The sequence below is a fragment of the Bradyrhizobium sp. SZCCHNR1015 genome, assembly GCF_032489875.1.
GTDB lineage: Bacteria > Pseudomonadota > Alphaproteobacteria > Rhizobiales > Xanthobacteraceae > Bradyrhizobium.
On sequence record NZ_JAUEYW010000002.1, the window covers coordinates 513,241 to 570,911 of the forward strand.

General features: G+C 67.0%; 45 protein-coding genes and 1 other RNA gene (2 of these 46 only partly in view). 36 read left to right on the forward strand and 10 right to left on the reverse strand.

Annotated features, from left to right (window positions below; genetic code table 11):
- The 6 genes in view from cyoB to QX128_RS06090 are tightly spaced (at most 54 nt apart) and all read left to right on the forward strand, a layout consistent with a single transcriptional unit that may run on beyond the window.
- A protein-coding gene (gene cyoB, locus QX128_RS06065; RefSeq protein WP_315802087.1) for a cytochrome o ubiquinol oxidase subunit I crosses the window boundary here: on the forward strand, window positions 1-331 show its final stretch. The gene continues 1,679 nt to the left of window position 1, outside the view; the window shows 331 of its 2,010 coding nt (coding positions 1,680-2,010); its start codon lies beyond the left edge, outside the window; its stop codon occupies window positions 329-331.
- On the forward strand, window positions 328-957 hold the full coding sequence (gene cyoC, locus QX128_RS06070) for a cytochrome o ubiquinol oxidase subunit III (RefSeq protein ID WP_316236930.1): 630 nt from the start codon (window positions 328-330) through the stop codon (window positions 955-957). Before cyoB ends, cyoC begins: the two co-directional genes overlap by 4 nt.
- Window positions 954-1,313, forward strand: coding sequence for a cytochrome o ubiquinol oxidase subunit IV (gene cyoD, locus QX128_RS06075; protein WP_315752397.1), 360 nt, complete (start codon window positions 954-956; stop codon window positions 1,311-1,313). Before cyoC ends, cyoD begins: the two co-directional genes overlap by 4 nt.
- On the forward strand, window positions 1,313-2,137 hold the full coding sequence (locus QX128_RS06080) for an SURF1 family protein (protein WP_316217747.1): 825 nt from the start codon (window positions 1,313-1,315) through the stop codon (window positions 2,135-2,137). The genes cyoD and QX128_RS06080 overlap by 1 nt, the downstream gene beginning before the upstream one ends.
- Before the next feature lie 54 nt (window positions 2,138-2,191).
- Window positions 2,192-3,544, forward strand: coding sequence for an ATP-binding protein (locus QX128_RS06085; RefSeq protein WP_316236931.1), 1,353 nt, complete (start codon window positions 2,192-2,194; stop codon window positions 3,542-3,544).
- A complete protein-coding gene (locus tag QX128_RS06090) occupies window positions 3,534-4,067 on the forward strand; it encodes a response regulator transcription factor (protein ID WP_315802091.1) in 534 nt (177 codons plus the stop codon). Before QX128_RS06085 ends, QX128_RS06090 begins: the two co-directional genes overlap by 11 nt.
- A 146-nt stretch (window positions 4,068-4,213) precedes the next feature.
- Here QX128_RS06090 and QX128_RS06095 read toward each other — a convergent pair whose 3' ends face one another.
- Genes QX128_RS06095 through QX128_RS06105 form a run of 3 tightly spaced genes read right to left on the reverse strand, consistent with a single transcriptional unit; the run spans window position 4,214 to window position 8,968 of the window.
- Entirely contained in the window at window positions 4,214-6,175 is a 1,962-nt protein-coding gene (locus QX128_RS06095) for a MacB family efflux pump subunit (protein ID WP_316236932.1), read from the reverse strand.
- Entirely contained in the window at window positions 6,175-7,464 is a 1,290-nt protein-coding gene (locus tag QX128_RS06100) for an efflux RND transporter periplasmic adaptor subunit (RefSeq protein WP_316236933.1), read from the reverse strand. Before QX128_RS06100 ends, QX128_RS06095 begins: the two co-directional genes overlap by 1 nt.
- A gap of 28 nt (window positions 7,465-7,492) precedes the next feature.
- Window positions 7,493-8,968: an efflux transporter outer membrane subunit gene (locus QX128_RS06105; RefSeq protein ID WP_316236934.1), complete on the reverse strand. Its 1,476-nt coding sequence runs from the start codon at window positions 8,966-8,968 to the stop codon at window positions 7,493-7,495.
- 230 nt (window positions 8,969-9,198) lie between these two features.
- On the opposite strand from QX128_RS06105, the gene QX128_RS06110 reads away from it, so the two are divergent.
- A complete protein-coding gene (locus QX128_RS06110) occupies window positions 9,199-9,966 on the forward strand; it encodes a response regulator (protein ID WP_315802094.1) in 768 nt (255 codons plus the stop codon).
- Window positions 9,956-11,323 (forward strand): ATP-binding protein, encoded by a 1,368-nt coding sequence (locus tag QX128_RS06115; RefSeq protein ID WP_316181686.1) that lies wholly within the window; start codon window positions 9,956-9,958, stop codon window positions 11,321-11,323. The genes QX128_RS06110 and QX128_RS06115 overlap by 11 nt, the downstream gene beginning before the upstream one ends.
- 78 nt (window positions 11,324-11,401) lie before the next feature.
- On the opposite strand, the gene QX128_RS06120 is transcribed toward QX128_RS06115, so the two are convergent.
- The gene (locus QX128_RS06120; protein ID WP_316236935.1) at window positions 11,402-12,178 is read right to left on the reverse strand and encodes a DUF2147 domain-containing protein; all 777 of its coding nucleotides are present in this window, start codon (window positions 12,176-12,178) and stop codon (window positions 11,402-11,404) included.
- A 464-nt stretch (window positions 12,179-12,642) separates the two neighbouring features.
- On the opposite strand from QX128_RS06120, the gene QX128_RS06125 reads away from it, so the two are divergent.
- Together QX128_RS06125 and QX128_RS06130 are read left to right on the forward strand one after the other, a co-directional pair.
- On the forward strand, window positions 12,643-13,833 hold the full coding sequence (locus tag QX128_RS06125) for an extensin family protein (RefSeq protein WP_316236936.1): 1,191 nt from the start codon (window positions 12,643-12,645) through the stop codon (window positions 13,831-13,833).
- 280 nt (window positions 13,834-14,113) lie between these two features.
- The gene (locus QX128_RS06130) at window positions 14,114-14,380 is read left to right on the forward strand and encodes a hypothetical protein (RefSeq protein WP_315802098.1); all 267 of its coding nucleotides are present in this window, start codon (window positions 14,114-14,116) and stop codon (window positions 14,378-14,380) included.
- A gap of 128 nt (window positions 14,381-14,508) precedes the next feature.
- On the opposite strand, the gene QX128_RS06135 is transcribed toward QX128_RS06130, so the two are convergent.
- The gene (locus tag QX128_RS06135) at window positions 14,509-15,123 is read right to left on the reverse strand and encodes a class I SAM-dependent methyltransferase (protein WP_316181692.1); all 615 of its coding nucleotides are present in this window, start codon (window positions 15,121-15,123) and stop codon (window positions 14,509-14,511) included.
- Between the two features lie 527 nt (window positions 15,124-15,650).
- Window positions 15,651-17,981: a TonB-dependent receptor gene (locus tag QX128_RS06140; RefSeq protein ID WP_316236937.1), complete on the reverse strand. Its 2,331-nt coding sequence runs from the start codon at window positions 17,979-17,981 to the stop codon at window positions 15,651-15,653.
- 198 nt (window positions 17,982-18,179) lie between these two features.
- Here QX128_RS06140 and nikR point away from each other — a divergent pair, with 198 nt between their 5' ends.
- Window positions 18,180-18,677 carry a nickel-responsive transcriptional regulator NikR gene (gene nikR / locus QX128_RS06145; RefSeq protein ID WP_316236938.1) on the forward strand — a complete coding sequence of 166 codons (498 nt, stop codon included), beginning with the start codon at window positions 18,180-18,182 and terminating at the stop codon, window positions 18,675-18,677.
- Between the two features lie 1,195 nt (window positions 18,678-19,872).
- Here the strand turns inward: nikR and QX128_RS06150 are convergent.
- Window positions 19,873-20,511, reverse strand: coding sequence for a TetR/AcrR family transcriptional regulator (locus tag QX128_RS06150; protein WP_316236939.1), 639 nt, complete (start codon window positions 20,509-20,511; stop codon window positions 19,873-19,875).
- 187 nt (window positions 20,512-20,698) lie between these two features.
- Between QX128_RS06150 and QX128_RS06155 the strand changes: the two genes are divergently transcribed.
- From QX128_RS06155 to QX128_RS06165, 3 genes are all read left to right on the forward strand, one after another.
- A complete protein-coding gene (locus QX128_RS06155) occupies window positions 20,699-22,027 on the forward strand; it encodes an HlyD family secretion protein (RefSeq protein WP_316236940.1) in 1,329 nt (442 codons plus the stop codon).
- Between the two features lie 214 nt (window positions 22,028-22,241).
- Window positions 22,242-23,831, forward strand: coding sequence for a DHA2 family efflux MFS transporter permease subunit (locus QX128_RS06160; RefSeq protein WP_316181703.1), 1,590 nt, complete (start codon window positions 22,242-22,244; stop codon window positions 23,829-23,831).
- Window positions 23,832-24,103: 272 nt separating this feature from the next.
- Window positions 24,104-25,921 carry an ABC transporter ATP-binding protein gene (locus QX128_RS06165; protein WP_316236941.1) on the forward strand — a complete coding sequence of 606 codons (1,818 nt, stop codon included), beginning with the start codon at window positions 24,104-24,106 and terminating at the stop codon, window positions 25,919-25,921.
- 48 nt (window positions 25,922-25,969) lie between these two features.
- Here QX128_RS06165 and rnpB read toward each other — a convergent pair.
- Window positions 25,970-26,410, reverse strand: an RNA gene (rnpB, locus tag QX128_RS06170) — RNase P RNA component class A.
- A 140-nt stretch (window positions 26,411-26,550) separates the two neighbouring features.
- Between rnpB and QX128_RS06175 the strand changes: the two genes are divergently transcribed.
- A complete protein-coding gene (locus QX128_RS06175; RefSeq protein WP_315802106.1) occupies window positions 26,551-26,904 on the forward strand; it encodes a YciI family protein in 354 nt (117 codons plus the stop codon).
- A gap of 33 nt (window positions 26,905-26,937) precedes the next feature.
- A complete protein-coding gene (locus QX128_RS06180) occupies window positions 26,938-28,182 on the forward strand; it encodes an RNA polymerase sigma factor (protein ID WP_316236942.1) in 1,245 nt (414 codons plus the stop codon).
- Between the two features lie 4 nt (window positions 28,183-28,186).
- On the opposite strand, the gene QX128_RS06185 is transcribed toward QX128_RS06180, so the two are convergent.
- Entirely contained in the window at window positions 28,187-29,038 is an 852-nt protein-coding gene (locus tag QX128_RS06185) for an N-acetylmuramoyl-L-alanine amidase (protein ID WP_315802108.1), read from the reverse strand.
- A gap of 527 nt (window positions 29,039-29,565) precedes the next feature.
- On the opposite strand from QX128_RS06185, the gene rsmH reads away from it, so the two are divergent.
- The 10 genes from rsmH (at window position 29,566) to QX128_RS06235 (ending at window position 41,732) form a co-directional block, all read left to right on the forward strand.
- Complete coding sequence (gene rsmH / locus QX128_RS06190; RefSeq protein ID WP_316236943.1) at window positions 29,566-30,561, forward strand: 16S rRNA (cytosine(1402)-N(4))-methyltransferase RsmH; 996 nt, start codon at window positions 29,566-29,568, stop codon at window positions 30,559-30,561.
- A gap of 3 nt (window positions 30,562-30,564) precedes the next feature.
- Window positions 30,565-30,957: a hypothetical protein gene (locus QX128_RS06195; protein ID WP_315713444.1), complete on the forward strand. Its 393-nt coding sequence runs from the start codon at window positions 30,565-30,567 to the stop codon at window positions 30,955-30,957.
- Window positions 30,954-32,702, forward strand: a complete 1,749-nt coding sequence (locus QX128_RS06200) for a penicillin-binding protein 2 (protein WP_315802110.1) — start codon at window positions 30,954-30,956, stop codon at window positions 32,700-32,702. The genes QX128_RS06195 and QX128_RS06200 overlap by 4 nt, the downstream gene beginning before the upstream one ends.
- A 71-nt stretch (window positions 32,703-32,773) precedes the next feature.
- Entirely contained in the window at window positions 32,774-34,234 is a 1,461-nt protein-coding gene (locus tag QX128_RS06205; protein ID WP_316236944.1) for a UDP-N-acetylmuramoyl-L-alanyl-D-glutamate--2,6-diaminopimelate ligase, read from the forward strand.
- Window positions 34,231-35,607, forward strand: coding sequence for a UDP-N-acetylmuramoyl-tripeptide--D-alanyl-D-alanine ligase (gene murF / locus QX128_RS06210; protein ID WP_316236945.1), 1,377 nt, complete (start codon window positions 34,231-34,233; stop codon window positions 35,605-35,607). Before QX128_RS06205 ends, murF begins: the two co-directional genes overlap by 4 nt.
- 186 nt (window positions 35,608-35,793) lie before the next feature.
- Window positions 35,794-36,900 (forward strand): phospho-N-acetylmuramoyl-pentapeptide-transferase, encoded by a 1,107-nt coding sequence (mraY, locus tag QX128_RS06215; RefSeq protein ID WP_315802113.1) that lies wholly within the window; start codon window positions 35,794-35,796, stop codon window positions 36,898-36,900.
- A 1-nt stretch (window position 36,901) separates the two neighbouring features.
- On the forward strand, window positions 36,902-38,302 hold the full coding sequence (gene murD / locus QX128_RS06220; protein WP_316236946.1) for a UDP-N-acetylmuramoyl-L-alanine--D-glutamate ligase: 1,401 nt from the start codon (window positions 36,902-36,904) through the stop codon (window positions 38,300-38,302).
- Between the two features lie 243 nt (window positions 38,303-38,545).
- Window positions 38,546-39,697 (forward strand): putative lipid II flippase FtsW, encoded by a 1,152-nt coding sequence (gene ftsW, locus QX128_RS06225; RefSeq protein WP_315802115.1) that lies wholly within the window; start codon window positions 38,546-38,548, stop codon window positions 39,695-39,697.
- 47 nt (window positions 39,698-39,744) lie between these two features.
- The gene (murG, locus tag QX128_RS06230; protein WP_316236947.1) at window positions 39,745-40,848 is read left to right on the forward strand and encodes an undecaprenyldiphospho-muramoylpentapeptide beta-N-acetylglucosaminyltransferase; all 1,104 of its coding nucleotides are present in this window, start codon (window positions 39,745-39,747) and stop codon (window positions 40,846-40,848) included.
- 26 nt (window positions 40,849-40,874) lie between these two features.
- Window positions 40,875-41,732: a hypothetical protein gene (locus QX128_RS06235; RefSeq protein ID WP_316181718.1), complete on the forward strand. Its 858-nt coding sequence runs from the start codon at window positions 40,875-40,877 to the stop codon at window positions 41,730-41,732.
- 5 nt (window positions 41,733-41,737) lie between these two features.
- Here QX128_RS06235 and QX128_RS06240 read toward each other — a convergent pair whose 3' ends face one another.
- Window positions 41,738-42,475 carry a carbonic anhydrase gene (locus QX128_RS06240; protein WP_316236976.1) on the reverse strand — a complete coding sequence of 246 codons (738 nt, stop codon included), beginning with the start codon at window positions 42,473-42,475 and terminating at the stop codon, window positions 41,738-41,740.
- A gap of 360 nt (window positions 42,476-42,835) precedes the next feature.
- Here QX128_RS06240 and murC point away from each other — a divergent pair, with 360 nt between their 5' ends.
- The 10 genes from murC to ligA all read left to right on the forward strand — a co-directional run.
- Window positions 42,836-44,239 (forward strand): UDP-N-acetylmuramate--L-alanine ligase, encoded by a 1,404-nt coding sequence (gene murC / locus QX128_RS06245; protein WP_316236948.1) that lies wholly within the window; start codon window positions 42,836-42,838, stop codon window positions 44,237-44,239.
- Between the two features lie 214 nt (window positions 44,240-44,453).
- On the forward strand, window positions 44,454-45,377 hold the full coding sequence (gene murB / locus QX128_RS06250) for a UDP-N-acetylmuramate dehydrogenase (RefSeq protein WP_316236949.1): 924 nt from the start codon (window positions 44,454-44,456) through the stop codon (window positions 45,375-45,377).
- A 70-nt stretch (window positions 45,378-45,447) separates the two neighbouring features.
- The gene (locus QX128_RS06255) at window positions 45,448-46,449 is read left to right on the forward strand and encodes a D-alanine--D-alanine ligase (RefSeq protein WP_316236950.1); all 1,002 of its coding nucleotides are present in this window, start codon (window positions 45,448-45,450) and stop codon (window positions 46,447-46,449) included.
- A gap of 297 nt (window positions 46,450-46,746) precedes the next feature.
- The gene (locus QX128_RS06260) at window positions 46,747-47,793 is read left to right on the forward strand and encodes a cell division protein FtsQ/DivIB (protein ID WP_315802121.1); all 1,047 of its coding nucleotides are present in this window, start codon (window positions 46,747-46,749) and stop codon (window positions 47,791-47,793) included.
- Window positions 47,790-49,109: a cell division protein FtsA gene (gene ftsA / locus QX128_RS06265; RefSeq protein WP_008964399.1), complete on the forward strand. Its 1,320-nt coding sequence runs from the start codon at window positions 47,790-47,792 to the stop codon at window positions 49,107-49,109. Before QX128_RS06260 ends, ftsA begins: the two co-directional genes overlap by 4 nt.
- 90 nt (window positions 49,110-49,199) lie before the next feature.
- Window positions 49,200-51,035, forward strand: coding sequence for a cell division protein FtsZ (ftsZ, locus tag QX128_RS06270; protein ID WP_316236951.1), 1,836 nt, complete (start codon window positions 49,200-49,202; stop codon window positions 51,033-51,035).
- 345 nt (window positions 51,036-51,380) lie between these two features.
- Window positions 51,381-52,340 (forward strand): UDP-3-O-acyl-N-acetylglucosamine deacetylase, encoded by a 960-nt coding sequence (lpxC, locus tag QX128_RS06275; protein ID WP_315802123.1) that lies wholly within the window; start codon window positions 51,381-51,383, stop codon window positions 52,338-52,340.
- Window positions 52,341-52,733: 393 nt separating this feature from the next.
- Window positions 52,734-53,624, forward strand: a complete 891-nt coding sequence (locus QX128_RS06280) for an outer membrane protein assembly factor BamD (protein WP_315802124.1) — start codon at window positions 52,734-52,736, stop codon at window positions 53,622-53,624.
- A 125-nt stretch (window positions 53,625-53,749) separates the two neighbouring features.
- Complete coding sequence (gene recN / locus QX128_RS06285) at window positions 53,750-55,423, forward strand: DNA repair protein RecN (protein ID WP_316236952.1); 1,674 nt, start codon at window positions 53,750-53,752, stop codon at window positions 55,421-55,423.
- A gap of 106 nt (window positions 55,424-55,529) precedes the next feature.
- Window positions 55,530-57,671, forward strand: the 5' portion of a protein-coding gene (gene ligA, locus QX128_RS06290) for an NAD-dependent DNA ligase LigA (protein WP_316236953.1). Its footprint extends 12 nt past the window's final position; only the first 2,142 of its 2,154 coding nucleotides appear in the window; the start codon lies at window positions 55,530-55,532; the stop codon falls past the right edge of the window.

Below are 57,671 nucleotides of genomic sequence, written 5' to 3' on the forward strand. Positions count from 1 at the left end.
CAACTTCGCCTTCACGCCCGTCGTCCACGACAACGACGCATGGTGGGACATGAAGCGCCGTGGCTACACCCGTCCGCTCGCCGGCTTCAAGGCGATCCACATGCCGAGCAACACCGGCACCGGCGTGATCCTGGCAGCGCTCAGCACCACCATGGCGTTTGGCCTGATCTGGTACATGTGGTGGATGGCGGCGGGCAGCTTCGTCGCGCTGCTCGCGGTCGCGATCGGCCACACCTTCAACTATCACCGCAGCTTCCACATCCCGGCCGATGAGGTCGTCAGCGCCGAGCGTGCGCGCACCGAGCTGCTCGCGGCAGGAGCCAAGTCATGACGGTCGCGATGGGCACGATGAAGGCGGGGGAACCGGTCTTCTACGTCGTCGACGAGCACGAGCACGCCGAAGGCAGCAGCACCATGCTCGGCTTCTGGATCTATCTGATGAGCGACTGTCTCATCTTCGCGATCCTGTTCGCCGTCTATGGCGTGCTCGGCGCCAAATATGCCGCTGGTCCGGCGCCGAAGGACCTGTTCGACCTGTCGCTGGTCGCGGTCAACACCTCGTTCCTGCTGCTGTCCTCGCTCACCTATGGCTTCGCGATGCTGTCGATGCAGCAGAATCGCGTCGGCGCGATGCAGGCCTGGCTCGTGGTGACCGGGCTGTTCGGCCTCGCCTTTCTCGGCATCGAGCTGACCGAGTTCGCGCTCATGATCCATGAGGGCGCGACGCCGCAACGCAGCGCCTTTCTGTCGTCGTTCTTCACGCTCGTTGGAACCCACGGCCTGCATGTGACGTTCGGTCTGGTCTGGCTGGCCACGCTGATGGTGCAGGTCAGGACCCACGGCCTGATCGAGGCCAACCGCCGCCGGCTGGTCTGCCTCAGCATGTTCTGGCACTTCCTCGACGTGATCTGGATCGGTGTCTTCACCTTCGTCTATCTGATGGGAATGCTGCGATGAGCTCTGATGCACACGCGCACGGCTCGGCCGACGACCATGCCGGCACGCGCTCCGGCCAGCTGATTGGCTTCGGCGCCTCCGTCGTCCTCACTGCGATTCCGTTTCTGCTGGTGATGAATGGCTCGCTCGACAAGCAGGCAACCGCGCTGATCATCATGGCGTTCGCGGCCGTGCAGGTGGTCGTTCACATGATCTTCTTCCTGCACATGAACACCAAGGCCGAGGGCGGCTGGACCATGATGGCGCTGATCTTCACCATCATCATGGTGGTGATCGCGCTCTCGGGCTCGCTCTGGGTCATGCATCACCTGACCACCAACATGATGCCGGTGCACGAGATGGGCCAGACGCCGTGATGTCGGCTCCTGCCGACGGGGCAGGGGAACGCGATGAGGCCGGCCGCGGGCGATCCGGCGCGCTGCGGCTCGCGATCGGCGCGGCGTGGGTTGCGTGCGTCGCGATTCTGCTGGCGCTGGGCGTCTGGCAGATCGAGCGGCGGGCCTGGAAACTCGACCTGATCGATCGCGTCGAGCGCCGCGTTCATGCCGAACCTGTGCCGGCGCCGGGCCCGGCGGATTGGCCGGCGATCAATCGCAGCGATGACGAGTACAGGCGGGTGACACTGAGCGGCCGCTTTCTCAACGATCGCGAGACGCTGGTGCAGGCGCTGACGGTCGAGGGCTCCGGCTATTGGGTGGTGACGCCGCTGCGGACCGCCGGCGGCACCGTGCTCGTCAATCGTGGCTTCGTGCCCGCGGATCGCCGCGCCCGCGCAAGCCGCAGCGCCGGGAACCCGGATGGCACGGTCAGCGTGACGGGATTGCTGCGGCTCTCCGAGCCGGGCGGCGGCTTCCTGCGCCACAACGATCCCGCGGGGAATCGCTGGTATTCACGTGACGTCGGGGCGATCGCGGCGGCGCGCGGTCTGTCCGACGTCGCGCCATTCTTCGTCGATGCCGATGCGACCCCGAATCCCGGCGGGCTTCCGATCGGCGGACTCACCGTGATCTCGTTTCCGAACAACCATCTGGTTTACGCGCTCACCTGGTTTACATTGGCTCTCATGCTGGCCGGCGCCGGGCTGCAGCGGCTCCGCCGCGCGCAGCGTGACCCGAAGCGCCGGCGGCGCAGGATGTGGAATGGGATCAGCGGCGGCAGGACATGGGTGGATGCGGGGTGACGTGTTGAGGGATCGAAGCTTCCCGTTCTGGCGGCGGAGACCGGACGTGGCCTCATGAGAAGCGAGGCGCCCAACCTGCCGTTCGGAGCCGTGGCCGCGATCGCCACACCCGAGATCAACGCGCCGCTGCCGACCAGGGACGCGACCAACCGCAAGAACATGGTGCTGCTGATCCAGCTGCGCTGGATCGCCGTGGTCGGCCAGATCGTCACCATCGGCTTCGTGACCACCTGGTTCGGCATCGCGCTGCCGGTGCTGCCGATGGTGGCGATCATCTGCGCGCTGGTGGCGCTCAACGTCGCCAGCCACATCTGGCTGCGCAGGCGCGACGACGTCGGCAATCGCCATTTGCTGATCGCCCTGATGCTGGACGTGGTGGCGTTGACATCGGAGCTCTATCTCACCGGCGGTGCGTCGAATCCGTTCACGTGCCTCTATCTGCTGCAGGTCACGCTGGGGGCCGTGCTGCTCGATGCGCGCTCGTCCTGGTCGCTGGTCGCACTGACGGTGCTCAGCTTCATCTGGCTCACCATCGAGTACCGCCCGCTGCAACTGCCGCAGCATCACGTCAGCGATGCCTTCACCCTGCACATCACCGGCATGTTCGTCGGCTTCGTGCTCGACGCCGTGCTGCTCGTCGTGTTCGTCACCCGGATCAACCGGAACCTGCGCGAGCGTGACGCCAAGCTCGCCGATCTGCGCCAGCACGCCGTCGAGCAGGATCACATCATCCGCATGGGCCTGCTCGCCTCAGGTGCCGCGCATGAGCTCGGGACCCCGCTGGCGTCGATCTCGGTGATCCTGAACGATTGGCGGCGCATGACCGCGATCTCTGACGATCCGACGCTCGCGGAGGATTTCACCGAAATGGAAGCGGCGGTGCAGCGCTGCAAGTCGATCGTGACTGACATCCTGGTCTCGGCCGGCCAGGCGCGGGGCGAAGGCTCGGCGCCCACGACGTTGAAGGCGTTCCTGACGACGCTGGTCGCCGAATGGAGCGCGGCGCGCTCGGCGCGCAATCTGACGTTCCGCAACGAGTTCGGCTCGGATCCGACGATCGTCTCCGACGTCGCGCTGAAGCAGGCGATCGTCAACGTGCTCGACAACGCGTTCGAAGTCTCGCGCGAGTGGGTGGAGTTCGTCGCCGAACGGGACGGCGATCAGCTGCTGCTCAGCGTCAGCGATCGCGGGCCGGGTTTTGATCCGGCGATGCTGGGCCAGCTCGGACGTCCCTATCAGTCGAGCAAGGGCCGCCCGGGGCGCGGTCTGGGCCTGTTCCTGGTGGTCAACGTGATCCGCAAGCTGGGCGGCAGCGTTTCGGCCTGGAACCACCGGGGACGTGGGGCGACCGTACGGCTGTCGCTGCCGTTGTCGACGCTTGTGATTGGAGAGCGCGATGGCGAATGACATGTCTCTCCTGATCGTCGAGGACGATGACGGTTTTGCACGAACCCTGAAGCGCTCGTTCGAGCGGCGCGGCTACGAGGCCGTGATCGCGGCGTCGCTCGAGGACGTCGACCAGGCCGTCAAGGAGAAGACGTTCGGCTATGCCGTCGTCGATCTCAAGCTCGGCGGCGCCTCAGGCCTCGTCTGCGTCGAGAAGCTGCACGCGCATGATCCGGAGATGCTGATCGTGGTGCTCACGGGCTTTGCCAGCATCGCCACTGCGGTGGAGGCGATCAAGCTCGGCGCCTGCCATTATCTCGCCAAGCCGTCGAACACCGACGATATCGAGGAAGCGTTCCGCAAGGCGCAGGGCAATGCGCAAGTGGCGCTGGCCGAGCGTTCCACCTCGATCAAGACGCTGGAGTGGGAGCGTATCCACCAGACCCTGATCGAGACAGACTTCAACATCTCCGAAGCCGCAAGAAGGCTCGGCATGCATCGCCGGACTCTGGCGCGCAAGCTGGAGAAGCGCCCGGTGAAGTAGGATGGTCTGCTGTCGTTCGCAGCGATGGAAAGCAGCTAGTTCGGCAGAGCGTGGCAGGCTCCCTCTCCCCGTGAAGAACGGGGAGAGGGAGCGCACTACCGTCGTGGCGAGCACCTACTCTGCCGTTCGCTCTTGCACGCCTCAACCTACTCCCTCGCCAGCGCCGCTGCCGGATCGAGCCGCGAGGCGCCGCGGGCGGGCATGTAGCCGAAGCCGATGCCGATCGCCATCGACGTGACCGCGGCGCCGACCATGGCCAGCGGCGAATAGATCAGCTGGAAGCCGACGTCGAGCGCGTTGAAGACCGTGCCGAAGCCGACCGCGAGCGCCAGGCCCAGCGCACCGCCAAGCAGGCAGACCAGCACGGCCTCGATCAGGAACTGCATCAGGATGTCGCTGCGCCGCGCGCCGACCGCCATGCGCACGCCGATCTCGCCGACGCGCTCGGACACCGACACCAGCATGATGTTCATGACGCCGATGCCGCCGACCAAGAGCGAGATCACGGCGATGGCCGCCACCAGCAGGGTCAGCACCTGCGTCGTGCTCTCGACGGTCTTGCGGATGTCGTCGGTGTTGAGCACGAAGAAGTCCTTGGCGTTGTGCCGTGCCGTCAGCAGCGCCGTCGCGGCGCGCTCGGCCGCCGCCATCGGCGTCGCCTCGTCGACGCGGACGCTGATGCTGCGCAGCACCTGGTTGCCGAGGAAGCGCGCCTGCACCGTGGTGTAAGGCAGATAGACGATCGGCGTGGAGCTGGAGCCGAACCCGGCCTGCTGCTGCTTGGTGACGCCGACGACGCGGCAGGGCACCTTGCCGATCAGGATGACGCTGCCGAGCGGACTGACGTCGGAATCCGGAAACAGCGCCTTGCGCGCATTGTCGTCGATCACGGCGTCCTGGGCGTAGGATCGCACGGTGTCGGCATCGAGATAGCTGCCTTCCGCGAGCTCGGTGTTCTTGACGCGGAAATACTGCTCGCCGACGCCCGAGATCTGGGCGCTGACCTCGACGGCGCCGAACCGCAAGGTGCTGGTGGTCGAGACCGTCGGCGAGATCGCATCCACGTAAGGCTGCTCAGCCATGACCTTGGCATCCGCGAGCACCAGCGTCCTGATCTTGCTGGAACGGGTGTCGCCGAAATCCTTGCCGGGAAAGAATTCCAGCGTGTTGGTGCCGAGCCGGTTGATGTTCTCCAGCACCCGCGCCTGCGAGCCGCGGCCGAGCGCCAGCACCATGACGACGGAGGCGACGCCGATGATGATGCCGAGCATGGTGAGGAAGGCGCGCAGCCGGTGCGCATTCATGGCGAGCAGCGCCATCCGTGCCGCCTCGCGGAAGCGGTCGAGATGACTGCGCCACCATGACGGCGCCGGCGATCCGGCGTCCTCGGCCGCGGCTGCAGCCGCCGGCCCGGGCGAAAGTGGATTGGGCTTGTCCGAGATGACGCGGCCGTCCTGCAGCTCGATGATGCGGCGCGCGCGCTGCGCGACGCCGGCATCATGCGTGACGATGATGACCGTGCGGCCGGAGGCGCTGATCTCGTCGAGGATGCGCAGCACCTCCTCGCCGCTGGCGCGGTCGAGCGCACCGGTCGGCTCGTCGGCGAGGATCACGTCGGGATCGTTGACCAGCGCGCGGGCAATCGAGACGCGCTGCTGCTGCCCGCCGGAGAGCTGTCCCGGCCTGTGATCGGTGCGGCTGCCCATGCCGAGCCGCTGCAGCAGCGCCTCGGCCTTGCGGCGCCGGGCCGACGGGCCAAGCCCCGCATAGACGGCGGGCACCTCGGCATTCTCGGTGGCAGTGAGCTCGCCGAGCAGATGATAGCGCTGGAAGATGAAGCCGAAATGCTCGCGCCGCAGCGCCGCCAGCTCATCCGGATCGAGCGAGCTCATTTCACGTCCGGCGATCCGGTAGCTGCCGGACGTCGGACGGTCCAGACAGCCGAGGATGTTCATTAGCGTCGACTTGCCGGAGCCCGACTGGCCGATGATCGCCACCATCTCGCCGCGCGCGATCCGGAGGTCGACGCCGCGCAAAGCGTGGACCGTGCCTTCGCCGGACGCGTAGCACCGTCCGACATTCTGCAGGTCGATCAGGACCTCGGTCATCATGCGCCTCCAGGCGGCGGCGGCATCACGGTTTGCTTCGTGCCCTGCTCGGGCGCCGAGATCACGACCCGCTCGCCCTCGCGCAGGCCGGACTGCACCTCGGCCCTGATCTTGTTGTTGAGGCCGATCCGCACCGCGCGTTTCTCCAGCGCGCCTGCGCCATTGAGCACGCGGACGTTGTAGCTGCCGTCCGGATTGGCATTGCCCAGGGCCGACGAGGCGATCGTCAGCACGTTGCGCGCTTCGCCGAGCAGGATGTGGACCTCGGCCGTCATGTAGGTCATCAGCCGTCCCTCAGGATTGGCGACGTCGAACACGCCGTTGTAGTAGATCGCCGACGATGTGGATGATGACGACGTGCTGCTGCTGCTCGATGTCGTGGTCGAGCTCGAGGAGAAGCTCGAATCGCTCTTGATCGATTCCGGCGCCGGCTCGATCGTGCCGAGCGTGGCCTCGTAGCGGCGGTCGGGATCGCCGAGGATGGTGAAGTAGATGTTCTGTCCCGGCCGGACCCGGACGACGTCGGCCTCCGAGATTTCGACGCGCACCGTCATGGTCTCGACCTGGCCGAGCACGACGATGGTCGGCGCCGACTGCACCGCATTGACAGTCTGGCCCTGCTGGGTGACGATCGACAGCACGGTGCCGTCGATCGGGGCCGTGATCTTGGTGTAGCCGAGATTGACGCGCGCGGTTTCGATCGCGACCTCGGCCTCGACGATCTGTGCGTCCAACTGCGCGATCTGGGCCTGGGTCTGCTTCGCGGTCGCCTCGGCGCTGTCGTAGTCGGCGCGCGACGAGGCCTTCTGCGCCAGCGTGACCTGCTGCCGCGCCAGGTTCGCCTCGGCGAGCGCCAGGGTGGCGACTTTCTCGTCGCGTTGCGCCCGGACGTTGCGCAGACTCGCCTCGTTGGTGCGCAGCGTATTCTGTTGCGTCAGCGAGTCGATTTCGGCGATCAGATCGCCGGCCTTGACCTTCTGTCCCAGCTTGACGTTGAGCGCGACCAGCCGTCCCGACGCCTGGGCGCCGACCGCCACCAGCTTGACCGGTTTCAGCGTGCCGGTGGCGAGCACGGTCTGCTCGATATCGCCGAGGGTGACCGGCGCCGTCACCAGGTTGGCGTTCGGATTGCGTGTGAACCGGGTAACGAACAGGAGGGCCAGCGCGAGCGCGACGAGCAGGCTGATGATCAGCACAGCCCGGCGGCGCGGACGCTTCGGCTTCAGCACCGGCGGGACGCCGTCTTCCGTAGCGGACGGTCGGGGCATGTGGGGCAGGGGTGCGTTCATCGCCTTGACTTCGAAAGGGCTGCGGAAATTACCTGGGCGCGCCGACCTGTGCGAGATGCGGGCCGGTGCCGCCGTCGACGATTTCGGGAACCGAGCTGTCGACTGCGCCGGTCCAGCCGCCGCCGAGCGCCTTGGCCAGCGCCACGTAGTTCTTCGCCAGAGTGGCGCGACTCGCGAGCAGGCTGTCCTCGGCAGTGAATTGCGAGCGCTCGGCATCGAGCACGTCGAGGAACGTGCTGGAGCCGGTCTGGTAGAGCGAGCGCGACAGCCGTGCGGCCTCGCCATAGCGCCGCGCCGACTCTCTCAGGCTGCGGATGCGGATGCGCTCCTGGCCGAGGCTCACGATGGCGTTCTCGACGTCCTCGAGCGCGCTCAGCACCGCGCTGCGCCAGGCGACGTGGTATTCGTCGCGCTGCGCTTCCGCGACCTCGACGGCGGCCTGCAGCTTGCCGCCGTTGAAGATCGGCACCGACAGGCTCGGACCGATCGACCAGCCGATCGTCGAGCTCTTGCCGAGATCGCCGAGCTTCAACGCCGTGGTCGAGACCGTGCCGGTCAGGCTGACATCCGGGTACAGCGCAGCCGTCGCCTGTCCGATCTTGGCGGTGAACTGCGCGAGCTGCCGCTCCGCCTTGCGCACATCGGGGCGCATGACCAGCACGTCGGCCGGGATGCCCTTGGGCAGCGGCAGGCGCGGCGACGGGATCGGAGTCACCAGCGACAGGCGGAGGTTCAGCGCCGTCGGGTCGCGGCCGAGCAGCACGCCGAGCCGATGCACAGCCTGCTGATAGCTGCTCTCATAGGTCGGGATGGTTGCTTCCGTGCTGGCGGCCAGCGCGCTCGCCTTGGCGGTGTCGACGGCCGAGGCCGAACCGGCATTCTGCTTGCGCTCGGTCAGCGCCGCGGTCTCGCGCTGCGAGGCCGCGGTGCGCCGCGCCAGCGCCGCGCGCGCCTGATAGGCGCGCGCATCGATGTAGTTGGAGGCGACGTCGCCGACCAGCGTCAGCAGGGTCGCGCGCAGATCGTCCTCGGCGGCGTCGACGCCGTAGCCGGCGGCTTCGACGGCGCGGCGGTTGGCGCCGAACAGATCCAGCTCCCAGCTCGAATCGAAGCCGGCCTGGTACTGGCTATAGGCGGTCGGAGCGATCGCGATGCCATTCGTGGTGCTGCCGGCGCTGCGGGTCTCCGTCGCCGTGCCGGTGCCGCTCACGGTGGGGAACAGCGCGCCGACGGCCTGGCGCTGCGTCGCCCGCGCCGCGCGGATGCGCGCCTTGGCGGCGGCGACGTCGAGATTGCCGTCGACCGCTTCGCTGATCAGCTGATCGAGCAGCCCATCGTGGAGGTTGCGCCACCACTGCGCGAGCTTCAGCGTCTGCGCCGGCTGGTTGCGGTCGCTGCTCCAACGTTGTGGCACGCCGAACTCCGGCGTCACGTAGTCGGGGCCGACGGCGCAGCCGGCGAGCAGCGGCGTGGCGAGGCAGAGTGCGAGCAGGACGGGCTTCACGGCGGCTGATACGATCGCGGTTCGACAGGAGGCCGCGCAGGCTGGTCGGCCACGCCGCAGGACTTCCCCGTTGATGTTTGTTTGATGCACAGAGCCTAGGCAGGTTAACGATTGCGCAGGGTTAAGTCGCGTGAAGAAATGTTTCCGCCTTAACAATACAGCTTACTTTCGCCACGATCGCGCGTCGCTTCGGGCTGTTCTTTTCGGCCAAAATCGACCATGTTCCGCGCATGATGTCGTCACACAATACCGTCGTGGCCGCAGACGCAAACATGCCGGCCGCCGCGCGGATCCTCTGCGTCGAGGATGATCGCGAGATCGCGGCGCTGCTCACCGAGCTCCTGCAGGAGCACGGCTTCGCGCCGCGCTTCGTGTCGTCGGCGGCCGCGATGAACGACCTCCTGCAGCGCGAGCAGGTCGACCTCATCATGCTCGACGTGATGCTGCCGGACGACGACGGCATGAGCATCTGCCGCCGCCTGCGCCAGATCTCGACGGTGCCGATCATCATGGTGACGGCGAAGGGCGAGGACATCGATCGCATCCTCGGCCTCGAGCTCGGCGCCGACGACTACGTCGTCAAGCCGTTCAATCCGCGCGAGCTGGTGGCGCGCATCCGCGCGCTGCTGCGCCGGTCGCAATTGCACCCCGCCGTGATCGCGGCGCGGCAGGCGCCGATGACGTTCGACGGCTGGCGCATCGAGCCGGCGACGCGCACGCTGTTCGATCCCGACCGCGTCAAGATCACCTTGACCAGCGCCGAGTTCGACATCCTGCTGGCGTTCTGCCGCAATGCCGGCCGCGTGCTGTCGCGCGAGCAGCTGATCGAGCTGGCGCATGGCGGGCAGGCCGGGCCGGTCGAGCGCAGCATCGACGTTCACATCAGCCGCATCCGCCAGAAGATCGAGCCCGGCGCCAGGAGCTGGACCCTGATCAAGACCGTGCGCCTCGGCGGCTACGTCTTCACGCCAAGAGTCGAGACCATTGATGACGCCTGATAGCAAGCCGTGCCCGCGCCTCGGCCTCACCACGCAGATCGTGACCCTGGCGTCGCTGTCGGTGCTGTTCGGCATGGTGCTGATGATCGCGGCGGCGCTTTTGTTTCTCGATCCGCCCGATGAGCAGGAATCGCCGGCCTACGGCATCGCGCGCGTCGCCGAGGCGGTGCACTTCGTCCGCGCCGCGAACGACCCCGTGGCTGTCGAGAGCAGCCTGTCGAGCCTGCGCAGCTCCGGCATCCAGGTCGAGCTGGTGCCGCTGAGCTCGCTGACGCTGCTCGCCAAGCCGGTCAGGGACGTGCCATGGACCTCGCGGCTGGCGCGCCGCCAGCTCAGCGTGCTGCGCGATGTCACCTTGCTCCACGGCGTCGGCTATGGCGCGGCGCCGCCGACCCAGATCATCGTCCAGGTCGACGGCGAGCGTGCGCTGGTGTTCGACGACGTGCCGCGGCTCGAATTCTGGTCGATGGTGCTGAAGCCGGCGGCGGTGTTCCTGTTCCTCATCCTGATCCTGGGCGTGCTGCTGTCGATCTACGCGGCGCGGGCGATCATCCGGCCGCTGTCGGAGATGGCGCGCGCGGCCGCCGCATTCGGCCGCTCGCCGGGTGCGCAGGAGCCGCTGAGCCGGCGTGGCCCGCGGGAGATCGCCCAGGTCGCCGAGGCGCTGAACGAGATGCAGGCGCGCATCCGCGCGCTGCTCGACGACCGCACGCGGATGCTGGCGGCGATCAGCCACGACCTGCGGACGCCGCTGACGCGGCTGCGGCTGCGCTCGGAGCGGATCGCCCAGGGCGAGATGCGCAGCGCGATGCTGCGCGACATCGACCAGGTCAGCCGCATGCTCGACGAGACGCTCGACTACCTGCGCGACGACACCAAGGCCGAGCAGCCGGCGCGGATCGAGCTGTCGAGCCTGCTCGAGACGATCTGCTGCGACTTCGCCGATGTCGGCCACGCCGTCAGCTTCGATGGACCGTCGCGGCTGGTCTGCGAGGGCCGGGCCCGGGCGCTGTCGCGCGCCGTCACCAACGTGGTCGAGAACGCCGTCAAGCACGGCAGCGAGGTCGTGGTCAGCCTGTCGACCCTGGCCGACGGCATGATCGCGATCGAGGTCGCCGATGACGGTCCCGGCATTCCGCAGGCGCTGCAGGCGCGCGCGCTGGAGCCATTCGTCAAGCTCGACCAGGCGCGCTCCGCCGGCGGCTTCGGCCTCGGCCTGTCGATCGCGCAGGAGATCATGAAGAAGCATGATGGCGGCATCGCGCTGATGCCGAACGCGCCGCGCGGCCTGCGGGTGCGGCTGTCGCTGCCGCTGCGCGTCGCGATGCCCGCGGCGATCCCCGCCAAGGTGGCGTAGCGGGCGCCACGCGCAGGAAACCCCGCCGGTGCTGATCCCGGCGGGGCCTTTGCGTTCGCCGATGTGGAGGGATGGCGGTCAGCTCACGCGCTTCCAGGTCTGGCCGCCGCAGAACAGGCCGCCGAAGGCGCAGCCCTGGACCCGCAGCGTGCTCGGATTCTTCAGCACCACGGTGGAGTCGTAGTTGCCGCCGCCGTCCGGATCGTGGATGCGGCCGACCCACTTGCTGTCCTTGCGCTTCATGTTGATCAGGATCTTCTCCCGCGTCTTCTCGGCAAAGCCGCAGATGTTGGCGCCGCACGGCTCGATCACGACGTTGCCCTTGCCGCCCTCGGTGGCCCACAGGCCGAGCGGCGAGTTCGGATCGGCTGCCGGCGCCGGCGCTGGAGCCGGCTGAACTGCGGCAGGCGCCGCGGCAACCGTGACCGGCGCGGGTGCTGGCGCCGGCTGTGGAGCAGGCGCGGTCGTAGCGACCGGAGCCGGCGGCACCGGCATCTGCACCGTCGTGGATGGCGCGGCGGAAGCGGGCGCTGCGGGGGCCGGTGCAGCCGCGGCCGGCGCGGTGGCGGCAGGCGCCGGCGTGTTGACGACCGGCGGGGCCGCCACCGGCGCCGCCGCGGCCGGAGCGCCGGCCGCAGGCGCGCTGCTCGCCGGCGCATCGTCATCGTCGAGCTTGGAGGATTTCAGCCCGCTGAGGTCGATGCCGGACACTTGCAGGCAGGACAGCGACTGGCAGTTGCGCGGCACGGTGACACGGATCTTGTGCCCGTCGAAATTGAACGCGATCGAGCTGCCGGCCTGCGCGGCGCTGCTCGCGATCAGAACGGCTGCTGCGGCCAGATACACGGTCTTCATGAATGAGCTCCCTCGGACGGCGTCGTGAACCTGGGGAACTCTTAGACGCGGGCGATGGCGCGATCTGTGACGAGGGTCACAGCCGAAGAGCCGAAGAGACGATGCGGTCGTGACCGCACGCGGCCCGTCAATCGATCGAGGTCAGATCGCGGCGATCAGATCATCCCGACGATGATCGCGCCGACAAATGCAAACACGACATACGTGACCACCATGCTCAGCCGATCGGCAAGGCTCATGGGACGGCTCCCGTTTTCGCATCGCTCGCGCACCTGGCGTGCGCTGGCTCTTGACGCCTGCGCTCCGCAGAGCGCGCGCCACACATACAAGATCGGCATCGGCAAAAAAGACAGCGCGGCTGTCGCTTCCCCGTAAAACGACTGCCTTTCACGTCGCGATGGTTTGCGTGCCGTAAAGGGACGGCATTGACAGGTCCTTAAGCAAATTGCCGCAAACCTCTGCATATGACGCGCGGAGTTCGTTTGTATCTCGTCGGCTCCATCGTCCTTGTCTCGCTTGCGGGTTGCGGCCGTGGATTTTTCCAGGAGCGCGAGCCGTGGCGGGCCGAGGCCGAGATCGCCTGCCTGAAATCGGGCGCGGTGAAGGAGAGCGCGGACATCGTCCGCATCGACCCGATCACCGGCCCCGGCATGTGCGGCGCCGACTATCCGCTGAAGGTGGCGGCGCTCGGCGAATCGACCGCGAGCTACGGCTTCGCCGACGAAAGCCTGCGTCCGCCGGCCGCGATCGGCCGCCAGCCGCGCTGGCCGATCAACCCGCCGCCGCAACGCTATGCCCCGCCTGCGACCTATCAGCCACAGGCCGCGCCGCAGCCGGCCTATCCGTCGTCGAACGCGGCCTATCCTGGTCCGGCATCGCCGTCCTACGGCGCCCTGCCCGGCGCGCCGCTGCAACTCGAGCCACCGGCAGGCGAGGACGACGTCGACCAGCCGGCCGACGCGTCCTATCCCGCCGCGCCCTATCGCGGGCAGCCTGCCGGGCGCACCGCCTATCCGCAGCAGGAACCACCGCCGCGGCTCGGACCGTCGCGCGATCCGGTCGGCACCGTCGGCCCCGTCGCGGTGAAGCCGACCGCGACGCTCGCCTGTCCGATCGTCTCGGCGCTGGACCGCTGGATCGCTGAATCGGTGCAGCCGGCGGCGCAGCGCTGGTTCGGCACCAAGGTCGTCGAGATCAAGCAGATCTCGGCCTATTCCTGCCGCGGCATGAACGGCAATCCGAGTGCGCACATCTCGGAGCACGCCTTCGGCAACGCGCTCGACATCTCCGCCTTCATGCTCGCCGACGGTCGCCGCATCACCGTCAAGGACGGCTGGATCGGCCTGCCGGAGGAGCAGGGCTTTCTGCGCGATGTCCAGGGCGGCGCGTGCCAGCAGTTCACCACGGTGCTGGCGCCGGGCTCCAACGTCTATCACTACGACCACATCCATGTGGACCTGATGCGCCGCGCCAGCCGCCGCCTGATCTGTCAGCCGGCCGCGCAATCCGGCGAGGCGGTGGCGGCGCGCGCGCAGCAGCGGCGCTACGGCTACGGCCAGCGCGGGCCGGACGTCACCAGCTCGATCCCGCCGCGCAAGCAAGCCAAGTCGATTGGTCAGTTGATCAACGAGGAAGACGAATTCCGGGACTATTGAGTGGCAATGGCGAATAGCGCGTCGCATCTCCCGGCCCGACCATCTCCTCACTCTTTGCCATTCGCTTCGCGCTGTGCGCGGCTGTGGATTTCTTTCGCCGTCAGCCGCGCCTGAAGGCGCTCTGTCCCGCCCCGAAACGGAAACGCCGATGTCGCGCGCTGCGCATTAGGAGTCCGTTGACCAGTTTTGCCGTCCGCCATTGGCCGACACTAGACCTGCCACAGTCGCCAGGAACAAGGCGCGCGGGGTTCTGGTTGCTGCCGGATTGGGAGAGGCGGAGATGGCATCGTATCGCATCAAGGCGATTGGGGCGGGCTTCGAGGTCGGCACCGCCGAGCAGGCTGTGCTGGTCTGCCGCTCGCTGAAGACCGCCCGCCGCGCCGTCGCCGATGCGCAGCGCCTGGAGCGGATGCCGCCGAAGCCGATCCCCTGGCGTGTGCCGCCGGAGCCAGCGACCGCGGCTGGCGGCGCGGACGATGCCGCGCGCAGCGAGGACAAGGACATCGAGATTCCCGTCGTGTCGGATGGCCCGCCTCTGTGCTGCTGACTGGATCATGATGCGATTCCACGGAATCGCATCATGATCTCATCTCCTTGTTTGAGCATGTTCTCCGCGCAAACGCCTTCGGCGTTTGTCGCGAGGGAAAACCGGTTTCCACTTTTCCGGATCATGCTCTAACCGGCGCGGAAGCGGCAGAACTGGAACTGCTGCGTCGCGCCCCACGGCGTGCGATGCGCCTCGGTGCAACTGTTCTCGAGCGTGAAGGCAGGACCCAGCGTTGCGGCCAGGCTGTGGGCGTCGTAGCGCACGATCGGCAGCCCGCTGCACTTCTCCGGACCATCGGGCGCGAACGTGCCGATGATGACGGCCCCGCCGGGCACCACCGCCGCGCGCAGGCGATCGACATAGGCGGCGCGGTCTTCAGGTGCGGTGAGAAAATGGAAGGCGGCCCGATCGTGCCAGACGTCGTAGCGCGCGTCCGGCGTCCAGGTGGTGACGTCGGACGCGATCCACGTCACCCCGGCCGCCGCGGCGCCGAGCCGGCCGCGCGCCGTCGCCAGGGCGGCGTCGGAGATGTCGAGCACGCTGAGCGCGCCGTAGCCGGCCGCGAGCAGCGCATCGACCAGCCGCGAGGCGCCGCCGCCGATATCGATGATCCGCGACGCCGCCGTCGCACCGGCCTCGCGGATCATCCGCAGCGACGTCGCCGGATCGTCCTGGTACCAACTCACCTCGGTCTCGGCCTTGGTGGTGTAGACGTTCTGCCAATGGCTGGCGCGGTCGGGCATGGTATGGCCGTTTGGTGCAGAGGAGGCTCATCCTATCATGAGTTCGCAATATCGTCGCAGGCTGCGAATGCTGCACGAAGAAATCCGAGCGGTCTGAGATGTAACGCAGGCTCTTGCGGCGAGGACGGTGGGCTCCCTCTCCCCGTTCTTTACGGGGAGAGGGTTGGGGTGAGGGGCAGACGCACGGGAAGCGCAGGTGGATAGACCTGTACCCCCTTCACCCGGATTGCGTCTGACGATGCAATCCGACCTCTCCTCGCTTGCGGCAGGGCGATCGCATATGGTTTTCCCGGGCGGACCTTTCATGGCCTCATGGTTCGAGACGCGTCGCAAGAGCGACGCTCCTCACCATGAGGATCAACAGCTTTGCGGCGGAGAAAGGCCCTCATCCTGAGGAGCCCGCCGAAGGCGGGCGTCTCGAAGGATGGTCGCGGAAAGACTGGGCGCCCGGCCTCTTTCACCATGTGCGATCGCCCTGCCCGCAAGGGGAGGGGAGTCGACCGCTGTTGCGGCGATAGCGGTCGGCCTCAAAACGTCCCCGCCACCGTCACCCGGAACGTCAGCGGCTCGATCGGGTGCAGGACGCGGTCCATGACGCCGGTCTGGCAGACCTGCGCCGGCACCCCTGTCGGCGCGTTGCCGTAGCACGCCTGGTACAGCTGGTCGGTCGGCAGCAGCGAGCCGTAGCCGTAGGAGATCTGGTTGGCCTTGGTGTTGAGCAGGTTCAGCACGTCGAGCTGGATGCGCCAGCCATTGGCGTCGCGGAAGCCGATGCGGCCGTTGAACACGCTGGTCACGGTGGAGCGGAAATAGTTGTCCTCGGTCAGCGGCGTCGCGCCGAGATAGCGCCAGCGCAAGGACCCGAACCAGCCGGTCTTGTCGCCGAGCGTGATACCGGCGGAGGCGATCATCGACGGCGCGTTGGGGATGTAGTTGCCCGGCGCATTGCCGAGCTGGGCCTGCGGGTAGCCGGCGAGCGAGGCGTAGACCGCCGCCTGATCGGCGTTGTCGCCGACGAAGCGCGCATGCGTCATCGCCAGATCGGCATCGATGTCGATCCACGACGCCGGGCGATAGTGGTTGGTGAGCTCGAAGCCGTAGCGCCGGCTCGGCCGGCTCGCCTCGGTGTCGCCGGCGTCGCCGGAGAACAGGATCTCGGAATCCTGGTTGAGCATGAACACGCTCAGCGACGAATCGAGTCCCGGAATGATGCGCGTACGCACGCCGACCTCGGCGCCCTTGGTGCGTACCAGCAGCGGCGAGGAGGCGAGCTTGTTGGTCGGATCGGCGGGATCCTCGGTCGTGGTCGCGCCACGGGCGTCGTTGCTGTGCATGCCGTAGCCGGCGCCAAGGAAGAACTCGGTCTTGTCGAACGGCCCGATCACCATGCGGAACTTCGGGCTGCCGAGGCTGGCTGCGGCATCGCCGGTGTTGTTGCCATTGGTCAGCGAATACACGTGGGTCTGATAATAGTCGCCGCGATAGCCGACCGTGGTGCGCAGCCAGTCGGTCCAGCGCACCGTGTTTTCGACATACAGCCCGACGCTGCCTTCGCCGACCTTGTCGGCGCGAACGACGCCGGTGCTCAAGGGATCGATGTCGGAGAGCAGCACCCGCTGGCGGGTGTTGGTCAACGCCAGCGCGATGTCATCGTAGCGCGTCTGGACGCCGAACGTCGTTTCCATTGGCCGGCCGGCAAAGCTGCCGTTCAAGGTGCGCGATGCGTTGGCGCCGAGCATCAGCCGGTCGTCATGCTGGTGAAACTGGTCGCCGTAGGTCGGGTTGCTGAGCGCGTAGGTGAAGTTGTTGTAGAGATCGAGCTGGCTCTTCACCGCATAGGCGTTGGCCTTCCAGGAGCCGGCCTCGTCGGTGCCGGCGATGCGGCCCGACAGCGCGAAGCGGTTGGTCTTGCCGCCGTCGGTCGGGTCTTCGGAATCGTAGCGCCCGAGTGTTCCCGAGGTGATGGCGCGCTCCGGCACCTGGTCGGTCGAGGTCCAGCGATTCGCATAGGCCATGCCGGTGATCGAGAAGCCGGCGGTCGCCGTGCCCTGCGAGTAGCGCATCAGGCCGTTCAGCTTCTTGGCATCGTCGGGCGTGGTCCACGGCCCGTCATAGCGGCCGGCTTCGCCCGCGATCAGCAGATGGCCGTCGCCGACATGCACCGAGTCCATGCCGAAGAAGCGGCGATAGCCGAAGCTGCCCGCCGTCATCTGCGCGATTGCTTTCGGCACGCTGTCGACGAGGCCGATATGCACGCTGCCGACCGAGGCGAAGTCGCCTTCGTCGGCGAAATACGGACCCTTGCGCACGTCGACGCGGCCGATCGTCTCCGGCATCAACCAGTTGAGATCGGCATAGCCCTGGCCATGCGCATGGGTGCGCATGTTGACCGGGACGTCGTCGACGAACAATGCGAGGTCCGTGCCATGGTCGAGATTGTAGCCGCGCAGAAAATACTGGTTGGCTTTGCCTTCGCCGGAATGCTGCGTGACGATCAGGCCGGGCACCGCCTCCAGCACCTCGCCGGGACGCGTCGCCGGGCGCGCGTTGATCTCCTCGCCGGTTATCGCGATCTCGCTCGCCATGCCCTGCGGGGGCGCGAGTCCAGAGCCGACATTGGGTGCGCCGGACGGTGCAGCCGCCGTCGTGGCGGCCGGCATCACATGCGCAGCCGCACCGGCCGCGCTCGGCTTCGGCGGCTGCGCCGCGCGACGGACCTGTGGCTTGGGCTTGGCCGTGCGTCGAGGGGCATCGACGTCGACCGTTGGCAACTCGGCAGGGGCTCGTTCCGGATGGGCGTTTGCCTGCTGCGCCAATGCCGCCATCAGCACGCCAACGCTCGCCCCACGCCACCGCATCGTCACGCCCCTCGAACTCGCCACAGGGCATGCATCGTCAATTGCCGCGCGCCTTCGTTGGCCCGCGGAACGCTCGCTTGGATCGCCCCACTGTCGAGTGTTAAAGAACGCTAAGGTGACACCGGTATGATGTCAACGTGAATACATCATACTCATGCGGTGGATAGGCGCTTGCCGCGCAGCTCAGGGAGACGGGACATGCAGCGCCTGACGATCACGATCGACGACGACCTGCTCGCCGAGGTGGACACCTTCATGGCCCGGCGCGGCTACGACAACCGCTCGGAGGCGTTTCGCGATCTGTTGCGCAGCGGCCTGGAGACGGCGGACGCCGGGGCCAGCGACAGCCGCCCCTGCATCGCGACGCTGAGCTATGTCTACGACCATGCCGCGCGCGAGCTGCCGAAGCGACTGACGCAGGAGGCGCACGACCATTCCGGCCTCGCCCAGGCGACCCTGCACGTCCACATCGACCAGGAGAGCTGCCTCGAGGTCACCGTGCTCAAGGGCGAGCGCCGCGAGGTCAAGGCCTTCGCCGACCACGTCATCGCCGAACGCGGCGTCCGCCACGGCCACGTCGCGATGATGCCGATCGAGGCGGCGCATGATCATGGACACGCGCACAGCCATTCGCACAGCCACAGCAGCAGCCACAGTCATTCGCATTCCCAAGCGACGAAGAGCGGGAAGAAGTAGGAGCGGGTTCAGCGAGTTTTCTGGCGATCAGAACACCTGGGCGTCGGTGCCAACACCGCCAGTCCCAACCTGCGTCGTCATCCCGGACAAGCGCGCGGTACGCGCGCGCCGATCCGGGATCCATAACCACAAGGAGGAGTTCGAGGAACGATGGCCGCTCCATCCCGCCTAGCCACATCCGCCACGGCGTATGGATCCCGGGTCGGCGTCCGCGAACGCTGTCGCGTTGGCGGCCTTGCCCGGGATGACACTGTTTATTTGGTGGCAGCGCGGGCAACCCGGGACGACGCGGAGTTTGGAGCGGACGGCCCTCCGCACCCTCCGCCGTCATGGCCGCGCAGGCGGGGATGCAATAAGCCGCGGCCTATCGGCCCCATCACGTGCGCCTCGGCGTACTGGATCGCTCGGAAGGCGGGGCGATGACGGCGCGTGTGTGGCGTGGCGCCCGCTCCATCGTCATTGCGAGGAGCGAAGCGACGAAGCAATCCAGAGTCGCGCGTGACGCCCTGGATTGCGTCGCTTCGCTCGCAATGACGCTGGAGCTACGTTCGCGAACGCCGGAAACGGCGTGCGCGTGGATACTGATTTCTTCAACCACATCAAGCTGATTTGCCCTGTCCAGTCCCCCACTCAAAAATATTCTGCTTCCATTTTTCCGAATTTCATGGTTGTCTCCCTCCATCCCGCCTCGATCGAAGAGGGACGTTTCGCGGTCGTCACGAGCGTTGGAGGCGGGGAGCGGTGGCCTGTCGGCGCGCAGCGCGCTGGAATCGCGAGCGGACGAACGCGACCGGCAGGACGATGAAGTCGTATGGTCCTGGCGCCCCGATGCTGGCGTCAAGTTGGCGACGATGCGTGCGCATCGCGCTGACGACGGTGGCTACAAGCCCGGACACCGGGGAGAGTACGTATAAATCGTAAGCCCATCGCGCAGGGAGGGCCGGGTGATCTCGGCTGAACCTGTGGTACCTGCCGCCTGCATTTTTTTGAGCAGGCGGGCCACGGGCGCGGCCAGCGCCCGGCCTTCCCTGCACCCTCCGATCGATCAGAGGGTGATCCGATTGCAAAGCTCGGGCGTCACCAGCCGCGAGAAGGAGAGCGCATGTCTCATGCTGACATATCTCGGGCTGACATGTCTGGCGCCGATATCTGTCGTGCCGACATCGGCGCGCGCATCGCTGCGGTCAGCGGCGTCTCAACTTTTGATGCTGTAGGTCGCGAGGAACATGCGGACAGCGCTCGCCACCACCTTGTGCGTCTCGTCGGGCGAGGGGGCGGGGGCTCCCTGAAAGATGAAGGGCAGGAACAGCGTCGCCTGGCACATCAGCTGGAATTGCGATGCGGCGAGGTGGCAATCGTCGATGGCGAGCTCCCCGGCATCGACGCGGGCCTGCAGATAGGCGGCGAGCCGGCCGATCGTGCCCTCGATGACGCAATCATAGTAGCGTCGCCCCACCTCCGGCATGCGTTCGGCGATCGCCATCACGGTGCGGATCGCCGATCCGCCGCCGGGGCGGCAGACGACCGCGATCCAGGCGGTACCGAATTCATACAGCACGGTCGCGGCATCGCGCGCGGGATCGAAGCTGAAGTTCGAGGCGCCCCGATGCACGGTCTCCTCCGCGACGATCGCCTCGAACAGGCGGAATTTGTCGGCGAAGTAGACGTAGAGGGTGCCCTTGGAGACGCCGGCGACGCGCGCGATCTCGCCCATGCTGGCGCCGTCGAAGCCCATGTCCATGAACACCTTGCGGGCGCCCTCGAGGATCTGTCGGCGCTTCGAGGAATCGTCGTCCGACGTCGTCTGGGTGGTGGTGTGGTCCGCCTCAATCATTGGTTTAGGCTGTTCCCGAAGATTTGGCCGGCGCCAACGTCACAAAAGCATCTGCGCGGATATGTTGCGGTAGCGAAGATATAGATTGACCGAACGGTTCGGTCAATGATAGATATGGATTGACCGAACGGTTCGGTCGGAATTTTCGGGGCCTCGACGGCCCCGCTGTCATGGGTGGGAGTCTCTGATGGCCGCTGCGAGAGACCAGGCTGTACGGGCGCGCCGTCCGGACGCTGATGAAGCGCCGGAACAGACGAGGTCTGAGCCGGTCCGGCCGCAGGCCAGCGACACGGCGCAGCGCAAGCCTGCTGATGCCAAGCCTGGCGACCTGAAGGCCGACGTCAGCACCGAGGCTCCATCCGAACGGCCCGCGCCGGCCGGCGCTCCCGCGGGCGCGAAGCCGCAGGCCGTGGCCGCCGCGGCTCCGAAATCCGGCAAGCGCAAGCGGGTGCTGGCCAGCATCGGCGTGCTGCTCGCGCTCGCCGCCGCCGGCTATGCCACGCACTATTATCTGGTCGGCCGCTTCATGGTCTCTACCGACGATTCCTACGTCCGCGCCAACAACACCATGCTGGGCGCGCGCGTCTCCGGACACATCCAGGAGATCGTGCCGCGGGACAATTCGGTGGTTCGCAAGGGCGACGTGATCTTCCGCATCGACGACGGCGACTACAGGATCGCCGTCGACGCCGCGCGCACCAAGATTGCCACGCAGGAGGCGACCATCGCGCGCATCGGCCGCCAGGTCGCCGCGCAGCAGAGCGCCGCCGAGCAGGCGCAGGCCAATCTCACCTCATCCGAAGCCGCGATGAAGCGCGCCGGGCTCGACTATGAGCGCCAGCAGGCGCTGAGCAGCAAGGGTTTTGCCTCGCATGCGACCTTCGAGCAGTCGGAGGCCGCGCGCGACCAGGGCATGGCGGCGGTCCGCGCCGCGCGTGCCGCGTACGACGCTGCGCGCGACAATGTCGAGGTGACGAAGGCGCAGCAGGTCGAGGCCCAGGCGCAGCTCGCCGAGCTCAAGACCTCGCTCGCCAAGGCCGAGCGCGATCTCGATTTCGCGACCGTGCGCGCGCCGGTCGACGGCACCTTCTCCAACCGCCTCGTCAACACCGGCGACTTCATCGCGGTCGGCCAGCGGCTCGGCAACGTCGTGCCGCTCGACGACGTCTTCATCGATGCGAACTTCAAGGAAACCCAGCTCAGGCGCATCCGTCAGGGCCAGCCGGTCACGATCAAGGTCGACGCCTATGGCGCGCGCGGCTTCAAGGGCGTGGTCGACAGCATCTCGCCGGCCTCGGGCTCGGTGTTCACCCTGCTGCCGCCGGACAACGCCACCGGCAACTTCACCAAGATCGTGCAGCGCCTGCCCGTGCGCATCCGCGTGCCGAAGGAGGTGGCGCGGCAGAACCTGCTGCGCGCCGGCATGTCGGTCTACGTCACCGTCGACACCACCGACGCCAAGGATGCCGACACCGACGCCGACCTCGACGCATCGGCGACGGTGCAGGGGAAGTAGTTGGACAGGGAAAGTATTTTGAACTGATGCGATGGCACGAGCTGTCGCGTCATCGGAAGTCAGCTCCCTCCCTCCTTGTGGGGGAGGGCTGGGGAGGGGGGTACTCCGGGCGAGACCGCCGTTGTGGGCCCCCTCCCCCAGCCCCTCCCCACAAGGGGGAGGGGAGCGCACCGGGAATGCGGCGCGGTCCTCGATCCAAGCGGACTAACTGACCATGGCCACCGCCACCACAGCCAACCCCACCATGAGCGCGCCGGCGGCGCCGTCCGACCGCATCGCGCCGCGGCGTCTGATCGCGTTCCTGATCATGGTGTTCGGCATGTTCATGTCGATCCTGGACATCCAGATCGTGTCGGCGTCGCTGACCGAGATCCAGGCGGGACTGTCGGCGAGCTCCAGCGAAGTGTCGTGGGTGCAGACCGCCTATCTGATCGCCGAGGTGATCGCGATTCCGTTGTCCGGCTTCCTGTCGCGCGCGCTCGGCACGCGGCTGTTGTTCGCGATCTCGGCGGCGGGCTTCACCATCTCCAGCTTCCTGTGCGGCTTCGCCTCCTCGATCGAGCAGATGATCCTGTGGCGCGCGCTGCAGGGCTTCCTCGGCGCCGGCATGATCCCGACCGTGTTCGCCTCGGCCTACACGGTGTTTCCGCGCACCAAATTCCACATCGTCGGTCCGATCATCGGGCTCGTCGCCACGTTGGCGCCGACGGTGGGCCCGACCGTCGGCGGCTACATCACCGACGCGATGTCCTGGCACTGGCTGTTCTTCGTCAACATCCCGCCGGGCATCCTGATCACGATCGGCGTGCTGGCGCTGGTCGATTTCGACGAGCCGCATTTCGAGCTGCTCGACCGGTTCGACTGGTGGGGCCTGTTGTTCATGGCCGGCTTCCTCGGCTCGCTGGAATACGTGCTGGAGGAGGGGCCGCAATATGAATGGCTGCAGGACACCTCGGTCGCGATCTTCGCCGCGGTCTGCGCGGTCTCGGCGGTGTGCTTCTTCTGGCGGGTGCTGACGGCGGACGAGCCGATCGTCGACCTCTTCGCGTTCGGCAACCGCAACTTCGCGGTCGGCTGCCTGCTGCAGTTCTGCATCGGCATCGGCCTCTATGGCCTGACCTACATCTATCCGCGCTATCTCGCCGAGGTCCGCGGCTACAGTGCGCTGATGATCGGCGAGACGATGTTCGTTTCCGGCGTCACCATGTTCCTGATGGCGCCGGTGGTCGGTCGGCTGATGCTGAAGGTCGACATGCGCCTGATGATCGCGTTCGGCCTCGTGATCTTCGCGATCGGCTCCTACCAGATGACCGGCATCACCCGCGACTACGATTTCTGGGAGCTGTTCCTGCCGCAGGTTCTGCGCGGCGTCGGCATGATGTTCGCGATGGTGCCGACCAACAACATCGCGCTCGGCACGCTCGCGCCCGACCGGGTCAAGAACGCCTCCGGCCTGTTCAACCTGATGCGCAATCTCGGCGGCGCCGTCGGCCTTGCCGTGATCAACCAGGTGCTGAACGATCGCACCGACCTGCACATCTCCCGCCTGCACGAGCGCGTCAACTGGGGCAACGCCACTGCGGTGGAGACCCTCAACATGCTGCAGCAGAAGCTGCAGGGGATGGGCGACTCGGCCTTGATGGCGATGAAGCAGCTCTCGCAGATCGTGCATCGGCAGGCCGTCGTGATGGGCTATGGCGATGCGTTCTTCATGCTGACCTGCTTCTACATCGCGCTCAGCTTCATGGTGATGCTGCTCAACAAGCCGAGCTCGCCGATGGCGGGCGGCGGCGACGCACATTGACGTGAGCGGCCCGCGGGGGCCTGCGGGTTGCCAAATCATACCCTCGATGGTATGGAACAAGAATTGTCGCTCGAACCGGGGAGATTTGCATGACTGAATCGCATCTGCAGATCGCGTGCACCCGCTCGATGCCTGTTCTGGTGTTCGGCCGCTCGCTTTGAGCACCATCGCCTAACTTCCCAACGCCTGATTACTCATCCGCAGATCGCGCGCCGCGTCGCGTCTGCACTATTTGGAGCCGGCTGGCGCTGCGAGCGCGGCCGGATGATGCCATGACCGTCGACGTCTCCGGCCTGAAGGCCGACAAGCGTCCCGCCGCGATCCGCGTCGTGATGCCGTTCGTGTTCCGCCACTGGCGGAAGCAGCCGCGCATGACCCTCGGCATTGCATGCGCGCTGCTGGGCGCCACCGCCGCCGACCTGTTCATGCCGGTGTTCTCCGGCAAGCTCGTCGATGCGCTGACGCTCGGCCCGGCAAACGGCGATGCGCGACATGCCGCGCTGGTGGCATTCGCCGGCATCGTCGCGCTGGGCTTCGCCTCGATCGTGCTGCGATTGTCGGGCCTGCAACTGATCGTGCCGTTCACCCTGCGCATCATGTCCGACGTGGCGCGCGACGCCTTCGTGCGCGTGCAGCGGTTCTCGACCGACTGGCACGCCAACAGTTTCGCCGGCTCCACGGTGCGCAAGATCACCCGGGGAATGTGGGCGCTCGACCTCTACAACGACACTATCCTGCTGGCCCTGCTGCCGTCGCTGTCGGTGCTGCTGGGCTCGATGGTGCTGCTCGGCCTGCATTGGGGCGCGCTGGGTGGGGTCATCGCCGTCGGCGCGGTGCTGTACGTCGCGATGACGGTGGCGTTCTCGACCCGGTACATCGCGCCCGCGGCGCGCATCTCCAATGCCTGGGACACCAAGGTCGGCGGCACCCTGGCGGACGCGCTGAGCTGCAATGCGGTGGTGAAGTCGTTCGGCGCCGAGGCGCGCGAGGACTCCAGGCTGATGCGCGTCGTCAGCCGCTGGTCCCGGCGCGTCAACCGCACCTGGCTGCGCTACAACACCACGGCTGCGGTGCAGCTCGGCGTGCTCTTGTGCCTGCGCTCCTCGGTGATCGGCGGCGCCGTCCTGCTGTGGATGGCGGGCAGGGCCTCGCCGGGCGACGTCACCTATGTGCTGACCAGCTACTATGTGATCCATGCCTATCTGCGCGACGTCGGCATGCACATCAACAACTTGCAGCGTGCGGTCAACGACATGGACGAGCTGGTGGCGATCCATGGCGAGCCGATCGGCATCGTCGATGCCGCCGATGCCAGGCCGATCGCCGTGACGGGCGGCCACATCGTGTTTGATGCGGTGACGTTCCATTATGGCGGCCATCGTGCGCCGCTGTACGATCGGCTGTCGGTGGACATCCGGCCGGGCGAACGGATCGGCCTCGTCGGGCGCTCCGGCTCCGGCAAGACGACCTTCGTCAAGCTGGTACAGCGGCTGTACGACGTGAGCGGCGGCCGGATCCTGATCGACGGGCAGGACATCGCCCATGCCAAGCAGGACTCGCTGCGCAGCCAGATCGCGATCGTGCAGCAGGAGCCGATCCTGTTCCACCGCTCGCTGGCCGAGAACATCGCCTATGGCCGGCCGGGCGCCAGCCAGGCGGAGATCGAGCAGGCGGCGCGGCTTGCGAACGCGCATGAGTTCATCACGCGGCTGCCGAAGGGCTACGGTACGCTCGTCGGCGAGCGCGGCGTCAAGCTGTCGGGCGGCGAGCGGCAGCGGGTGGCGCTGGCGCGCGCGTTCCTGGCGGATGCGCGCGTGCTGATCCTGGACGAGGCGACCTCGAGCCTGGATTCGGAATCGGAGGCGCTGATCCAGGAGGCGATGGAGCGGCTGATGAAGGGCAGGACCGCGATCGTGATCGCGCATCGGCTGGCAACTGTGCGCAGCCTCGACCGCATCCTGGTGTTCGATCGTGGCCGCATCGTCGAGCAGGGCAGCCACGCCGCGCTGGTCGGCAAGCCTGGCGGACTCTATCGCAGCCTGTTCGAGCGGCAGGCCATCGAGTTCGGCCAGCTCTCGGCGGCGGGATAACACAAATGGTGAGGGGCCCGGCGCTGTCGGCGCCGAGCCCCTCATGAACATATCAGCCGGCCTGTAAGCCGGGTTCTGTAGGGCACCGCCACACTTGCGCATGACGATACGCGACGGCCATTCCTCTGGGATCGCGCTTGCGCGTGACCTCGGGCAACCTACCCGGACGGCGAGCCTGACATCGCTCCCGCGGACGTCATCGCCTGACACAAAGTGCCTGGGCGATTGTCTCCGCGTGGCCGTCCCTATTCGGTTTTGCTCCCGGTGGGGTTTACCATGCCGGTTCCGTTGCCGGCCCCGCGGTGCGCTCTTACCGCACCTTTTCACCCTTACTTGCCTCCCTCGCGGGAGGAAGCGGTTCGTTCTCTGTGGCACTGTCCCTGGGGTCGCCCCCGCCGGACGTTATCCGGCACCGCATGTCGATGGAGCCCGGACTTTCCTCCCCGGCGGCCTTTCGGCGCTTGCCGGAGCGGCCGTCCGGCCGACTGATGCGGCCTGAATGGGGCTTTCCGAGCAGCACGTCAAGCCATCGCCATGCCGGCGAAAAATATTATCCTTCGCGTGTCGTTCCATGTCGGCGCCGTTCGACTGGATGTCGGCGATCCAGCCGAACATGAGGAGCAAGTCCGATGCAGTATCTGTTGATGATCTATCTGAACGAGGTCGAATACGCGAAGATGGAGAAGGCGGCCGAAGGCAAGATGCTGGCGGAATATCAGGCCTTCACCCAGTCCATCATCTCGAGCGGCAACTACAAGGGCGGCGATCGGCTGCAGCCGACCACGACGTCGACCACCGTGCGGGTGCGGGACGGCAAGATCCTCACCACCGATGGTCCGTTCGCCGAGACCCGCGAGCAGCTCGGCGGCTACTACATGATCGAGGCCAAGAATCTCGACGAGGCGATCGGGATTGCCGCGCGGATTCCCGGCGCCCGGCTCGGCTCGATCGAGGTGCGGCCGGTCTGGCAATACAATCATTGAGACCGGTGCGGCTCGCTGCCGAGAAGGTCACCGATGACGCCCGATGCGATCGACAAGGTGTTCCGCGATGAGGCCGGCCGCGCACTCGCGACCTTGATCCGGCTCGTCGGTGACTTCGATCTGGCCGAGGACGTGCTGCAGGATGCGTTCGCTGCGGCGCTGCTCAAATGGCGGGGGTCCGACGCTCCCGCCAACCCGCGGGCGTGGCTGGTCAATGTCGCCCGCAACAAGGCCATCGACCGCATCCGGCGGCGGAGCAATTTTCGCGACAAGGAGGCGGAGATCGTTCATGCGATCGAGCGTGATGCCGCCAACGACGACGCCGACGCGCCGGCCGATCTCGACGACGACATGCTGCGGCTGATCTTCATCTGCTGCCATCCGTCGTTCGCGCCGGAGGTCCAGGTCGCGCTGACGCTGCGCACGGTCTGCGGCCTCACCACCGCCGAGGTCGCCCGCGCTTTTGTCACCGGCGAGGAGGCGATGGCGCAGCGCCTGGTCCGCGCCAAGCAGAAGATCCGCCTTGCCGGCATTCCCTACGAGGTTCCGGGACGCGAGGCGCTCGAGGAGCGGCTGCGCGGCGTCCTGACCGTGATCTATCTGGTGTTCACCGAGGGCTATCTCGCGACCTCCGGCACGGAGCTGATTCGCGAGGATCTCGCGCGCGAGGCGATCCGGCTGGGTCGGCTGCTGCTTGGCTTGATGCCGGAGGCGCGCGACATCAAGGGCCTGCTCGCGTTGATGCTGCTGCACGATGCGCGGCGCGCCGGCCGAACCGATGCGGCGGGCGACATCGTCCTGCTGGAGGAGCAGGACCGCTCGCTGTGGAATCGCGAGCAGATCGCCGAAGGGCTGGGGCTGGTCGAACAGGCGCTGGGCATGAAGGGGCTGCCGCAGTCCTACACGGTCCAGGCGGCGATCGCCGCGCTTCATGCCCAGGCGTCCAGTTACGCTGAAACGGACTGGCGGCAGATCGTGGGCCTCTACGAGGTTCTGCTGCGGATCGCACCATCGCCGGTGATCGAGCTCAATCATGCAGCCGCTGTCTCGATGGTCGACGGCCCGGCGCGGGCGCTGGCGCTGGTCGATGCGCTGGCCGCCCGTGGCGGATTGAAGCAGTACGATCTGCTGCCGGCAGTGCGGGCGGACCTCCTGCGGCGGCTCGGCCGGCGCGACGAGGCAAGCGCGGCCTATCGCGAGGCGAGCGCAGCGACGCAGCTCGCGCCGCTCAGGCGTCTCTATGCACGCCGGCTCGGGGAACTCGACGCGGAGGCCTGACGCGTCAGGCGCGCGGCGCCTGATCCTCGGCCGGAAGGCTCGTCAGCAGCGCATGCAGCGTCCACAAGGTCGAGCGGTCGGCGATGCCGTCGATCTTTTCGGGGCGGAAGTGTCGCTGGAACGCCGTGACCACATCCATGGTGATGCCGTCGAATTTGCCGGTGATCGGCACGCCATAGCCGTATTTGGCGAGCGCCTTCTGCAGGCCCTTGACGTCGTCGCCGATGCTGCCGAGCTTCAGCGTCTCGCCCTTGGTGATCGCCGCCGGCTGCACCCAATGGCCGACGCCGGAATTCGCCAGCGAATGCCACGGAAATTTCTCGCCCGGATCCTTCTTGCGCGCGGGCGCGACGTCGGAATGCCCGAGCACGCGATGCGCCGGGACGTTGCGGCGGAGCATGATGCCCCGGCACAGCGCGATCACCGCCGCGATCTGCCGCGGTGGGAAATCCGGATAGCCCCAATCGTGGCCGCGATTGACGATCTCGACGCCGATCGAGCAGGAATTGATGTCCTCCTCGCCGCCCCATGACGAGAGACCCGCGTGCCATGCGCGCAAGGCCTCCGGCACGCACTGGACGATGCGTCCGTCCTCGAGCACGACGTAATGCGCGGAGACCTCGCTGCCGGCGGTACACAGCTTGGTGATCGCCCCTTCGACATCCGGCATGCCGGTGTAGTGCAGAATGATCATGTCCGGCTGGCGCCCGCCCTTGCGCTCGCCGAAATTGGCCGACGGGATGACGTCGGAGGCGACCGACGAGTCCGGCGTAAAGACCGGCAGGTCGGCAACGCCTTTGGGGATCGGCAGCGCACGAGAACGCTTCGATTCCGGCTTGTCGGAGGGATTGGGCATGAACGACTCGAAGCGGACGGCGGCGGCGATGGCTCAAACCGGATATGGGCAGGCACTACTCTTTTACATGTCCCAGCCGCAATCGAAATCGCATGCGAGCCCTCGATATTGAGCCGACCGTTGTATCGCGACGGCACGTCCGCCGACCGGAGCGCCGGCTCTGCTTCGCACTCCAAGTGCCTAACATCCGCCACAGACCGTCAACGGTTTGTTAACGCTAAACGCCGTTACTGAGTGGTGAAGAGCCAAGCCGGCTTTCGGGACGGCAAGCCGCCACGATGCAAGGTCCTGCACGGCAGATTACGATCGAAACCGGTTCCGGGGCGCTCCGGCGCCGTGCGATCGCTGTCGGATCGAGGGTCTCGACATGGCCGGATCGTGCTGCTGATGTCGTGACGGCTCCACGGATGACGGAGCGTCCCGAGAGATGGCTTGGCGAGTTGACGGGGCGCGAGGATCGAAGGCGCGATGGGCTCGCTGCCGACCAAAATCAGTCTGAAGCAACGGCGCGCTCGCGGAGCGGCCGCGTGAGTACGGCTGACCAGCGACACGTCCCGGTGCTCGGCCCCGAAGCGGTCGAGATGCTGGCGCCGCGCGACGGCGGAACCTACGTCGATGCGACCTTTGGCGCCGGCGGCTATACGCGCCTGATCCTGGCGACGGCGGGAACACGGGTCATAGGGATCGATCGCGACAGCACTGCAATCGCCGGCGGCGCTGGTCTCCTCGCCGAAGCGGGCGATCGCCTGAAACTGGTCGAGAACCGCTTCTCGGCATTGGCCGACATCTGTGCATCGCAAGGCCTCACGCATGTCGACGGCGTCGTGATGGATGTCGGCGTCTCCTCGATGCAGCTCGACTCCGCCGCGCGCGGCTTCTCGTTCAGGTTCGACGGCCCGCTCGACATGCGGATGGGCGGCACGGGACCGACGGCCGCCGATGTCGTCGCCCACGCTGCCGAGCGCGCTCTGGCCGACGTCATCTATATCTTTGGCGAAGAGCGGCACTCGCGCGCCGTGGCGCGGGCCATCGTGGCCGCGCGCAAGGAACAGCCGGTCACGACGACGCGGCAGCTTGCCGACATCGTCGCGCGCGTGGTGAGATCCAAGCCTGGCGACATCCATCCGGCGACGCGCACGTTCCAGGCGTTGCGCATTCTCGTCAACGAGGAGCTGGACGAGCTCGAACAGGCGCTGTCGGCCGCGGAGCGCGTGTTGGCACCGGGCGGCCGGCTGGCGGTCGTCTCGTTCCATTCGCTCGAGGACCGCATCGTCAAGACGTTCCTCGCCGAGCGCAGCAGAACCGGCGGCGGCTCGCGCCATTTGCCCGAGATCGCGCAGGAGGCACCGAGCTTCCAACTGCTCAACCGCAAGCCGGTCGTGGCCGCGGAGGCCGAGACCGACGCCAATCCGCGGGCGCGGTCCGCCAAGCTGCGCGGTGCCGAGCGTACGGCCGCGCCGGCGCACGCTTCGGCATCTTCTTCGCCCTGGCCGCGCCTGGCCGATGTCCTGCGAGGAGGCTGACCGATGCGCCTCCTGCACCTCGTCGTGATCTGCTCGCTGATCTTCGCGGCGGCCTATGTCTATCGCATCAAGATGGACTCCACGGCACGGGTCGAGCGCGTGCTGCAATTGCGCGCCGAGATCCGCGAGCAGCGCGAGGCCATCGCAGTGTTGCGCGCGGAATGGGCCAAGCTCGACGCGCCGCTGCGGCTGCAAGGGCTGGTCGAGCGGCATCTGCCGCTGAAGCCGCTCAACGCCACGCAATACGACAGCCTGAAGAATCTGCCGGAGCGGCCCCCGCGATTTGCGCGACCGGACAATCCGGATCCGATCGGATCGATGATCGATGCGATCGACGCGATCAACGAAGAGCCCCCCGTGACCGGGTCAGTGCGTCGCCCGGAGGATCAGCAATGACCGATCAGCTTCGGCCCGACGTCAAGCCGCAGGAACCCTGGCGGCAACGTCTGGTGCGCACGCTGCTGTATGGGCGCGATGTCGATCGGACTGCCAAGGCGCGCGCGCGCGTCGGCCTCGCGATCATTGCCTTTGCCGCCGTCTACGCGGTGATCGGCGGCCGCCTCGTGATGTTCGCGATCGGCTCGGATGGTCCGAGCGCGCGGCGCGCCGCGCAGCAGGACGCCATCGCCACCGCGCGCCCCGATATCGTCGACCGCAACGGCGCCGTTCTCGCCACCGACGTGAAGACGCCGAGCCTGTTCGCCGAGCCGCGTCGCCTCATCGACAAGGACGAGGCGATCGAGCTACTGACGGCGACCTTGCCGGATCTCGATACGGGCGAGGTCCGCGACCGACTGATGTCGCGCAAGGGCTTCGTCTGGTTGAAGCGCGAGATGACGCCGAAGCAGCAGCAGGACATTCATCGCCTCGGCCTGCCGGGCATCGGCTTCCTGCGCGAGAACAAGCGTGTCTATCCGACCGGCAACGAGGTGGCGCATCTGATCGGCCTGGTGAACATCGACAACCAGGGCATCGCCGGCATGGAGAAGTGGCTCGACAATCAGGGCCTCGCCGACCTGCATCGCGCCGGCTTCGCCACCGACCGACTGCAGCGGCCGGTTGAACTGTCGGTCGACCTACGCGTCGAGCATGCGCTGCGCGACGAACTGCTCAAGGCCAAGGAGAAGTTCAAGACCAAGGCGGCCTCCGGTCTCGTCGTCAATGTCAGGACCGGCGAGATCATCGCCATGGTGTCGCTGCCGGATTTCGATCCCAACAACCCGAAGGAAGCGCACGATCCAGACCGGATCAACCGCCTGACCACGGGCGTGTACGAGATGGGCTCGACCTTCAAGGCGTTCACCCTCGCGATGGCGCTCGACACCGGCAAGTATGATCTCAACTCGCTGTGGGATGCACGCGGGCCGCTGCACTACGGCAAGTTCGCCATTCACGACGACGAGCCGAAGGGCCGCTTCCTTACCATGAAGGAGGTGTTCACCTTCTCCTCCAACGTCGGCGCCGCCAGGATCGCTTTGACTCAGGGCGTCGAGGGCCACAAGGCATTCCTGCGCAAGATGGGCCAGTTCGACCGGTTGCGCACCGAGTTGCCGGAGAGTGCCTCGCCGATCCTGCCCAAGCGCTGGAGCGAATTGAACACGATCACGATCGCGTTTGGTCACGGCATGGCGGTGGCGCCGCTGCAGGGCGTGATGGGCGTCAGCGCGCTGGTCAATGGCGGCTATCTGATCCCGCCGACCTTCATGAAGCGCACCGAGGCGGAGGCGATGCAGGTCGCCAAGCGCGTGATCAAGCCGGAGACCTCCGAAAAGATGCGCTATCTGATGCGTCTGAACGCCGAGATCGGCACCGCGCGCAAGGCTGACGTGAAGGGCTACTACATCGGCGGCAAGACCGGCACCGCCGAGAAGGTGATCAACGGCCGCTACGCCAAGAAGAAGGTGCTGACCCTCTTCACCGCAGTGATCCCGGCGGACAAGCCAAAATACCAGCTGCTGATCATGCTGGACGAGCCGCAGCCGTTGAAGGAAACCTATGGCTTCATCACCTCGGGCTGGAACGCGGTGCCGACCGCCGGCAACGTGATCTCCCGGATCGGGCCGCTGCTGGGAATCGAGCCCCGGTTCGACCTGCCGCCGTCCGACCGCCAAATTCTTGCGGCATCGCGGCTGACACAGTAAGCCGTCGTCGAATCGCAGGCTTTGGAGCTGCCGCCATCCCCGGGCGGGGCCAGGACTGGCACGGAACCAGGATGAAACTTCACGACCTCCTGGGCGATCAGGCGACGCTCGAGGCTCCCATCGCCGCAGTCGAGATATCCGGCCTCGCCGTCGACAGCCGCGCCGTGCGGCCCGGCGACCTGTTTTTTGCACTTTCCGGCACCAAGACCGATGGTTCCCGCTTCATTGCGGCGGCGATCGCGGCCGGCGCGGTCGCCGTGGCCGGCGCGGCGGGATCTGGAGCAGGGCTGGCCGTTCCATTCATCGCGCTGCCGAACCCGCGGCGGGCGCTCGCGCTGGCTGCGTCGCGGTTCTATCCGCGCCAGCCGGCAACGATTGCCGCCGTCACCGGCACCAGCGGCAAGACGTCGGTCGCCGCCTTCACGCGGCAGATCTGGCAGAAGCTCGGCCACAGCTCGGCCAGCATCGGGACCGTCGGGCTGGTGTCGGACAAGCGCACCGTCTACGGCTCGCTGACGACGCCCGATCCGATCGCGCTGCATCGGCAGATCGACGAGATCACGCAGGACGGCGTCACCCATCTGGCGTTCGAGGCCTCGTCGCACGGGCTCGATCAGTTCAGGCTCGACGGTGTCAGGGTCTCGGCCGGCGGGTTCACGAACCTGTCGCGCGACCACATGGACTATCATCCGGATATCACGCACTACCTCAACGCCAAGCTCAGGCTGTTCCGCGATCTCGTTCCGCCGGGCGGGCCTGCGGTGATCTCGGCCGATCATGAGTGCTCGCCGGAGGTCATCGCTGCGGCGCAGACGCGCGGTCTTCGCCTGATGACGGTGGGGACCCATGGCGATGGCGCGGGCGAGGGCATCCGTCTCGTGGCCGCTGCAATCGACGGCTTTGCGCAGCAGCTCCAGATCCAGCATTGCGGCCGCATGCATGCGGTCCGGCTGCCGCTGGTCGGCGCGTTTCAGATCGAGAATGCGCTGGTCGCAGCGGGCCTTGCGATCGGCACCGGCAGCGATCCGCAGGCCGTGTTCGAAGCGCTCGAGCAGCTCGAGGGCGCCAAGGGCCGGCTTGAGCTGGTCGGCGAGCACAATGGTGCGCCCATCTTCATCGACTACGCGCACAAGCCGGACGCGCTCGCCAAGGCGCTGCATGCACTGCGGCCCTATGCCGCCCGAAAACTCGTCGTCGTGTTCGGCGCCGGCGGCGACCGTGACACCGGCAAGCGTCCCTTGATGGGCGCGATCGCCGCCGAAGAGGCCGACAGCGTCATCATCACCGATGACAATCCGCGCAGCGAGGATCCGGCTGCGATCCGCGCCGCGATCCTGGCGGCCGTACCCGGGGCGCGCGAGATCGGCGACCGGGCGGAGGCGATCCGGGTCGCCATCGGCGAGCTGCAGCTCGGCGATGCGCTCGTGATCGCCGGCAAGGGCCATGAGACCGGACAGATCATCGGCAGCAATATTCTGCATTTCAGCGATCATGAAGCGGTCGCGGACGCGTTGGCATCGAGGACATCATGACGAAGGCGCTGTGGACCGTGGCAGAGGCGGCGCGCGCGCTCGGCCTCACCGGCGACTATCCGGAGACTCGAATCGACTTCGTCACGCAGGACAGCCGCGCGGTGAAGCCCGGCAGCCTGTTCGTGGCGCTGAGCGGCACGCCGAGTGGCGGCTTCGTGTCGAGCTTTGCCTCCAGCCGCGATGGCTGGGAGTTTGCGGCGAACGCCGAAGCGGCTGGCGCGGTGGCGATGATCGTGCCGCACAGGATCGATGGCGTCACCGTGCCGCAGCTCGTGGTGCCGGACACGCTGATCGATGGGCTGTGGGCGCTGGCGCGCGCCGCGCGGGCGCGCTTCCACGGCCCGGTGATCGGGTTGACCGGCAGCGCCGGCAAGACCTCGACCAAGGAATTCATCGCCGCCTATCCCGGCGCGTCCGCGAGTCCGTCCAGCTTCAACAATTTCTGGGGCGTGCCGCTGACGCTGTGCAACGCCGATCCCTCCGCTTCGGTCTGGGTCGTCGAGATGGGCATGAACCAGACAGGCGAGATCGCGCGGTTGACGGAGCTGTCGCAGCCGACGGTGGCGCTGGTCGTCAACGTCCAGCCGGTGCATCTGGAGAAGCTCGGCAGCCTGGAAGCGATCAGGAAAGAGAAGGTCTCGATCGCGCGCGGTCTGCCAGCCGATGGCGTCCTCGTGCTTCCCTCAGATCTCGCGGCGCCGGAATGGACGGGCAAGGTGATCCGCTTCGGCGGCGATGCGGAGGTGCGCGAGCTCTTGCACAACTCGCGCGGCGAAGCCTGGGATGTGATCGCCGATGTCGCCGGTCGTCGCGTCGCATTCGCGCTGACGCCCGGTGCGCCGCATCGCCTGCACAATGCGCTGGCGGCGCTGGCCTCGATCGCAGCGGCCGGGCTCGATCCGGCGCTGCTCGCGCCGACGCTCGGCCATGTCGGCATCATGACGGGCCGTGGCGTCGAGCAGACCGTCGGCGACATCGTTCTCATCGACGACAGCTTCAACGGCAATCCGGCCAGCATGGCGGCAGCGCTCGACAGTCTGCAGGCGCGACCGGTGCGGGGGCGGCGCATCGCCGTGATTGGCGACATGCTCGAGCTCGGCGCCGAGGCGCCGGCCTATCATCAGGGGATGGTGGCTCATCTCGCCGGGGTCGATGGCGTCTATTGCGTCGGTCCGCTGATGCGTCACCTGTTCGACAGCCTGCCGCACGCAAAGCGGCTCGGCTGGCACGAGGATCCGGTGACGCTGGATCCCGGCCGGGTCGCGGCGCTGCTGGCGCCGGGCGACGTCGTCGTCATCAAGGGCAGCAAGAAGATCTTCTGGGTCAACAAGTTCGTGTCGAAGCTCGCCGCGGCGCTGCAGCGGCCCGCTTGAAAATCGGGCGATATCGCGGCGCGGCAGAACGATATTTTCCACTGGCGGTCGAAGCGATCGTGCCGGACGGGTCTTTCCGCCGGCCTATGATTCGCACCCGGCCCCGATCATGGTTAAAAGAGGCTGGACCGGATTCGCGAGCGAATCCGTGTTCGCGGTCTCGGTGAGGCGGCATAGGCGGGTTGGATGTTCTACTGGTTGATCGAGCTGACGAATACGTTTCCGAGCCTGTCCGTGTTTCGCGGATTGCTGAACGTGTTCCGCTACATCACGTTCCGTACGGGCGGCGCGGTCGTCACCGGGGCGCTGTTCGTGTTCCTGTTCGGGCCGTGGATCATCGATCATCTGCGCCTGCGCCAGGGCAAGGGCCAGCCGATCCGCACCGACGGCCCGCAATCGCACATCATCAGCAAGAAGGGCACGCCCACGATGGGCGGCCTGATGATCCTGTCGGGCCTCGTCGTCTCCACCGTGCTGTGGGCCAATCCGCTCAACCCCTACGTCTGGATCGTGCTCGCGGTGACGCTCGGCTTCGGCTTCGTCGGCTTCTATGACGACTATCTGAAGGTGACCAAACAGTCGCATTCCGGCTTTGCCGGCAGACTGCGTCTGCTGATCGAGGCTGCGATCGCGCTGGTCGCCTGTTATGCGCTGGTGCGGCTCGGGCGCGATCCGTCCGCGACCGGGCTTGCCATTCCGTTCTTCAAGGAACTCGTCATCAAGTTCGGCTGGCTCTACGTCATCTTCGGCGCGTTCGTCATCGTCGGCGCCGGCAATGCCGTCAACCTGACCGATGGACTCGACGGCCTGGCCATCGTCCCGGTGATGATCGCCTCCGCCAGCTTCGGTCTGATCGCCTATCTCGCCGGCAACGCGGTGTTTTCCGATTACCTGCAGATCCATTATGTCGCGGGCACTGGCGAGCTTGCCGTGCTGTGCGGCGCGGTGCTCGGCGCGGGCCTCGGCTTCCTCTGGTTCAACGCCCCGCCGGCGTCGATCTTCATGGGTGACACCGGCTCGCTGGCCCTCGGCGGCATGCTCGGATCGATCGCGGTCGCGGTGAAGCACGAGATCGTGCTGGCGGTCATCGGCGGCCTGTTCGTGCTGGAGGCCGTGTCGGTGATCGTGCAGGTGGCCTCGTTCAAGCTGACCGGCAAGCGCATCTTCAAGATGGCGCCGATCCACCATCATTTCGAGCAGCTCGGCTGGACCGAGCCGCAGATCGTGATCCGGTTCTGGATCATCTCGGTGATGCTGGCCCTGGTCGGTCTCTCGACCTTGAAGCTGCGCTGACATGATCCCCGTTACCTCATTTGCCGGCAAGACCGTCGCCGTGTTCGGGCTCGGCGGCTCGGGGCTGGCCTCGTGTCATGCTCTGCGGGCCGGCGGGGCCGAGGTGATCGCGGCCGACGACGGCGCCGATCGGATGACGGAAGCGGCGAAGGCAGGCTTCATCACCGCCGATCTGCGCACCGTCTCCTGGGCGAACTTCGCCGCGCTGGTGCTGGCGCCCGGCGTGCCGCTGACCCATCCGGTCCCGCATTGGAGCGTGTTGAAGGCGCGCGAGGCCGGGGTCGAGGTGATCGGCGACATCGAGCTGTTCTGCCGCGAGCGCAGGCGGCACGCGCCGGATGCGCCATTCGTCGCGATCACCGGTACCAATGGCAAGTCGACCACGACGGCGCTGATCGCGCATCTGATGCGCGTCGCCGGCTACGATACCCAGATGGGCGGCAATATCGGCACCGCGATCCTGTCGCTGGAGCCGCCGCGCATGGGCCGCGTCCACGTGATCGAGATGTCGTCCTACCAGATCGACCTGACGCCGTCGCTCGATCCGGGCGTCGGCATCCTGCTCAATGTCAGCGAGGACCATATCGACCGCCACGGCACGATCGAGAACTATGCGGCGGTGAAGGAGCGGCTGGTGGCGGGTGTCCAGTCCAAAGGCACTGCGATCGTCGGTGTCGACGACGGTTTTTCGCGGGCGATCGCCGATCGGCTCGACCGGGGCGGCAAGCGCGTCGTGCGCATCTCGGTGAAGAACCCGCTGGCGGATGGGCTGTACGTCGAGCACGAGACGATCGAGCGCAGCGCGGGGGGCGCGCGCAGCGAGGTCGCACGTCTCGGTGGCATCGGCTCGCTGCGCGGTCAACACAACGCCCAGAACGCCGCCTGCGCCGCCGCTGCCGCGCTCGCGATCGGGGTCAGGGAGGATGTGCTGCAGCAGGGGCTGCGCAGCTTCCCAGGTCTGGCGCACCGCATGGAGCAGGTCGGCCGCCGCGGCAACGTGCTGTTCGTGAACGACTCCAAGGGCACCAACGCAGATGCGACCGCGCATGCGCTGTCGTCCTTTGCCGACATCTTCTGGATCGCCGGGGGCAAGCCCAAGGCGGGCGGCATCACCAGCCTCGCCGGCTTCTTCCCGCGCATTCGCAAGGCCTATCTGATCGGCGAGGCGGCTTCCGAGTTCGCCGGAACGCTTGGCGACAAGGTGCCGCACGAGATGTCCGGCACGCTGGAGGTCGCGGTCGCGCAGGCTGCCGCCGATGCGGAGGCCTCGGGATTAAAGGATGCCGTCGTGCTGCTGTCGCCGGCCTGCGCTTCCTTCGATCAGTTCCGCAACTTCGAAATCCGCGGCACGCATTTCCGCGACCTGGTGCAGGCGCTGCCGGGTGTGGAGCGGGTTGTCTAGGCCGCAAACACCGCTGTCGTCCCGGCGAACGCCGGGACCCATACCCGCAGGGAGCAGCTTGAGGCACGCCGGCCATTGGCTCTTTGCCCATCACGACGGCTACGGCGTATGGGTCCCGGATCGGCGCCGCGACGCGCTGGCGCGCGCCACGGCTTGTCCGGGACGACAGTTGAGAGGCCCTTAACCCTTCGATAACCATCCTGAGCGCCAATGGGCCGATGTCTCGGCTCAGGTGGACGCCCGATGCTCTCCCGTGAAGAACGCAATCCGCTGTCCGACTGGTGGTGGACGGTCGACAAGCCGCTGCTCGGCTCCATCCTCGCGCTGATGCTGTGCGGGGTGATCCTGTCGCTCGCGGCCAGCCCGCCGGTGGCGACCCGGATCGGGCTCGATCCGTTCCACTTCTTCAATCGCCACGTCCTGTTCCTGCTGCCGTCCTTCATCGTTCTGATCGGCGTCTCCTTCCTGTCGCCGCGCCAGATTCGGCGCAGCGCGCTGGTGGTGTTCACGATCGCCATCGTGCTGATCGTGCTGACGCTCGCGATCGGCCCGGAGGTGAAGGGCTCGCGGCGCTGGATCACGCTGATCGGCGTCAACATCCAGGCGTCCGAGGCGGCGAAGCCGGCCTTCGTCGTCGTTTCCGCCTGGTTGTTCTCGGAATCCGCGCGGCGACCCGACATGCCGGCGACCACCATGGCGCTGGTGCTGCTGCTGATGCTGGTGTCGCTGTTGGTGATGGAGCCGGATTTCGGACAGACCATGCTGATCCTGATGGTCTGGGGCTCGCTGTTCTTCATCGCCGGCATGCGCATGATCTGGGTCGCGGGTCTCGCGGGCGCCGCCGCCGCCGGCCTGTTCGGGGCCTATCTCCTGGTCCCGCACGTCGCCGGCCGCATCAAGCGCTTCATGAACCCGGCCTCGGGCGACACCTTCCAGGTCGACACCGCGATGGAGGCGTTCTCGAATGGCGGCTGGTTCGGCCTTGGGCCGGGCGAGGGCATCGCCAAGCGCAGCCTGCCGGACAGTCACACCGATTTCGTGTTCGCGGTCGCCGCCGAGGAGTTCGGCATCATCCTGTGCCTGGCGCTGGTCGCGCTGTTTGCGTTCATCGTGATCCGCACGCTGTCGCGCGCCTATGCGACCGAGGACAGCTTCGCGCGCTTCGCAGCGTCGGGCCTCGCGATCCTGTTCGGCATCCAGGCGGCCATCAACATCTCCGTCAACCTGCAGCTGATCCCGGCCAAGGGCATGACCTTGCCCTTCATCTCCTACGGCGGTTCCTCGATCGTGTCGCTCGCCTATGGCGTCGGCATGATGCTGGCGCTGACCCGGCAGCGGCCGCGGATGGAGGTCGAGGCAGGCGACGCAGCCGGCGCGGTGCGCAATTACGCTTGAGGTCGCCTTGCTCGCAATGACGACACATTGCCTGTAAACAAGCCCGCATGACCTCAACCGCGCCTCTCATTCTGCTCGCGGCCGGCGGCACCGGCGGCCATCTGTTTCCTGCTGAAGCGCTCGGCGTCGAGCTGATCAGGCGCGGCTATCGCGTCCGTCTCGTCACCGATGCGCGCGCGCTGCGCTACAGTGGCCTGTTCACCAAGGACATGATCGACGTGGTGCCGAGCGAGACGGTGCGCAGCCGCTCGCCGGTCGCACTCGCGCGGACCGCGCTGCTGCTCGGCACCGGCACCATCGCGGCCTTCAACCTGATGCGGCGGCTCAAGCCCGCGGCCGTGATCGGCTTCGGCGGCTATCCGACCGTGCCGCCGCTGCTGGCGGCACGCCTCGCCGGCGTGCCCAGCCTGATCCACGACGCCAATGCCGTGCTCGGCCGCGCCAACCGCTTCCTGTCCGCGCATGTGAAGGCGATCGCGACCTCGTTGCCGGGTGTGCTCGACCGCGATCCCGCGCTGTCGGCCAAGACGACCACGGTCGGCACCCCGATGCGACCTGCCATCCTCGAAGCCGCGGGCGTGCCCTATGTCCCGCCGGAGACCGCCGGGCCGCTGCGGCTGCTCGTGATCGGCGGCAGCCAGGGCGCGCGCATCATGAGCGACATCGTGCCCGGCGCGATCGAGCGGCTGGAGCCGGCGCTCTGGGGCCGGCTGATGCTGACCCAGCAGGTGCGCCAGGAGGACATGGCGCGGGTGCGCGCGGTCTACGACCGGCTGAAGATCAACGCCGAGCTGCAGCCGTTCTTCACCGACCTGCCGGCGCGGCTCGCCGCCAATCATCTCGTGATCTCGCGCTCAGGCGCCGGTACCGTGGCCGAGCTCGCCGCGATCGGCCGGCCCTCGATCCTGGTGCCGCTGCCCGGCGCCATCGACCAGGACCAGTTCGCCAATGCCGGCGTGCTGTCGGACGCGAGCGCCGCGATCCGGATCGTGCAGACCGAATTCACCTCCGACAGGCTGGCCTCCGAGATCTCGGCGCTCGCCGCCGAGCCCGCGCGCCTCGCCGCCATGGCGCAGGCCGCGCGCGCGGCCGGCCGGCTCGATGCCGCGGAACGTCTGGCCGATCTCGTGATCAGGACGGCGGCGCTCTAGTCGCGCGAGCGCACGGTGATCCCAAGATGAACCGGAGCTCCGACGATGGCGGCATCCTGCCCGACGATCGTCCGATGCGCTTGCGGCGGCATCCGTCCTTCGTGCCTGTGCTCGTGGAATTCTGCGACCGGCTGATTGCGCCGCTGCGCGGCCAGCGCCTGATGATCAAGCTGTTCGGTCAGCGCGCTCCGACGGAAATCGCTGCGCATATCGTGATGATGCATATGTCGGCGCGCAAGCCGGTCGAGCGGCCGACACTGACGCGTCTGCAGATGCGGCTGCCGGGTCCGCGGCAGACGGCGGCGTTCGTCGCGGTGTTGCGCGGTCTGTCGCTGGTGACCGTCGAGCGAGATCCCGAGGACGCTCGTATCCGCTATCTGGTGCCTGGCCCCGTCATCCTCGAGGGACTGCGAGGCTGGCTTGCCATGCACCTGGATTGCCACGCGCGGTTGACGCAGTCCGATGGACTGAGCCTTCGTCTGCAGGACGACGCCGCGTTATTTGCGGAGACGATCCGGCAATGTGCGGGCTGGCTCTGCCGCGACAACCGGCCGCTGACGGGCTTTCCCGATCTCGCCTGGACCGACGAGCACGACAGCGGCATCCATCTGGCCCTGACGCTCGTCGCCCGGTCCGCGGTTGGGCGCGAGGCCATCGCGATTTCGACGGCGGAGCTTGCGACCTCGCTCGGCGTCTCGCGCTCCCATATCCGCAATCTGCTGGCGACCATGGAGGGCCGTGGTCTGCTGCGCTTCGGCGACGGGCGCCGGCATCTGACGCTGACGCCGGGTTTCGTGGCTTCCGTGGAAGCCTGGTTCTGCCACCAGGTGTGCTGGCTCGCGGCCGCAGCCGCACGTGCGGATCGCGTGCTGCGGCCGGCTTGAGGGCGTCAGATCATCGTGACCCGGCCGGTGCCGATGTCATAGATGCCGCCCACGATCTTCACCTTGCCCTCGGCGACCATGCGGCCGACGATCGGCTTGGCAGTCGAGAGGCGCCGGACATTGTTGCGGACGTTCTCCGCGGTGGCTTCGGCCAGCAGATCCTGCGGCTTCTTCGCGATCGCTGCCTCGACGCCGGGTTTGAGCGCATTGATCAATGCGGGCAGGTGGCCTGGCAGTTTGGTGCCGTCCTTGAGCACCTTGATCGTCGCATCGATGGCGCCGCAGCCGCTGTGACCGAGCACCAGCACGAGAGGCGTGCCGAGGAACTTGACGCCGTATTCGAGGCTGGCGAGGCCGTCGTCATTGACGAAATTGCCGGCGACGCGGACCACGAACAGCTCACCGGGCGCCTGATCGAACACCAGCTCGGGCGCGACCCGGGAATCTGCGCAGCTCACGATCGCGGCGATCGGGTATTGGGCCGCGGCGCGCGCCGCCCGGCCGGCCGAAAAATCCTTGTTGTCGAGATTACCGGCGACGTAGCGCGCATTGCCATCGACGATGCGTTTCATCGCGTTATCCGGAGAGATGGCGTTGGGCGGCATTGCGCTGTCGTTCGCCTGCTTGGCTTCCTTGGCAAACGCCGGAAGTGCGCCGACCGCCGCGGCAGCCAGCACTGCGCCGCCGCCGAGCAGCCGGCGGCGGGACAATACGGGAGGGTGCGTTTCACACTGCGAGCACATCGGCGAGGGTTCTCCATCAAAGATTGAAATATGCGTGCCCGGCACGCCGGCCGCACGGCTACTCATGCCACGCGAACTGACGCAGTGAGCGCGCAAAAATTGCAGGTATCCCGTTGGGAGGGGGCGGCATGTGATCGCGCTTAATAATTCGTGAAGGGAGGGACCGAGCGGGAACTCCTGGCCGATCGCCGCCGGCCGGGCTGCCAAAATCGGCTAAAACCGGGCGAACGCCTGCGAATTTGGCACTTCTTACTGCCCGGGCGGACTTGTCCAGGTCGGCCATGTCTTGCAAGAAGGGCTGATGATTCGCGGCCGCTCCCTCCGGTGGGGACGCCCGGAACCCTTGAGACGAGACGCCCCATGAGACTGCCGCGCGAGATCGGACCCATCCACTTCGTCGGGATCGGCGGCATCGGCATGAGCGGCATCGCCGAGGTGCTGTGCAATCTCGGCTACACGGTGCAGGGCTCCGACGCCTCCGACAACGCCAATGTCGCGCGGCTGCGCGAGAAGGGCATCACCGTCAGCGTCGGGCACAAGGCCGAGAATGTCGCGGGCGCCGACGTCGTGGTGGTCTCGACCGCGATCAAGCGCGACAATCCGGAGCTGATGGCCGCGCGCGCCCAGCGCATCCCGGTCGTGCGCCGTGCCGAGATGCTGGCCGAGCTGATGCGGCTGAAGAGCTGCGTCGCGATCGCCGGCACCCATGGCAAGACCACGACGACATCGATGGTCGCGGCGCTGCTCGATGCCGGCGGCCTCGATCCGACCGTCATCAATGGCGGCATCATCAATGCCTACGGCACCAATGCGCGGCTCGGCGCCGGCGAATGGATGGTGGTCGAGGCCGACGAGAGCGATGGCACCTTCCTGAAGCTGCCGGCGGATGTCGCCATCGTCACCAATGTCGATCCCGAGCATCTCGATCACTTCAAGACCTTCGAGGCCGTGCAGGACGCGTTCCGCGCCTTCGTCGAGAACGTGCCGTTCTACGGCTTCGCGGTGATGTGCATCGATCATCCGGTGGTGCAGGCGCTGGTCGGCAAGATCGAGGACCGCCGCATCATCACCTATGGCGTGAACCCGCAGGCCGATGTCCGGCTCGTCGACCTCGCGCCGATGGGCGGCGGCTCGTCGTTCAAGGTCGTGTTCCGCGACCGCAAGAGCGGTGAGACGCACGAGATTGCCGACATCGCGCTGCCGATGCCAGGCCGGCACAATGCCTCGAACGCAACGGCGGCCATTGCGGTCGCGCGCGAGCTCGGTTTGTCCGACGAGGCCATCCGCAAGGCGATTGCCGGCTTCGGCGGCGTCAAGCGCCGCTTCACCCGCACCGGCGAGTGGAACGGCGTCACCGTGATCGACGACTACGGGCATCACCCCGTCGAGATCGCCGCCGTGCTGAAGGCGGCGCGCGAATCGACCAACGGCAAGGTCGTCGCCGTGGTGCAGCCGCATCGCTACACCCGGCTGCAATCGCTGTTCGAAGAGTTCTGCACCTGCTTCAACGACGCCGATGCGGTCGTCGTGGCCGACGTCTATCCGGCCGGCGAGGCGCCGATCGAGGGCATCGATCGCGACCACTTCGTTCTGGGCCTGCGCGCCCACGGCCATCGCGACGTGGTGCCGCTGCCGAAGGCCGCCGATCTCGCTCCTATCGTCAAGGACCTCGCCAAGCCCGGTGACCTCGTCGTGTGCCTCGGCGCCGGCAACATCACGCAATGGGCCTACGCGCTGCCCGGCGAGTTGAAGGCACTGGGGTGAGGGCGGTGTTGAACCAGCCGTTCACCGAGAAAGTCAGGCCACTCGACGTAGCCTCTCCGTTCCCTCCCCCCTTGTGGGGGAGGGGCAGGGAGGGGGGTGAGCCGCAGACTCCGGAGTGCGTGGTACCCCCCTCCCTAGCCCTCCCCCACAAGGGGGGAGGGAACGGAGCGTGCTACGTCGCAACGACGTCGGCCCAAACGAGGCAGGCCGCCGCATGACCTTTCCCGACATCACCCCCGATCTCAAAACGGCCATGCCGGAGCTGCGTGGGCGGCTGCTCGCCAATGAGAGTCTCGCGCCGCTGACCTGGTTTCGTGTCGGCGGACCGGCGCAGGTGCTGTTCACGCCGGCGGATGCCGACGACCTCGCCTATTTCCTGAAGCACCTCCCAACGGATATCCCGCTCTATGTCATCGGCGTCGGCTCCAACCTGATCGTGCGTGATGGTGGCGTCCCCGGTGTCGTGATCCGGCTGGCGCCGCGCGCGTTCGGCGAGGTCAAGGCGGAAGGCGACATCGTCACGGCCGGCACCGCCGCGCTCGACAAGCGCGTCGCGGAGGTCGCCGCGTCGGCCAACCTCGCGGGCCTGGAATTCCTGTTCGGCATTCCCGGCACCATCGGCGGGGCGCTGCGGATGAATGCCGGCGCCAATGGCGGCGAGACCAAAGACATTCTCATTGAAGCGATCGCTGTCGACCGAAACGGCGAGACGCACCGCTTCAACAATGCCGAGATGAAGTTCACCTATCGCGCGAGCGGCGTCGATCCGGCGCTGATCTTCACGGCCGCGCGCTTCCGCGGCACGCCCTCGGCGCCGGAGGCGATCCGGGCGCGCATGGCGGAGGTGCAGGCGCATCGCGAGACGGCGCAGCCGATCCGCGAGAAGACGGGCGGCTCGACCTTCAAGAATCCGCCGGGACATTCCGCCTGGAAGCTGGTCGATGCCGCCGGCTGTCGTGGACTCAGGGTCGGCGGCGCCCAGGTCTCGGAAATGCACTGCAACTTCCTGATCAACCTCGGCAACGCCACCGCCGACGACATCGAGACGCTCGGCGAGACCGTCCGCGAGCGGGTCAAGGCGGGCTCGGGGATCGAGCTGCAGTGGGAGATCAAGCGGATTGGAATCAAGGCGAGCTGATCGAGCCGCCTGCTCACGTGACGTCAGCGCAATCGCGACCGCGATTGTGAGATCAATCGAGAAGACATTGATGCGCACCACGATTTTGTTCGGCGGCTCCAACAAGGAGCGCCTCGTCTCGGTCGCGAGCGCGAAAGCCCTGCACGCCGCGTTGCCCGAGGCTGAGCTGTGGTTCTGGGACGTCGATGACACCGTGCATCAGGCCAGCGGCCAAGCGCTGGCCGCGCATGCCAAGCCGTTCGAGGAGCCGTTCACCGCCGATGGCGCCAGGATCGGCACGCTCAGCGAGGCGATCGATCGCGCCGGGGCCGAAGATCGGGTCCTGGTGCTCGGCCTGCATGGCGGCCGGGCGGAGAATGGCGAGCTTCAACTGATGTGCGAGCTTCGTGGCGTGCCGTTCACTGGCTCGAGCTCGGCGGCCTCGCACCTCGCCTTCGACAAGGTTGCCGCCAAACGCTTCGCCGTGCTCGGCGGTGTCACGGCGGCCGAGGGTGTCGCGCTGGATGATGCCGAGGCCGCGCTCGCGCGCTACGGCCGGCTGATCGCGAAGCCCGTGAAGGACGGCTCGAGCTTCGGCCTGATCTTCGTCAACGCCAGCCAGGACCTCGTCGCCGTCAAGGCAGCGGCCGCGACCGAGGAATATCTGATCGAGCCGTTCGTCACCGGGACCGAGGCGACCTGCGGCGTGCTCGAGCAGGCCGACGGCTCGCTGATCGCGCTGCCGCCGATCGAGATCCTCCCCGCCGATGGCGCCTTCGACTATTTCGCGAAGTACCTCGCGGCGGCGACGAAGGAAATCTGTCCGGGCCGCTTCAGTCCGGAGATCACTGCGGCGCTCCAGGCTGAGGCGATCAAGGCGCATCGCGCGCTGTCCTGCGGCGGCTACTCGCGCACCGACTTCATCGTCGCGGCCAACGGTCCGGTTTATCTGGAGACCAATACCCTGCCGGGCCTGACGGCCGCCTCGCTCTACCCGAAGGCTCTGGCGGCCCAGGGCATCGCCTTTGTCGATTTCCTCAATCAGCAGATCGCCCTGGCCGAGAGGCGTACACACGGATCCGGCGTGCGATAGACGCACCGGAGGAACCCGGCCCGGCGTCCCCCGGTGGTTCCTGTAACCCGTAAAATGCTTAAGAATTCCGGGCAAGGTCCTCATAAATCGGAGAAAAAATTCGTCTCCTCGGACCGATTTTACTTTTTGTTTACCAGGACGTCCGAAGGTTAACGCTGGCGCCTCAGTGGTGCTCGGCTGCCAGGTCGGGCCGTCGTGACGAACCGCGTCGCGATGGTCGGAAGGGATCCGGTCGGCCGGGACCGTGGGCGTGGGTCCGCGAGTATCTGCGGGCGCAACAGTTGATGAGCTCGTGCAATGGATGGTGCAGGACGCCTCGCTCGATCGCAGAGGCCTCAAGCTGACCTGAAAGCCGCTGCCCTTGGCGCGGCAATCCTGCTGCGCGAGTATGTCTCGGCCCGCCTTCCGCGTGTCCGCTTTGCGCGAGGCACGAAGCAAGGCAGGCGATCCATCCGACGAGACCTTGCGCCGGCGCAGGCCGCGCTCGCGCCGATGGTCGAGCGCGAGGCGCCGCCGCGCGTGGTCGAACTCGTCGAGCGCTATCTGCCGCGCCGGCTCGGCACCGTGGCGACGGTGGTCCTCTTGTTCGGCAGTGTCTGGCTCGGCATCGTCAAGGGCGGCCATGCGCAGGACGTCAGCGTGGCGTTGTCCGACACCCGCAACGCGCTCGCCAATGCGGCCGGGTTCCGCATCACGGCTGTTGCGATCAACGGCCGGAAGCAGCTTACCCAGGACGAGATCCTCGCGGTCGGCGGCGTTACCGGCCGCTCCTCGTTGCTGTTCCTGGATGCCGCCGCAGTGCGTGACAGGCTCAAAGCCAACCCCTGGATCGCCGACGCCACGGTGCAGAAGTTCTTTCCGAACCAGCTGCAGATCGACGTCGTCGAGCGCAAGGCGTTCGCGCTCTGGCAGCAGGACGGTCGCCTCTCGGTCATCGCCGAGGACGGCGCCGTGCTCGAGCAATATGTCTCGCGCCGCTTCCTGACGCTGCCGCTCGTGGTCGGCAAGGGAGCCGAGAGCCGCGCGCGCGATTTCCTGGCGCTGCTCGCCCGCTACCCGCAGGTGCGCGCGGTCACCAAGGCCGCCGTGTTCGTTGGTGAGCGGCGCTGGAACCTGCGGACCAAGGACGGCCTCGACATTCGCCTGCCCGAACATGATGTCGGCAACGCGCTCGCGACCCTGACCCAGCTCGATCAGGACGACAAGCTGTTCTCGCGCGACATCGTCGCCATCGACCTGCGGCTGCCGGACCGGCTGACGGTGCAGCTCTCCGAGGATGCGGGCAAGGCGCGCGACGAGCTGTTCAAGGACAAGAAGTCCAAGAAGAAGGCCGGTGACGCATGACCGGCTTCGATCGCCAGACTCCGAAGACGCGCCCGATGGGCCAGAAGCGCACCGCGCTCGTGGCCTCGCTCGACGTCGGCACCAGCAAGATCGCCTGCATGATCGCGCGGCTGAAGCCGGCGCCGCCGAGCGACGCGCTGCGCGGCCGCACCCACGCCGTCGAGCTGATCGGCTACAGCCAGATCCAGTCGCGCGGCGTCAAGGCCGGCGCCGTCGTCGATCCCGTCGAATGCGAGCAGGCGGTGCGGCAGGCGGTCGCGCTGGCCGAGCGCATGGCGAAGGTGCGGGTCGAATCCGTGCTGCTGCCGGTCGCGGGCGGCCGCGTCATGGGCCACCTGATCGAGGCCACCTCGGACATTCGCGGCGGCGCCGTCACCCAGGCCGATGTCAGTCGCGTCACCTCGACCGGCATGCACCACGCCACCGGCGACGGGCGCGCGGTGCTGCATGCCTTGCCCGTCGGCTACACGCTCGACGGCGTAAAGGGCATCCGCGATCCCCGCGGCATGCTGGCGCGGCAGTTCGGCGTCGACATGAATGTCGTCACGACCGACGCCACCGTGGCCAAGAACCTGATGCTCGTGGTCGAGCGTTGCCACCTCAACGTCGAGGCGATGGCGGCAAGCCCGTATGTTGCCGGGTTGTCGGTGCTGACCGACGACGAGGCCGATCTCGGCGCCGCCGTGGTCGAGATGGGGGCGGGCACCACGACGATCGCGATCTATTCCGGCGGCCGTTTCGTCCATGCCTCCGGTTTTGCGCTCGGCGGGCATCACGTGACCATGGATCTTGCGCGCGGACTATCAGCGTGCATTGCAGATGCCGAGCGAATCAAGACGTTATATGGCACGGTGCTGACTGGCGGGTCCGACGCGCGTGAGTTGATGTCTGTTCCGACGGCCGGTGACAACGAGCGGGATGTTCCGCAGATCGTGTCCCGCGCCACCATCGCGAACATCGTCAGGCACCGCGCAGAGGAGATTTTTGAAATGGTCCGCGACCGGCTGAAGGATTCGCCCTTTGCGGCAGAACCCAAGGCGCGCGTCGTCCTCAGCGGAGGCGCCTCTCAGCTGACGGGGCTGGTCGAGCTTGCGACCCGGATCCTCGACCGCCCGGTGCGTGTCGGCCGCCCGCTCGGCTTCGGCCGTCTTCCCAACGAGGCCAAGAACGCCGCCTTCGCGGTGCCGACGGGGCTGCTGGTCTATCCGCAATACGCGCACCTCGAACACGTCGAACCGCGGCATACGCGGCAGGTCGGGACAGGAACCGACGGCTACTTCGGAAAGGTCGGACGATGGCTACGCGAGGGCTTCTGATGACCGGTTTCCACCCCATGCGATTTTCAACAACACCAACCGCGGCCGGCGGCCGGGGCGAACCCACCCGCGCGTGATCGAGAGGCAATCATGGCACTCACTATTACACCTCCTGATATCCACGAGCTGAAGCCCCGGATCACCGTGTTCGGTGTCGGCGGCGCGGGCGGCAATGCCGTCAACAACATGATCACGGCCGGCCTGCAGGGGGTCGACTTCGTCGTCGCCAATACCGACGCGCAGGCGCTGACCATGTCCAAGGCGCAGCGCATCATTCAGATGGGCACGCAGGTGACCCAGGGCCTCGGCGCCGGCTCGCAGCCGGACGTTGGAGCTGCCGCCGCGCAGGAGGTGATCGACGAGATCCGCGATCATCTCTCGGGCGCCAACATGGTGTTCGTGACCGCCGGCATGGGTGGCGGAACCGGCACCGGTGCAGCCCCGGTCATTGCCAAGACCGCGCGCGAGATGAACATCCTCACGGTGGGCGTCGTCACCAAGCCGTTCCACTTCGAAGGCGCGCGCCGCATGCGCACCGCGGAGTCCGGCATCTCCGAGCTGCACAAGGTCGTCGACACGCTGCTGATCATCCCGAACCAGAACCTGTTCCGGGTCGCCAACGAGAAGACCACCTTCGCCGACGCCTTCGCGATGGCCGACCAGGTGCTGTATTCCGGCGTCGCCTGCATCACCGACCTGATGGTGAAGGAAGGCCTGATCAACCTCGACTTCGCCGACGTCCGCGCCGTCATGCGCGAGATGGGCAAGGCGATGATGGGCACCGGTGAAGCCTCCGGCGACAAGCGCGCGCTGACCGCCGCCGAAGCGGCCATCGCCAACCCGCTGATCGACGATTCCTCGATGAAGGGCGCGCGTGGCCTGCTGATCTCGATCACCGGCGGCAAGGATCTCACGCTGTTCGAGGTCGACGAAGCTGCGACCCGCATCCGCGAGGAGGTCGACCAGGACGCCAACATCATCGTCGGCGCCACCTTCGACGAATCGCTCGACGGGCTGATCCGGGTCTCGGTGGTCGCCACCGGCATCGAGCAGGCGCAGTTCAACCGCGGCGTCACGACGACTGCACAGCCGGCGGCGGCTGTCGCTCCGATTGCCGCCGCCCCGACCGCTGCCGCGGGTCTCCCTGAAAGCCGCCTCGCCGATCTGACTGCGCGCCTGCGCGCCGACAATCAGCGCCTGGCTGAACGCGCCGCCAAGCTCGAGCAGCAGGCGTCGCAGGCTCCGGCCGTCGCCGCGCCCGCGCCGATGGCGCCTGCGCCGCGTCCGGCTCCCAACCTCGAGCGCGACACGCTGGCCGCCGTTGCCGCCGCAATGGCCAGCGAGCCCGCGCCCGCGTCGGCGCCGGTCCAGCCCGCCTCCTATGGCGATGTGACGGTGCGCCCGATCGCGCAGAAGCCGTCGCTGTTCCCGGAACCGGAGGCGCAGCGCGCGGCCCCGATCGAGCCGGCGGCCCCGCCGGAGACGTTCATCCCGCAGGCCGCGGAGCGGGTTCCGTCGCGCGCGCCGCGCATGCCGAAGTTCGAGGACCTGCCGATGCCGGCCCAGGCCGAGATCCGGCAGGCGCGCGGCGACGAGGGCGATGAGCATCCGCAGAAGACCCGGATGTCGCTGCTGCAGCGTCTCGCCAATGTCGGTCTCGGCCGCCGCGACGAGGATGCCGAGCCGCCGCTGCCGGTGCGGACCGCGGGTCCTGCCATGCCGCAGATGCCGCCGCTGCCGGAACGGAAGCCGCCGCGGAACGTTGCTCAGCAGGTTGCGAGCCACGAATCGCCTGTCTCGGAATATGCCCGCCGTCCCGCACCCCAGGGTCTGGACGTCCATGGCCGTCCCGCGCCTGTGTCCCCGGCGCCACAGGGAGACGACCATTTGGATATCCCGGCCTTCCTGCGCCGGCAGGCCACCTGAAAATTGTTACAGCCCTGATGGTGCTGAACAGGCCCGGCTCGCGAGAGCCGGGCCTTTTCCATGGCTGTCCGGGGCTCGTTGATCGCCGTTCAACTAACTGATTTTAAATGATTAATTATTCTTTCGGTGTTTAGATCGGGAACCAGGAGGGTTAAGGCCACGTTCCAGTTTGGTTAAGGGTTGGCGCGAATACGGCAGAGATGGGGTAACAATCCGTAAAGAAGCGTGAGTTGGCGCTCTTTGGGGCTCTCGTTAAGTTCTGCCGTGACTTGGGGATGCCTGAAACTGAGTCGGTTCGCGAGGGGCGGCCGATAAGGGATCAGGCGGGGTCTTGGGCGATCGTCGATGAAATTCAGCCGGCAAACAACGCTTCGTTCGCAAGCCACCGTCACCGGTGTAGGCGTCCACTCTGGTGCGCCTGTCAGCCTGACGATCGGGCCTGCGCCGATCGACGCGGGAATCGTGTTCCTCCGCACCGGCCTCGATGGCGCTGACCGCGAGGTCCAGGCGTCCTTCGGCTCGGTGATCGCCACCGAGTTGGCGACGGTGCTCGGTGACCGCCACGGTGCGCTGGTGTCCACTGCCGAGCATGTGCTCGCTGCGCTGCGCGGCATGGGTGTCGACAACGCCCTGATCGAGGTCGACGGCCCCGAGGTTCCGATCATGGACGGCAGCGCTGCGCCGTTCGTCGCTGCCATCGACCAGGCCGGAATCGTCAATCAGTCGGCCCCGCGGCGCTACCTTCAGGTGCTCAAGCCGGTCCAGGTGACCATGGGCGCCTCCACGGGCGAACTGCGTCCGAACAGCTCCGGCTTCCGGGTCGAAGCTGAAATCGATTTCACCAACCCCGTGATCGGCCGCCAAGCCTATCATTTCGAGCTCAGCCCCGAGCGCTTCCGCCGCGAGATCGCCCGCGCCCGCACCTTCGGCTGCATGAGCGACGTGTCGCGGCTGTGGAGCGCCGGCTTCGCGCTCGGTTCCTCCTTCGACAACACGCTGGTGTTCGACGAGGACCGCCTGCTCAATCCCGAAGGTCTGCGCTACGCCGACGAATGCGCCCGCCACAAGGTGCTGGACGCGATCGGCGATCTGGCGCTGGCCGGCCTGCCGATGCTCGGAACCTATCGTTCGGTCCGTGGCGGTCACAAGCTCAACCATGCGGTGCTGACTGCTCTGATGGCCGATCGCACCGCTTGGCGGATCGTCGAAGGCGAGACCGTGCGTCGTCCCCGCGTGGCCGCGGAGGTCGTCGGCGGCATGGTCGGTGGCATGGTCGCCCCGGCCTACGGCCCGGACGTGTCCTGAGCGGCGGCGTCCCGATCGGCTGATTCCGTCGGCTGACCTACGCAACGCGCGACATCGCCGGGAGCTTTGCTTTCGGCGTGGTTCAGATTTTTCCGTCTGCTTTTTTGTCAATGTTTGTTGCCGGCCGCGTCCTTCTCAGCGGCTGGACCCTTGGCATTTCGATGTTTTCCAACGGCTTCTTCAGCGGTAACCATGATGCGTGGCGGCAGCCTCGGTGTTGCCTTAATCCGGGCGGATTGGCTTCCTATGCGGTTGGTTGATGAAGTGTTTTCGGCTAGAGAGGCCGGGGCCGCGTGATGCGTGCCACCGGCGGGGCTCTTCCCTCGCGGTCATGAAGCGACCTTCATGGTGCGCGGCGTAGATCAGATCACAGGCATCGGGTTCCAAAGAAGCATGTCGATACAGCGTCTCACGCGCGACCTCCGTCATCCCGCAGCAAGCATCGGCCGGCTTAGGCTCGCCGCATCGCTGATCCTGCTGGCGCTGCCTCTGAGCGGCTGCGGAACGGGCGGACTCTGGGACAAATTCCTGGCCAAGGACGACACCTTCGTCGATGAGCCCGCGGACAAGCTCTACAATGAGGGCTTGTACCTGATGAATGAGAAGAAGGACGTCAAAGGCGCGACCAAGAAGTTCGAGGAGGTCGATCGCCAGCATCCTTATTCCGACTGGGCCCGCAAATCGCTGCTGATGTCGGCTTACGCCTCCTATCAGGCCGGCGACTACGACGGCTGCATCGGCGCCGCCACCCGCTACGTGACCCTGCACCCGGGCAGCCCGGACGCGGCCTATGCGCAGTACCTGATTGCCGCCTCGCATTACGACCAGATCCCGGACATCAGCCGCGACCAGGGCCGCACCGAGAAGGCCATCGCCTCCCTCGAAGAGGTGGTGCGTAAATATCCGACATCCGAATACGCCACCAATGCCAAGGCCAAGCTGGAGGGCGCCCGCGACCAGCTCGCCGGCAAGGAGATGGATGTCGGCCGCTATTACATGCAGAAGCGCGACTACACCGCCGCCATCAACCGCTTCAAGGCTGTCGTGACGCAGTACCAGACCACGCGGCACGTCGAGGAAGCGCTGTATCGCTTGACCGAGGCCTACATGACGATCGGTATCGTCGGCGAAGCGCAGACCGCGGCGGCCGTGCTCGGGCACAATTTCCCCGACAGCAAGTGGTACAAGGACGCCTATAATCTCGTGAAGTCGGGCGGCGTCGAGCCCGAGGAGAACAAGGGCTCCTACATCTCGCGCGCCTTCAAGAAGCTCGGCCTGGGCTGAGCGATCGGCCGGATCACTCGTCTGATCTGGCTTTGTTCTATATTCTTGTTTTGTTCTCTTTTTGCTGCTAGCATCGAGTCGTTCGCTCAGGGGCGTTCCGCCCCGTTACGAAGGACTTCGGTTCCATGCTGGCGCGACTGTCGATCCGTGACATCGTCCTGATCGAACGACTCGATCTCGAATTCTCGAATGGACTTGCGGTGCTGACCGGCGAGACCGGTGCCGGCAAGTCGATCCTGCTCGATGCGTTTGCTCTGGCTCTCGGCGGCCGTGGCGACGCGAGCCTGGTGCGCCATGGCGCCGACCAGGGGCAGGTCACGGCCGTGTTCGAGATCGGCAAGGATCATCCGGCCGCCCGGATCCTCGCTGCCAACGGCCTGGATGCCGATGGCGAGATGATCCTGCGCCGCGTCCAGTTCGGCGATGGCCGCACCCGCGCCTTCATTAACGACCAGTCGGTCAGCGTGCAGACGCTGAAGGCGATCGGCGCCACCCTGGTCGAGATCCACGGCCAGCATGACGAACGTGCGCTGGTCGACGCCGCCACCCACCGCCGGCTGTTGGATGCCTTTGCCGGCCTGGAGAAGGACGTCGCCGCGGTGGAAGCGCTGTGGGCAGCGCGCCGGACTGCGGTCACGGCGCTCGACGAGCATCGGGCGAGCATGGAGCGCGCGGCCCGCGAGGCCGATTATCTGCGGCATGCTTCGGACGAGCTGAAGAAGCTGGCGCCGAAGGAGGGCGAGGAGACGCAGCTCGCCGCCCGCCGCACGGCGATGATGCAGGGCGAGAAGATCGCGGGCGATCTGCGCGACGCGCAGGATGCCGTCAGCGGCAACCAGTCGCCGATCGCCGCGCTGGCCGCGGCGGTCCGCCGGTTGGAGCGCCGCGCGGTCAGCTCGCCCGCGCTGGTCGAGCCGGCGGTCAAGGCGATCGATTCGGCGATCAACGCCCTGGAGGAGGCCGATCAGCATCTGACGGTGGCACTCGCGACCACCGATTTCGATCCGCTGGAGCTGGAGCGCATCGAGGAGCGGTTGTTCGCGCTGCGCGCGGCCGCGCGCAAATATTCGACGCCGGTGGACGGTCTGGCTGCCTTGGCTGCCAAATATGCCGCCGACGTCGTCCTGATCGATGCCGGCGCCGAGCAGCTGAAGAAGCTGGAAGCAGCGGCGGCGGCAGCCGATGGGCGCTATGCCGCCGCGGCGGCCAAGCTGTCGGCAGCGCGGACCAAGTCGGCCGAGAAGCTGAACCGGGCCGTCCATGCGGAGCTCGCCCCGCTCAAGCTCGAGCGGGCCAAGTTCATGACCCAGGTCGACAGCGACGCCGAGGCGCCGGGGCCGGAAGGCATCGACCGTGTCGAGTTCTGGGTTCAGACCAACCCGGGCACGCGGCCGGGCCCGATGATGAAGGTCGCCTCCGGCGGCGAGCTGTCGCGGTTCCTGCTGGCGCTCAAGGTCGTGCTGTCCGACCGCGGCTCGGCGCCGACCTTGGTGTTCGACGAGATCGACACCGGCGTCGGCGGCGCGGTCGCCGACGCCATCGGCGCCCGGCTGGCGCGGCTCGCGCACGGGGTTCAGGTGATGGCCGTGACCCACGCGCCGCAGGTCGCGGCCAGGGCGGACCAGCATCTGCTGATCTCCAAGGATGCGCTCGATCGCGGCAAGCGTGTCGTCACCCGGGTCAATACGCTGGCCACCCTGCACCGCCGCGAGGAAATCGCCCGCATGCTGGCCGGCGCCGAGGTCACCGCCGAAGCCCGCGCCGCCGCCGACCGGCTGCTGGAGGCTGCGGCGGCATAGCTGGAAACGGAGCGGCCGAACGCTTTGGCTCCGGCGCGCGCATTGTGTACACCGTCGTCTCGGGACGGCCTCCGGGCCGTCCCGCAATGACGAGCAGATCATACGCATGCCCAAGACAGCAAAACCGAAGCAGCCCGTCGACGTTGCCGATCTCACCAAGGCGCAGGCCAAGGTGGAGTGGAAGCGGCTGGCGCTGGAGCTCGAGACCCACGACAGGCTCTATTATCAGGATGACGCGCCGAAGATCTCGGACGCCGCCTACGACGAGCTGCGTCGCCGCTTCAATGCGATCGAAAAGCGTTTCCCTGAGCTCGTCAGCAGCGAGTCGCCGTCGCAGAAGGTCGGCGCTGCGCCCTCCGGCCGGTTCAAGAAAGTGCGGCACGCGGTGCCGATGCTGTCGCTCGACAACGCCTTCGCTGAGGAGGACGTGCGCGACTTCGTCGGCCGCATTGCGCGCTTTCTCAAGCTTGCCGACGATCGCATCGATTTCTCCGCCGAGCCGAAGATCGACGGGCTGTCGATGTCGCTGCGCTACGAGGGCGGCGAGCTGGTCACCGCCGCGACCCGCGGTGACGGCGCCGAGGGTGAGGACGTCACCGCCAACATCCGTACCTTGAAGGACGTACCGCACAGGCTGCACGGCCGCAACCTGCCCGACATCTGCGAGGTCCGCGGCGAGGTCTACATGACCAAGCAGGCCTTCCTCGCGCTCAACGAGCGCCAGAAGGAAGCGGGCGACACCATCTTCGCCAACCCGCGCAACTCCGCCGCCGGCTCGCTGCGGCAAAAGGATCCGACCATCACCGCCTCGCGTCCCCTGGGCTTCTTTGCCTACGCCTGGGGCGAGATGAGCGCGATGCCGGCGGAGACGCAAAGCGGCATGATCAAATGGTTCGAACGCTGCGGCTTCACGACCAACCCGCTCACGAGGCTCTGCCACTCGGTGGAGGAACTGATCGCGTTCCATCGTCACATCGAGGAGCAGCGCGCCGAGCTCGACTACGACATCGACGGCGTCGTCTACAAGGTCGACCGCATCGACTGGCAGGAGCGGCTCGGCTTCGTCTCGCGCACGCCGCGCTGGGGCATTGCCCACAAGTTTCCGGCCGAGCGCGCCATGACCGTGCTCAAGGACATCGAGATCCAGGTCGGCCGCACCGGCTCGTTCACGCCGGTCGGCAAGCTGGAGCCGGTCGGCGTCGGCGGCGTCATCGTGCAGAATGTGACGCTGCACAATGAGGACTACATCAAGGGCATCGGCAACAAGGGCGAAGTGTTGCGCGAAGGCCGCGACATCCGGATCGGCGACACCGTGGTGATCCAGCGCGCCGGCGACGTCATCCCCCAGGTGGTCGACGTCCTCATCGACAAGCGGCCGAAGCACGCCAAGGAATTCCATTTCCCGAAGAAATGCCCGTGCCCGCTGCATACCGACGTCGTGCGGGAGGAGATCGCGACCGGCGAGGAGGGCTCGCGCGCCCGCTGCACCGGCGAGTTCGCCTGTCCGTTCCAGAAGATCGAGCACCTCAAGCTGTTCGCCTCGCGCCGCGCTTTCGATATCGACGGTCTCGGCGAGAAGCAGATCCAGTTCTTCTTCGACCAGGGCTGGGTCAAGGAGCCCGCCGACATCTTCACGCTGGCCGCGCGCAACGCCAGGCTGAAGCTCGAGGAGGTCGAGGGCTATGGCGAGACCTCGGTGCGCAATCTCTTCAATGCCATCGACGCCCGGCGTGAGATCGCGCTGGAGCGCTTCATCTACGCACTTGGCATGCGCCATGTCGGCGAGACCACGGCGCTGGCGCTCGCGCGCGGCTACGGCTCATGGGATGCGTTCCACGAAGCCTGTCTCAAGGTCGCCAGCGGCGACGAGGAGGCGATCGCGGAGATGGATGCGCTCGACCAGATCGGCGACACCGTGATCAAGAGCGTCGCCGCCTATTTCGGCGAGGACCACAATCGCGGCATCGTCGAGCGGCTGACGAAAGAGGTGAAGATCCTCGACGCGGAGAAGCCGAAGCGCAATTCGCCGATCGCGACCAAGACGGTGGTGTTCACCGGCACGCTGGAAAAGATGACGCGCGACGAGGCCAAGGCGACGGCCGAGCGGCTCGGTGCGAAAGTGTCGGGTTCTGTATCATCGAAAACTGATTATGTCGTTTCAGGGGGAGGTTCCAGCGCTCGGAGCAAGTTAGTAGAGGCACAGAAGCACGGCGTGCAGGTGCTGACCGAGGACGAGTGGCTGCAACTG

What these genes read in the sequence shown, in the direction of transcription:
- cyoC (WP_316236930.1), top strand. Translation starts at nt 328, where the DNA reads ATGACGGTCGCGATGGGCACGATGAAGGCGGGGGAACCGGTCTTCTAC.
- cyoD (WP_315752397.1), top strand. Translation starts at nt 954, where the DNA reads ATGAGCTCTGATGCACACGCGCACGGCTCGGCCGACGACCATGCCGGC.
- QX128_RS06080 (WP_316217747.1), top strand. Translation starts at nt 1,313, where the DNA reads ATGTCGGCTCCTGCCGACGGGGCAGGGGAACGCGATGAGGCCGGCCGC.
- QX128_RS06085 (WP_316236931.1), top strand. Translation starts at nt 2,192, where the DNA reads ATGAGAAGCGAGGCGCCCAACCTGCCGTTCGGAGCCGTGGCCGCGATC.
- QX128_RS06090 (WP_315802091.1), top strand. Translation starts at nt 3,534, where the DNA reads ATGGCGAATGACATGTCTCTCCTGATCGTCGAGGACGATGACGGTTTT.
- QX128_RS06095 (WP_316236932.1), bottom strand. Translation starts at nt 6,175, where the DNA reads ATGACCGAGGTCCTGATCGACCTGCAGAATGTCGGACGGTGCTACGCG.
- QX128_RS06100 (WP_316236933.1), bottom strand. Translation starts at nt 7,464, where the DNA reads ATGAACGCACCCCTGCCCCACATGCCCCGACCGTCCGCTACGGAAGAC.
- QX128_RS06110 (WP_315802094.1), top strand. Translation starts at nt 9,199, where the DNA reads ATGATGTCGTCACACAATACCGTCGTGGCCGCAGACGCAAACATGCCG.
- QX128_RS06115 (WP_316181686.1), top strand. Translation starts at nt 9,956, where the DNA reads ATGACGCCTGATAGCAAGCCGTGCCCGCGCCTCGGCCTCACCACGCAG.
- QX128_RS06120 (WP_316236935.1), bottom strand. Translation starts at nt 12,178, where the DNA reads ATGAAGACCGTGTATCTGGCCGCAGCAGCCGTTCTGATCGCGAGCAGC.
- QX128_RS06125 (WP_316236936.1), top strand. Translation starts at nt 12,643, where the DNA reads ATGACGCGCGGAGTTCGTTTGTATCTCGTCGGCTCCATCGTCCTTGTC.
- QX128_RS06130 (WP_315802098.1), top strand. Translation starts at nt 14,114, where the DNA reads ATGGCATCGTATCGCATCAAGGCGATTGGGGCGGGCTTCGAGGTCGGC.
- QX128_RS06135 (WP_316181692.1), bottom strand. Translation starts at nt 15,123, where the DNA reads ATGCCCGACCGCGCCAGCCATTGGCAGAACGTCTACACCACCAAGGCC.
- QX128_RS06140 (WP_316236937.1), bottom strand. Translation starts at nt 17,981, where the DNA reads ATGCGGTGGCGTGGGGCGAGCGTTGGCGTGCTGATGGCGGCATTGGCG.
- nikR (WP_316236938.1), top strand. Translation starts at nt 18,180, where the DNA reads ATGCAGCGCCTGACGATCACGATCGACGACGACCTGCTCGCCGAGGTG.
- QX128_RS06150 (WP_316236939.1), bottom strand. Translation starts at nt 20,511, where the DNA reads ATGATTGAGGCGGACCACACCACCACCCAGACGACGTCGGACGACGAT.
- QX128_RS06155 (WP_316236940.1), top strand. Translation starts at nt 20,699, where the DNA reads ATGGCCGCTGCGAGAGACCAGGCTGTACGGGCGCGCCGTCCGGACGCT.
- QX128_RS06160 (WP_316181703.1), top strand. Translation starts at nt 22,242, where the DNA reads ATGGCCACCGCCACCACAGCCAACCCCACCATGAGCGCGCCGGCGGCG.
- QX128_RS06165 (WP_316236941.1), top strand. Translation starts at nt 24,104, where the DNA reads ATGACCGTCGACGTCTCCGGCCTGAAGGCCGACAAGCGTCCCGCCGCG.
- QX128_RS06175 (WP_315802106.1), top strand. Translation starts at nt 26,551, where the DNA reads ATGCAGTATCTGTTGATGATCTATCTGAACGAGGTCGAATACGCGAAG.
- QX128_RS06180 (WP_316236942.1), top strand. Translation starts at nt 26,938, where the DNA reads ATGACGCCCGATGCGATCGACAAGGTGTTCCGCGATGAGGCCGGCCGC.
- QX128_RS06185 (WP_315802108.1), bottom strand. Translation starts at nt 29,038, where the DNA reads ATGCCCAATCCCTCCGACAAGCCGGAATCGAAGCGTTCTCGTGCGCTG.
- QX128_RS06195 (WP_315713444.1), top strand. Translation starts at nt 30,565, where the DNA reads ATGCGCCTCCTGCACCTCGTCGTGATCTGCTCGCTGATCTTCGCGGCG.
- QX128_RS06200 (WP_315802110.1), top strand. Translation starts at nt 30,954, where the DNA reads ATGACCGATCAGCTTCGGCCCGACGTCAAGCCGCAGGAACCCTGGCGG.
- QX128_RS06205 (WP_316236944.1), top strand. Translation starts at nt 32,774, where the DNA reads ATGAAACTTCACGACCTCCTGGGCGATCAGGCGACGCTCGAGGCTCCC.
- murF (WP_316236945.1), top strand. Translation starts at nt 34,231, where the DNA reads ATGACGAAGGCGCTGTGGACCGTGGCAGAGGCGGCGCGCGCGCTCGGC.
- mraY (WP_315802113.1), top strand. Translation starts at nt 35,794, where the DNA reads ATGTTCTACTGGTTGATCGAGCTGACGAATACGTTTCCGAGCCTGTCC.
- murD (WP_316236946.1), top strand. Translation starts at nt 36,902, where the DNA reads ATGATCCCCGTTACCTCATTTGCCGGCAAGACCGTCGCCGTGTTCGGG.
- ftsW (WP_315802115.1), top strand. Translation starts at nt 38,546, where the DNA reads ATGCTCTCCCGTGAAGAACGCAATCCGCTGTCCGACTGGTGGTGGACG.
- murG (WP_316236947.1), top strand. Translation starts at nt 39,745, where the DNA reads ATGACCTCAACCGCGCCTCTCATTCTGCTCGCGGCCGGCGGCACCGGC.
- QX128_RS06235 (WP_316181718.1), top strand. Translation starts at nt 40,875, where the DNA reads ATGAACCGGAGCTCCGACGATGGCGGCATCCTGCCCGACGATCGTCCG.
- QX128_RS06240 (WP_316236976.1), bottom strand. Translation starts at nt 42,475, where the DNA reads ATGTGCTCGCAGTGTGAAACGCACCCTCCCGTATTGTCCCGCCGCCGG.
- murC (WP_316236948.1), top strand. Translation starts at nt 42,836, where the DNA reads ATGAGACTGCCGCGCGAGATCGGACCCATCCACTTCGTCGGGATCGGC.
- murB (WP_316236949.1), top strand. Translation starts at nt 44,454, where the DNA reads ATGACCTTTCCCGACATCACCCCCGATCTCAAAACGGCCATGCCGGAG.
- QX128_RS06255 (WP_316236950.1), top strand. Translation starts at nt 45,448, where the DNA reads ATGCGCACCACGATTTTGTTCGGCGGCTCCAACAAGGAGCGCCTCGTC.
- QX128_RS06260 (WP_315802121.1), top strand. Translation starts at nt 46,747, where the DNA reads ATGGATGGTGCAGGACGCCTCGCTCGATCGCAGAGGCCTCAAGCTGAC.
- ftsA (WP_008964399.1), top strand. Translation starts at nt 47,790, where the DNA reads ATGACCGGCTTCGATCGCCAGACTCCGAAGACGCGCCCGATGGGCCAG.
- ftsZ (WP_316236951.1), top strand. Translation starts at nt 49,200, where the DNA reads ATGGCACTCACTATTACACCTCCTGATATCCACGAGCTGAAGCCCCGG.
- lpxC (WP_315802123.1), top strand. Translation starts at nt 51,381, where the DNA reads ATGAAATTCAGCCGGCAAACAACGCTTCGTTCGCAAGCCACCGTCACC.
- QX128_RS06280 (WP_315802124.1), top strand. Translation starts at nt 52,734, where the DNA reads ATGTCGATACAGCGTCTCACGCGCGACCTCCGTCATCCCGCAGCAAGC.
- recN (WP_316236952.1), top strand. Translation starts at nt 53,750, where the DNA reads ATGCTGGCGCGACTGTCGATCCGTGACATCGTCCTGATCGAACGACTC.